Source organism: Curtobacterium sp. 18060 (genome assembly GCF_902706105.1).
GTDB lineage: Bacteria > Actinomycetota > Actinomycetes > Actinomycetales > Microbacteriaceae > Curtobacterium.
Genome location: NZ_CACSJV010000009.1, coordinates 1 through 55272 on the forward strand (window position 1 = coordinate 1; position 55272 = coordinate 55272).

Annotated in this window: 59 protein-coding genes (1 of these 59 only partly in view); 30 read left to right on the top strand and 29 right to left on the bottom strand. The window is 71.8% G+C overall.

From position 1 onward, the window contains the following. On the bottom strand, positions 1-1212 hold a 1212-nt coding region (locus tag GVL05_RS06715; protein ID WP_200849172.1), incomplete at its 3' end, for a Gfo/Idh/MocA family protein. Between the two features lie 154 nt (positions 1213-1366). Beyond that, positions 1367-2155 carry a DeoR/GlpR family DNA-binding transcription regulator gene (locus GVL05_RS06720; protein WP_165901013.1) on the bottom strand — a complete coding sequence of 263 codons (789 nt, stop codon included), beginning with the start codon at positions 2153-2155 and terminating at the stop codon, positions 1367-1369. Between the two features lie 132 nt (positions 2156-2287). Between GVL05_RS06720 and GVL05_RS06725 the strand changes: the two genes are divergently transcribed. Genes GVL05_RS06725 through GVL05_RS06745 form a run of 5 tightly spaced genes read left to right on the top strand, consistent with a single transcriptional unit; the run spans position 2288 to position 6978 of the window. Then, positions 2288-3166, top strand: a complete 879-nt coding sequence (locus tag GVL05_RS06725; RefSeq protein ID WP_123293030.1) for an SIS domain-containing protein — start codon at positions 2288-2290, stop codon at positions 3164-3166. Continuing rightward, a complete protein-coding gene (locus tag GVL05_RS06730; protein WP_159572433.1) occupies positions 3166-4071 on the top strand; it encodes an ROK family protein in 906 nt (301 codons plus the stop codon). Before GVL05_RS06725 ends, GVL05_RS06730 begins: the two co-directional genes overlap by 1 nt. Continuing rightward, positions 4068-5189, top strand: a complete 1122-nt coding sequence (nagA, locus tag GVL05_RS06735) for an N-acetylglucosamine-6-phosphate deacetylase (protein WP_159572435.1) — start codon at positions 4068-4070, stop codon at positions 5187-5189. The genes GVL05_RS06730 and nagA overlap by 4 nt, the downstream gene beginning before the upstream one ends. After that, complete coding sequence (locus tag GVL05_RS06740; protein WP_131845885.1) at positions 5186-6145, top strand: 1-phosphofructokinase family hexose kinase; 960 nt, start codon at positions 5186-5188, stop codon at positions 6143-6145. The genes nagA and GVL05_RS06740 overlap by 4 nt, the downstream gene beginning before the upstream one ends. Further along, a complete protein-coding gene (locus tag GVL05_RS06745; RefSeq protein ID WP_123937035.1) occupies positions 6142-6978 on the top strand; it encodes a class II fructose-bisphosphate aldolase in 837 nt (278 codons plus the stop codon). The genes GVL05_RS06740 and GVL05_RS06745 overlap by 4 nt, the downstream gene beginning before the upstream one ends. A gap of 28 nt (positions 6979-7006) precedes the next feature. Here the strand turns inward: GVL05_RS06745 and GVL05_RS06750 are convergent, their stop codons facing one another. The 3 genes from GVL05_RS06750 to GVL05_RS06760 form a co-directional block, all read right to left on the bottom strand. Continuing rightward, positions 7007-8428: an L-serine ammonia-lyase gene (locus GVL05_RS06750; protein WP_159572437.1), complete on the bottom strand. Its 1422-nt coding sequence runs from the start codon at positions 8426-8428 to the stop codon at positions 7007-7009. 141 nt (positions 8429-8569) lie between these two features. Beyond that, positions 8570-8764: a PspC domain-containing protein gene (locus GVL05_RS06755; RefSeq protein ID WP_111083567.1), complete on the bottom strand. Its 195-nt coding sequence runs from the start codon at positions 8762-8764 to the stop codon at positions 8570-8572. A gap of 100 nt (positions 8765-8864) precedes the next feature. Beyond that, the gene (locus tag GVL05_RS06760) at positions 8865-9803 is read right to left on the bottom strand and encodes an NADP-dependent oxidoreductase (protein ID WP_235035886.1); all 939 of its coding nucleotides are present in this window, start codon (positions 9801-9803) and stop codon (positions 8865-8867) included. A gap of 78 nt (positions 9804-9881) precedes the next feature. On the opposite strand from GVL05_RS06760, the gene GVL05_RS06765 reads away from it, so the two are divergent. Further along, on the top strand, positions 9882-10700 hold the full coding sequence (locus GVL05_RS06765; protein WP_159572439.1) for a shikimate 5-dehydrogenase: 819 nt from the start codon (positions 9882-9884) through the stop codon (positions 10698-10700). A gap of 77 nt (positions 10701-10777) precedes the next feature. Here GVL05_RS06765 and GVL05_RS06770 read toward each other — a convergent pair whose 3' ends face one another. From GVL05_RS06770 to GVL05_RS06780, 3 genes are read right to left on the bottom strand one after another with little or no spacing between them, the layout of a single operon-like run. Beyond that, entirely contained in the window at positions 10778-11221 is a 444-nt protein-coding gene (locus GVL05_RS06770; RefSeq protein ID WP_123293024.1) for an SRPBCC family protein, read from the bottom strand. 5 nt (positions 11222-11226) lie between these two features. Further along, positions 11227-12672, bottom strand: coding sequence for an NAD(P)/FAD-dependent oxidoreductase (locus tag GVL05_RS06775; protein WP_159572440.1), 1446 nt, complete (start codon positions 12670-12672; stop codon positions 11227-11229). 39 nt (positions 12673-12711) lie between these two features. After that, on the bottom strand, positions 12712-13380 hold the full coding sequence (locus GVL05_RS06780) for a hypothetical protein (protein WP_111083572.1): 669 nt from the start codon (positions 13378-13380) through the stop codon (positions 12712-12714). 102 nt (positions 13381-13482) lie between these two features. Between GVL05_RS06780 and GVL05_RS06785 the strand changes: the two genes are divergently transcribed. Next, positions 13483-13758: a hypothetical protein gene (locus GVL05_RS06785; RefSeq protein ID WP_123339397.1), complete on the top strand. Its 276-nt coding sequence runs from the start codon at positions 13483-13485 to the stop codon at positions 13756-13758. A gap of 38 nt (positions 13759-13796) precedes the next feature. Here the strand turns inward: GVL05_RS06785 and GVL05_RS06790 are convergent, their stop codons facing one another. The 3 genes from GVL05_RS06790 to GVL05_RS06800 are packed head-to-tail and all read right to left on the bottom strand — an operon-like array spanning position 13797 to position 16371. Beyond that, on the bottom strand, positions 13797-14324 hold the full coding sequence (locus GVL05_RS06790; protein WP_159572441.1) for a GNAT family N-acetyltransferase: 528 nt from the start codon (positions 14322-14324) through the stop codon (positions 13797-13799). 26 nt (positions 14325-14350) lie between these two features. Then, positions 14351-15628, bottom strand: coding sequence for an ABC transporter permease (locus GVL05_RS06795; RefSeq protein ID WP_159572443.1), 1278 nt, complete (start codon positions 15626-15628; stop codon positions 14351-14353). Beyond that, the gene (locus tag GVL05_RS06800; protein WP_159572445.1) at positions 15625-16371 is read right to left on the bottom strand and encodes an ABC transporter ATP-binding protein; all 747 of its coding nucleotides are present in this window, start codon (positions 16369-16371) and stop codon (positions 15625-15627) included. The genes GVL05_RS06795 and GVL05_RS06800 overlap by 4 nt, the downstream gene beginning before the upstream one ends. Before the next feature lie 80 nt (positions 16372-16451). On the opposite strand from GVL05_RS06800, the gene GVL05_RS06805 reads away from it, so the two are divergent. Beyond that, positions 16452-17081 carry a TetR/AcrR family transcriptional regulator gene (locus tag GVL05_RS06805; protein WP_123293018.1) on the top strand — a complete coding sequence of 210 codons (630 nt, stop codon included), beginning with the start codon at positions 16452-16454 and terminating at the stop codon, positions 17079-17081. A gap of 81 nt (positions 17082-17162) precedes the next feature. On the opposite strand, the gene GVL05_RS06810 is transcribed toward GVL05_RS06805, so the two are convergent. The 8 genes from GVL05_RS06810 to GVL05_RS06845 form a co-directional block, all read right to left on the bottom strand. After that, the gene (locus tag GVL05_RS06810) at positions 17163-18173 is read right to left on the bottom strand and encodes a glycine betaine ABC transporter substrate-binding protein (protein ID WP_131877788.1); all 1011 of its coding nucleotides are present in this window, start codon (positions 18171-18173) and stop codon (positions 17163-17165) included. Next, entirely contained in the window at positions 18170-18931 is a 762-nt protein-coding gene (locus GVL05_RS06815) for an ABC transporter permease (protein ID WP_111083579.1), read from the bottom strand. Before GVL05_RS06815 ends, GVL05_RS06810 begins: the two co-directional genes overlap by 4 nt. Further along, a complete protein-coding gene (locus GVL05_RS06820; protein ID WP_111083580.1) occupies positions 18928-20205 on the bottom strand; it encodes an ABC transporter ATP-binding protein in 1278 nt (425 codons plus the stop codon). The genes GVL05_RS06815 and GVL05_RS06820 overlap by 4 nt, the downstream gene beginning before the upstream one ends. Beyond that, positions 20192-20839 (bottom strand): ABC transporter permease, encoded by a 648-nt coding sequence (locus GVL05_RS06825; RefSeq protein WP_111083581.1) that lies wholly within the window; start codon positions 20837-20839, stop codon positions 20192-20194. Before GVL05_RS06825 ends, GVL05_RS06820 begins: the two co-directional genes overlap by 14 nt. Positions 20840-21047: 208 nt before the next feature. After that, a complete protein-coding gene (locus GVL05_RS06830) occupies positions 21048-21752 on the bottom strand; it encodes a DinB family protein (RefSeq protein ID WP_123293015.1) in 705 nt (234 codons plus the stop codon). Continuing rightward, positions 21749-22360, bottom strand: coding sequence for a hypothetical protein (locus tag GVL05_RS06835; protein ID WP_159572447.1), 612 nt, complete (start codon positions 22358-22360; stop codon positions 21749-21751). The genes GVL05_RS06830 and GVL05_RS06835 overlap by 4 nt, the downstream gene beginning before the upstream one ends. 58 nt (positions 22361-22418) lie before the next feature. Further along, positions 22419-23297 carry an aminoglycoside phosphotransferase family protein gene (locus GVL05_RS06840; RefSeq protein ID WP_159572449.1) on the bottom strand — a complete coding sequence of 293 codons (879 nt, stop codon included), beginning with the start codon at positions 23295-23297 and terminating at the stop codon, positions 22419-22421. A gap of 117 nt (positions 23298-23414) precedes the next feature. Then, a complete protein-coding gene (locus tag GVL05_RS06845) occupies positions 23415-24065 on the bottom strand; it encodes a ScbR family autoregulator-binding transcription factor (RefSeq protein ID WP_159572451.1) in 651 nt (216 codons plus the stop codon). A gap of 74 nt (positions 24066-24139) precedes the next feature. On the opposite strand from GVL05_RS06845, the gene GVL05_RS06850 reads away from it, so the two are divergent. Beyond that, positions 24140-24583, top strand: a complete 444-nt coding sequence (locus GVL05_RS06850; protein WP_159572453.1) for a hypothetical protein — start codon at positions 24140-24142, stop codon at positions 24581-24583. A 46-nt stretch (positions 24584-24629) separates the two neighbouring features. On the opposite strand, the gene GVL05_RS06855 is transcribed toward GVL05_RS06850, so the two are convergent. Together GVL05_RS06855 and GVL05_RS06860 are read right to left on the bottom strand one after the other, a co-directional pair. Continuing rightward, positions 24630-25784, bottom strand: coding sequence for a PP2C family protein-serine/threonine phosphatase (locus GVL05_RS06855; protein ID WP_159572455.1), 1155 nt, complete (start codon positions 25782-25784; stop codon positions 24630-24632). Continuing rightward, the gene (locus GVL05_RS06860; protein ID WP_235035887.1) at positions 25781-26557 is read right to left on the bottom strand and encodes a ThuA domain-containing protein; all 777 of its coding nucleotides are present in this window, start codon (positions 26555-26557) and stop codon (positions 25781-25783) included. The genes GVL05_RS06855 and GVL05_RS06860 overlap by 4 nt, the downstream gene beginning before the upstream one ends. An 89-nt stretch (positions 26558-26646) precedes the next feature. Here GVL05_RS06860 and GVL05_RS06865 point away from each other — a divergent pair, with 89 nt between their 5' ends. Then, positions 26647-27099 carry a DUF3817 domain-containing protein gene (locus tag GVL05_RS06865; protein WP_131877800.1) on the top strand — a complete coding sequence of 151 codons (453 nt, stop codon included), beginning with the start codon at positions 26647-26649 and terminating at the stop codon, positions 27097-27099. A gap of 133 nt (positions 27100-27232) precedes the next feature. Here GVL05_RS06865 and GVL05_RS06870 read toward each other — a convergent pair whose 3' ends face one another. After that, on the bottom strand, positions 27233-29443 hold the full coding sequence (locus GVL05_RS06870; protein WP_159572457.1) for an NADP-dependent isocitrate dehydrogenase: 2211 nt from the start codon (positions 29441-29443) through the stop codon (positions 27233-27235). Between the two features lie 193 nt (positions 29444-29636). On the opposite strand from GVL05_RS06870, the gene GVL05_RS06875 reads away from it, so the two are divergent. Together GVL05_RS06875 and GVL05_RS06880 are read left to right on the top strand one after the other, a co-directional pair. Beyond that, on the top strand, positions 29637-30002 hold the full coding sequence (locus GVL05_RS06875) for a hypothetical protein (RefSeq protein WP_159572459.1): 366 nt from the start codon (positions 29637-29639) through the stop codon (positions 30000-30002). A gap of 316 nt (positions 30003-30318) precedes the next feature. Then, positions 30319-32010 (top strand): sodium:proton antiporter, encoded by a 1692-nt coding sequence (locus tag GVL05_RS06880; RefSeq protein WP_159572461.1) that lies wholly within the window; start codon positions 30319-30321, stop codon positions 32008-32010. A gap of 15 nt (positions 32011-32025) precedes the next feature. On the opposite strand, the gene GVL05_RS06885 is transcribed toward GVL05_RS06880, so the two are convergent. After that, entirely contained in the window at positions 32026-32520 is a 495-nt protein-coding gene (locus tag GVL05_RS06885) for a hypothetical protein (protein ID WP_159572463.1), read from the bottom strand. A gap of 161 nt (positions 32521-32681) precedes the next feature. Here GVL05_RS06885 and GVL05_RS06890 point away from each other — a divergent pair, with 161 nt between their 5' ends. From GVL05_RS06890 to pucL, 7 genes are all read left to right on the top strand, one after another. Further along, positions 32682-33689 (top strand): M23 family metallopeptidase, encoded by a 1008-nt coding sequence (locus GVL05_RS06890; protein ID WP_159572465.1) that lies wholly within the window; start codon positions 32682-32684, stop codon positions 33687-33689. A gap of 142 nt (positions 33690-33831) precedes the next feature. Then, positions 33832-35091, top strand: coding sequence for a hemolysin family protein (locus GVL05_RS06895; RefSeq protein ID WP_123339379.1), 1260 nt, complete (start codon positions 33832-33834; stop codon positions 35089-35091). Positions 35092-35205: 114 nt separating this feature from the next. Then, positions 35206-36117 carry a helix-turn-helix transcriptional regulator gene (locus tag GVL05_RS06900; protein ID WP_123293003.1) on the top strand — a complete coding sequence of 304 codons (912 nt, stop codon included), beginning with the start codon at positions 35206-35208 and terminating at the stop codon, positions 36115-36117. Positions 36118-36157: 40 nt separating this feature from the next. Next, positions 36158-36940, top strand: a complete 783-nt coding sequence (locus GVL05_RS06905) for a class I SAM-dependent methyltransferase (RefSeq protein ID WP_159572467.1) — start codon at positions 36158-36160, stop codon at positions 36938-36940. Positions 36941-37122: 182 nt separating this feature from the next. After that, the gene (locus GVL05_RS06910; protein ID WP_123293001.1) at positions 37123-37605 is read left to right on the top strand and encodes an FBP domain-containing protein; all 483 of its coding nucleotides are present in this window, start codon (positions 37123-37125) and stop codon (positions 37603-37605) included. 171 nt (positions 37606-37776) lie between these two features. Continuing rightward, entirely contained in the window at positions 37777-38574 is a 798-nt protein-coding gene (gene uraD / locus GVL05_RS20340; RefSeq protein ID WP_159572469.1) for a 2-oxo-4-hydroxy-4-carboxy-5-ureidoimidazoline decarboxylase, read from the top strand. A gap of 5 nt (positions 38575-38579) precedes the next feature. Beyond that, positions 38580-39497: a factor-independent urate hydroxylase gene (gene pucL, locus GVL05_RS06920; RefSeq protein WP_159572471.1), complete on the top strand. Its 918-nt coding sequence runs from the start codon at positions 38580-38582 to the stop codon at positions 39495-39497. Here the strand turns inward: pucL and GVL05_RS06925 are convergent. Then, positions 39494-40900: a nucleobase:cation symporter-2 family protein gene (locus tag GVL05_RS06925; RefSeq protein WP_235035888.1), complete on the bottom strand. Its 1407-nt coding sequence runs from the start codon at positions 40898-40900 to the stop codon at positions 39494-39496. The genes pucL and GVL05_RS06925 overlap by 4 nt on opposite strands. Positions 40901-41077: 177 nt before the next feature. Further along, positions 41078-42064: an aldo/keto reductase gene (locus GVL05_RS06930; protein ID WP_159572473.1), complete on the bottom strand. Its 987-nt coding sequence runs from the start codon at positions 42062-42064 to the stop codon at positions 41078-41080. Positions 42065-42192: 128 nt separating this feature from the next. Between GVL05_RS06930 and GVL05_RS06935 the strand changes: the two genes are divergently transcribed. From GVL05_RS06935 to GVL05_RS06970, 8 genes are all read left to right on the top strand, one after another. Continuing rightward, the gene (locus GVL05_RS06935) at positions 42193-42732 is read left to right on the top strand and encodes an acyl-CoA thioesterase (RefSeq protein WP_159572475.1); all 540 of its coding nucleotides are present in this window, start codon (positions 42193-42195) and stop codon (positions 42730-42732) included. A gap of 58 nt (positions 42733-42790) precedes the next feature. Further along, positions 42791-43027, top strand: coding sequence for a hypothetical protein (locus GVL05_RS06940; protein WP_159572479.1), 237 nt, complete (start codon positions 42791-42793; stop codon positions 43025-43027). Next, on the top strand, positions 43024-44562 hold the full coding sequence (locus GVL05_RS06945) for an FAD-binding oxidoreductase (RefSeq protein WP_159572481.1): 1539 nt from the start codon (positions 43024-43026) through the stop codon (positions 44560-44562). The genes GVL05_RS06940 and GVL05_RS06945 overlap by 4 nt, the downstream gene beginning before the upstream one ends. Positions 44563-44712: 150 nt before the next feature. After that, positions 44713-45345 (top strand): YdeI family protein, encoded by a 633-nt coding sequence (locus GVL05_RS06950; RefSeq protein WP_159572483.1) that lies wholly within the window; start codon positions 44713-44715, stop codon positions 45343-45345. A 9-nt stretch (positions 45346-45354) separates the two neighbouring features. Beyond that, positions 45355-46236: an aldo/keto reductase gene (locus GVL05_RS06955; RefSeq protein WP_159572485.1), complete on the top strand. Its 882-nt coding sequence runs from the start codon at positions 45355-45357 to the stop codon at positions 46234-46236. A 149-nt stretch (positions 46237-46385) separates the two neighbouring features. After that, complete coding sequence (locus tag GVL05_RS06960) at positions 46386-46970, top strand: PadR family transcriptional regulator (RefSeq protein WP_235035889.1); 585 nt, start codon at positions 46386-46388, stop codon at positions 46968-46970. Beyond that, complete coding sequence (locus GVL05_RS06965) at positions 46967-47695, top strand: ABC transporter ATP-binding protein (protein WP_123292992.1); 729 nt, start codon at positions 46967-46969, stop codon at positions 47693-47695. Before GVL05_RS06960 ends, GVL05_RS06965 begins: the two co-directional genes overlap by 4 nt. Next, a complete protein-coding gene (locus GVL05_RS06970) occupies positions 47692-50511 on the top strand; it encodes an FtsX-like permease family protein (RefSeq protein WP_159572487.1) in 2820 nt (939 codons plus the stop codon). The genes GVL05_RS06965 and GVL05_RS06970 overlap by 4 nt, the downstream gene beginning before the upstream one ends. Before the next feature lie 60 nt (positions 50512-50571). Here the strand turns inward: GVL05_RS06970 and GVL05_RS06975 are convergent, their stop codons facing one another. Together GVL05_RS06975 and GVL05_RS06980 are read right to left on the bottom strand one after the other, a co-directional pair. Next, entirely contained in the window at positions 50572-51009 is a 438-nt protein-coding gene (locus GVL05_RS06975) for a hypothetical protein (RefSeq protein ID WP_131845145.1), read from the bottom strand. A gap of 86 nt (positions 51010-51095) precedes the next feature. Beyond that, positions 51096-51419: a DUF952 domain-containing protein gene (locus GVL05_RS06980; protein ID WP_131920889.1), complete on the bottom strand. Its 324-nt coding sequence runs from the start codon at positions 51417-51419 to the stop codon at positions 51096-51098. A 53-nt stretch (positions 51420-51472) separates the two neighbouring features. Between GVL05_RS06980 and GVL05_RS06985 the strand changes: the two genes are divergently transcribed. After that, positions 51473-52015: a TetR/AcrR family transcriptional regulator gene (locus GVL05_RS06985; RefSeq protein WP_159572489.1), complete on the top strand. Its 543-nt coding sequence runs from the start codon at positions 51473-51475 to the stop codon at positions 52013-52015. Positions 52016-52193: 178 nt separating this feature from the next. Here GVL05_RS06985 and GVL05_RS06990 read toward each other — a convergent pair whose 3' ends face one another. Both GVL05_RS06990 and GVL05_RS06995 read right to left on the bottom strand, forming a co-directional pair. After that, entirely contained in the window at positions 52194-52865 is a 672-nt protein-coding gene (locus GVL05_RS06990; RefSeq protein ID WP_159572491.1) for an SDR family oxidoreductase, read from the bottom strand. Then, positions 52862-53260, bottom strand: a complete 399-nt coding sequence (locus tag GVL05_RS06995; protein ID WP_159572493.1) for a cupin domain-containing protein — start codon at positions 53258-53260, stop codon at positions 52862-52864. The genes GVL05_RS06990 and GVL05_RS06995 overlap by 4 nt, the downstream gene beginning before the upstream one ends. Positions 53261-53369: 109 nt before the next feature. Here GVL05_RS06995 and GVL05_RS07000 point away from each other — a divergent pair, with 109 nt between their 5' ends. Together GVL05_RS07000 and GVL05_RS07005 are read left to right on the top strand one after the other, a co-directional pair. Then, positions 53370-54533: a sorbosone dehydrogenase family protein gene (locus GVL05_RS07000; RefSeq protein WP_235035890.1), complete on the top strand. Its 1164-nt coding sequence runs from the start codon at positions 53370-53372 to the stop codon at positions 54531-54533. Positions 54534-54596: 63 nt separating this feature from the next. Next, positions 54597-55272, top strand: the 5' portion of a protein-coding gene (locus GVL05_RS07005; RefSeq protein ID WP_123937069.1) for a helix-turn-helix transcriptional regulator. The gene runs 212 nt beyond the window's last position; only the first 676 of its 888 coding nucleotides appear in the window; the start codon lies at positions 54597-54599; the stop codon falls past the right edge of the window.

Sequence of the window (55272 nt, forward strand, 5' to 3'; positions counted from 1 at the left end):
GTGCGGAGCGGGTCGTGTGGAGGGAGTGGCGGGCCGGCTGAAGTGCGCGATCGTCTCGGCCGGCAGCGGCGGGACGTCGATGGGGACGGAACCGGTGCGCAGCGAACGGGTCGCCAGGGCACCGGCGGCGACCGCGGCGCGCGCCGCGATCGGGGACAGCTCCGTCGGTTCGCCGAGGGCGACGGACCGCAGGAACTCGGTCATGGTGATCAGGTCGGCATCGGCGTGACCGTCCTCGACGCCGTCGATCGGGTACTCGCGGTCCCCCGCGGTGTCCCAGCCACGACGGTGCGTCCAGACCTTCACGACGCCACCGCCGGTGTCGCCGATGTTCTCGAGGCGGCCCTCGGTGCCGATGACCGTGTAGTTCCGCCAGTAGTCCGGGGTGAAGTGGCACTGCTCGTAGCTGGCCTGCACGCCGTTGTCGAGCGTCATCATCACCATCGAGACGTCCTCGACGTCGACGACCGGGTTCAGCCCGGTCTGGGCGAGCGGCGGCCAGTTGTCGTGGGAGAACCAGTCCCCCATCAGCTCGCCGCTGCGGTCCCGTCGGTCGGTGACGTCGCCGTAGACCGACAGCGACCCCATGCCCACGACGCGGCTGGTGTCCCCGCCGCCGAGTGCGTGGATGACGTCCAGGTCGTGGCTGGCCTTCTGCAGGAGCAGGGAGTTGACGTTCGCGCGGTCGGCGTGCCAGTCCTTGAAGTAGTAGTCCCCGCCGTTGCCGACGAAGTGGCGGCACCAGACGGCCTTGACCTCGCCGATCTCGCCGCGGTCGACGATCTCGCGCATCAGGCGGACGACGGCCGCGTGGCGGAAGTTGTGGCCGACGTAGAGCGGGGTGCCCGTCGCGGCGGCGGTGTTGAGCACCGCGTCGGCATCCTCGACCGTGATGGCGAGGGGCTTCTCGAGGTAGACGGCGATGCCCGCGCGGAGCAGGTCGATCGCGATCTCGGCGTGCGTCCAGTCCGGCGTGGTCACGATCGCAGCGTCGACCTGGCCGGTGAGGTCCCGGTGGTGCTCGACCACCAGCGCATCGGGGTACTCGGCCCGCCCGCGCTCGCGGCCCGCTGCGGTGACGTCCGCCACGGCGACGACCTGCGCCCGCAGGGCCGGGTCCGCGGCGACCGCCTCGGCGACGTGCCGTGCGATGGCGGACCGCTGGCCCATCCCGATCACCGCGACGCGGAGGATCCCGTTGTCAACGCCCATGCTTATCTCGCTCCCTTGCGTGATTGTGACGCTCATGATGCCGAATCGATCATGAATGCACAATAGGCGCTCACGGATCGCTCATGGGTCCACGACGGGAGGGTTTTACACGATCGAAACGTCGCGCCCGGGATCCGGGCGCTCGTCCGTCGGCTCAGTCGGCGACGACGAGCTCCACGCCGGCGCTGGCGAGGTCGGCTGCGAAGGCCGGTGGGACGGGCTGGTCGGTGACCAGGACGTCGATGCGGTCCAACGGGCAGATCCTGGCGAACGTCGAACGCTCGATCTTGGTCGAGTCGGCGACCACGATGACCCGTCGGCCGACCGAGGCGAAGTGCCGGCTGACCTCGGCCTCGCCCTCGTGCATGGTCGTGGCGCCGTACTGCCCGGTGAGCCCGTCCACCCCGAGGACCACGAGGTCGAGCGCGAACTCGTCGAGGGTGTCGCGGACGAGCGGGCCGACGAGCTCGTACGACTGCCGCCGCGCCACCCCGCCCGTCACCACGATCTTGACGTTGGCGCGGACGGACAGCTCGTACCCGACGTTGAGCGCGTTCGTCACGATGGTGATCCCGAACTCGCCGTCGGCGCGGATGAACCGCTCGCTCTTGCCGAGTTCTCGCGCGACCTCGGTCGTGGTGGTCCCGCCGTTCAGCCCGACGGTCTCGCCCGGCTGCACCAGTCGCGCGGCGGCACGGGCGATGGCGGTCTTCGCCTCGGCCTGGCGCGCGATCTTGTACTGCAGGGGCAGTTCGTAGCCGGCCCCGAGCGCCGCTGCTCCGCCGTGCGTGCGCGTGACGAGCCGCTGGTCGGCGAGCGTCGTGAGGTCGCGTCGGGCCGTGGCGGCCGAGATCCCCAGCAGCTCGCCGATCTCGGCGATCGACACGTTGCCGCGTTCGCTCACCAGTTCGAGCAGGGCGTTCAGCCGCTGTTGGGGGGTCATGACGGCCATCCTACGGTGCCATCGCGACTGCTCGGTGATCGGAATTGACGCTTTTGTCTTCCATCGCGCACGATCGCTCGCTACGCTTCCTGATCATCGATCACCCGGATCGAACCGGACCGGAAGGCTCCCATGACCGACACCTTCGTGAGCGCCGAACTGGCCTCCCAGCCGGAGACCTGGCGCGCCGCCGCAGCACTCCTGCCGACCTTCTCGGACGCGCTCCCCCAGCCCGGTGAACGCGTCGCCGTGATCGGCTGCGGCACGAGCTGGTTCATCGCGATGAGCTACGCCGTCGCCCGTGAGCAGGCAGGCCTCGGGGTCACCGACGCCTTCGCCGGCTCCGAGTACCCCGCATCGCGCGAGTACGACCGTGTGCTCACCATCAGCCGCTCGGGCACCACGACCGAGATCGTCGACCTGCTGCAGGCCCTGCCGTCGCAGCGCACCGTCCTGATCACGGCCGTCGCGGACAGTCCCGCCGCGGCCGTCGCCGACGACGTGGTCGCACTGCCCTTCGCCGACGAGCGCTCCGTCGTGCAGACGCGGTTCGCCACCACGGCGCTCGCCCTGCTGCGCGCGTCGATCGGCGACGACGTCGAGGCCCTCGCCGCCCAGGCCGAGATCGCGCTGACCCTGCCGATCGACGACCTGCTCGACGCCGAGCAGGTCTCCTTCGTGGGCCGCGGTGCCGCCGTCGGCCTGACGTTCGAGGCCGCACTCAAGACGCGGGAGGCCGCGCAGTTCTGGGCCGAGTCCTACCCGGCGATGGACTACCGGCACGGGCCGATCGCCATCGCGCAGCCCGGCCGGCTCGTCTGGTCGCTCGGTGCCGCACCGCAGGGGCTGGCCGACGAGGTCGCCGCCACCGGTGCGCGCTTCGTGCAGCACGACCTCGACCCGATCGCCGGCCTCGTCGTCGTGCACCGGTTCGCCGTCGCCCTGGCCGAGGGTCGTGGGCTGGACCCGGACAACCCCCGCTCGCTGACGCGGTCGGTCATCCTCACCTGATGGCGGGCGCAGGCACGGTGCTCGGGGTCGACGTCGGCGGCACGGGCACCAAGGCCCGGCTGACCGACGCCGACGGACTCGTCCTGGACGAGACCCGGGTCCCGACGCCGCGCGACGATCCGTGGGGGCTCCGACTGGCGGTGGCCGTCGCCGACCTGGCAGTGCGGGCACTTGACCACGGTCGGCTCGACGCCGTCGGGCTCGTCACCCCGGGTGTCGTCGACGAAGCCCTCGGCACCGTCGTCCTCGCGGTGAACCTCGGCTGGCGGGACGTGCCGGTCCGCGACCTCGTGCGGGCCGAGCTCGTCCGACGCGGTGTCGACGTCCCGATCGCCTTCGGCCACGACGTCCGTGCCGGCGCCCTCGCCGAGACCCACACCGGTGACCCGGCGCTGTCCCGCGGATCGGTCGCGTTCGTACCCGTCGGCACCGGCCTGGCCAGCGCGCTGGTCGTCGACGGCCAGGTCGTGTCCGGGGGCGGATGGGCGGGGGAGATCGGCCAGGTGCTGATCCCGTCCGGACCGCACGCTGGGCGCCGGGTCGAGGAGATCGCATCGGCCGGGGGAGTCGCACGCCGCTCCGGGTCGGCATCGGCGCACGCAGCCATGCTCCGGGTGCGCGACGGCGACCCCGTGGCGACCGCCGTCTGGGACGACTGCGTCGCCGTGCTCGCGGACGCCCTCGCCTGGACGACCGCGGTCGCCGGCTGCCACACCGTCATCGTCGGCGGGGGACTCGCCGAGTCCGGCCCGCTGCTGTTCGGGCCGCTCCGCACGGCGGTGGCCGAGCGGCTCGTCGGGGTCCGCGCCCCGGAGATCCTGCCGGCCGCCCACGGCGACGCCGCCGGAGCCATCGGCGCAGGTCTGCTCGCACGGCGGCTGCTCGAGAGCGGGGTGCTGCTGTGACCACGCTCGTCCGCGCGCCACGCATCGTGACCGCCGCCCACGACCTGCACGACGGGTGGCTCGTCCTCGGCGACGACGCCACCGTGCTCGCGGTCGGTGCCGGCACACCGCCGCGCGCGGACTCCGCGGTCACCGTCGAGGGCACCGTCGTGCCGGGCTTCGTCGACCTGCACGCCCACGGCGCACTCGGCCACGACTTCGCGACGTGTTCCGCAGCGGACGCCCGAGCGGCGGCCGCGCACCACCGGTCACGGGGGACCACGACCCTCGTCGCCTCGATCGCGACCGGGCGTCCCGACGACACCGTCGCAGCCCTCGCGCGCCTGCGACCGCTCACCTCGGACGGCACGCTGGCGGGCCTGCACCTCGAAGGGCCGTGGTTGTCCCCGGCCCGCCGCGGAGCCCACCGGGTGGACCTGCTCCACGCGCCGGACCCGCTCGAGGTCGACGCGTACCTGGCGGCCGCCGACGGCGCGCTGCGGGTCGTGACACTCGCCCCCGAGCTCCCCGGCGCCCTCGACACCGTGGCGCGGTTCGTCGCCGCCGGGGTCGTCGTGGCGATCGGGCACACCGACGCCACCGCCGAGCAGACCCGCCGCGCGATCGACGCCGGTGCCACGCTCGTCACGCACCTGTTCAACGGCATGCCACCGCTGCACCACCGCACGCCGGGGCCGGTCGGGGTCGCCCTGACCGACGACCGCGTCCTGCTCGAGTGCATCGTCGACGGACACCACCTCGACCCGACCACGATCGGGCTCGTCCAGCGGAGTGCACCGGGCCGCCTGGTGCTCGTGTCCGATGCGATGTCGGCGACGGGCTGCCCCGACGGCGACCACACCATCGCCGGGTCCGCGGTCTCGGTCCGCGGCGGTGTCGCGATGCTCGCCGACGGGTCGTCGTTGGCGGGCAGCACGATCACCGTCGCCGACGCGGTCCGTGGGCTGCTGACGAGCGGGGTCGCGGTGCCCGAGGTCGTCGCCGCCTCTGCCACACGTGCGGCTCGGCTGCTCGGTCGGCCGGCGCCGCTCACGGTCGGCGCACCCGCCGATCTCCTCGTGCTCGACCCCGACACCGGTGCGGTGCGGAACCCCCTGCGGACGGCGGTGGTCTCGTGATCGTCGTCGTCACCCCGAACCCGGCCGTCGACGTCACGTACCGGGTCGCCGAACAGCGCATCGGCGAGACCCAGCGGGTCCTCGACGTCGCACGGCACCCGGGTGGCAAGGGCCTGAACGTCGGTCGGGTCCTGGCGGCGACGGGTGTCGCGACGCACGCCGTCCTGCCCCTCGGGGAGACGCCCGGCCGCTGGGTGTCGGACGCGCTCGACGACCTCGGCCTCGGCCACACCGACGTCGTGGTGTCCGGCACGACCCGCACGACCGTCACCGTGGTCGACGACGTCGCCCACCCGACGATGTTCGGTGAGCCCGGCCCGGTGCTCACCGGCACCGAGTGGGACGCCGTCGCCGCAGCGGTCGACGGACTGCTCGGCCGCGCCGACGCCACCGGCCTCGTGGTGTCCGGTTCGCTGCCCGGCGGTGCCGCACCCGACGTCGTCGCGCGCTGGGTCGCCACGGCCCACGAGCACGGCGTCCTGAGCGTCGTGGACTGCTCCGGTGCCGCACTGCTGGCGGCGGCGAGCGCCGGTGCCATCGTCTGCAAGCCCAACCGCGAAGAGCTGCTCGAGGCCACGGGCGCCGCGGACGAACGCACCGCCGCCCTCCGGCTGCTGGAACGCGGTGCGGGCGTCGTCGTGGTCTCCCGCGGTGCGCACGGCATCGCCGCCCACACCACGGACCACGTGCTCGAGGTCCCAGCGGTGCCCGGCGTCTCGGGCAACCCGACCGGGGCGGGCGACGCAGCGACCGCCGGTCTGGTCGGTGCCCTGGTCCGCTCGGGTCACCAGCAGGGCACCGGTGCCCCGTTCACCGACGACACCCTGCTCCGAGCGCTCCGGTCCGCCGCCGCCCACGGCGCCGCCGCCGTCCTGCGCCCGGTGGCCGGCGAGGTCGACCCCGCCGACGTCCACCGCTTCCTGACCCACCCCGACCGAACGAGGACCCCAGCATGATCACCGACCTCGCCCTGACGGGCCTGCTCGACACCGCCCGCACGGCACACCGCGGCGTGGGCGCGTTCAACGTCGTGCTGCTCGAGCACGCCGAGGCCATCGTCACCGGGGCCGAGCGGGCCGGACTGCCCGTCATCCTGCAGATCAGCGAGAACTGCGTCCGGTACCACGGCGGTCTCGCACCGATCACGACCGCGACCCAGGCGATCGCCCGGGCCGCCGACGTCGACGTCCTGGTCCACCTCGACCACATCGAGGACCCGGACCTCGTCGCCGCCGGCATCGACCTGGGCGTCGACTCCGTCATGTACGACGGCTCGCACCTGGACTTCGCGGCGAACGTCGCCGCCACCCTTGACCTCGCGGTCCGGTGTCACGCCGCCGGCGTCGCCATCGAGGCCGAGCTCGGCGAGGTGGGCGGCAAGGACGGCGTGCACGCTCCGGGTGTCCGCACCGACCCCACCGATGCCGCCGCGTTCGTGGCCGACACCGGGGTGGACGCCCTGGCCGTCGCCGTCGGGACCTCGCACGCGATGCAGACCCGCGAAGCCTCGGTCGACCGCGACCTGGTGGAACGTCTGCGGTCCGCGGTGCCGGTCCCGCTGGTCCTGCACGGTTCGTCGGGGCTGTCCGACGACGAGCTGCGCGGCGCGGTGCAGGCCGGCATGACGAAGATCAACATCTCGACGCACCTGAACGGCCTGTTCACGCGTGCCCTGCGCACCGTGCTCGACGAGCGGCCCGACCTGGTCGACCCCCGGAAGTACGTGTCGGCCGGGCGCGAAGCGATCTCCACCGAGACCGCCCGGCTGCTGACGCTCCTGCACGGCTGAGCGGTCGCCGCCCGGGCAACCGCAGTGCTCAGCAGAGCGGGACGTTCACCGCGAGCCCGCCCATCGCGGTCTCCTTGTACTTCGTCGACATGTCCGCCCCGGTCTGCCGCATCGTCTCGACGACCTGGTCGAGCGACACGTGGTGCACGCCGTCGCCACGCAGGGCCATCCGTGCGGCGTTGATCGCCTTGTTCGCCGCGATCGCGTTCCGCTCGATGCACGGGATCTGCACCAGGCCACCGATCGGGTCGCAGGTGAGCCCGAGGTTGTGCTCCATCGCGATCTCCGCGGCGTTCTCGACCTGTTCCGGGGTGCCCCCGAGGACCTCGGCGAGTCCAGCGGCCGCCATCGACGCGGCCGAGCCGACCTCGCCCTGGCACCCGACCTCGGCACCGGAGATCGATGCGCGCTCCTTGTAGATCGACCCGACGGCGCCTGCTGTGAGCAGGAACCGCACGACGGCGTCGTCGCGGTCGGCAGCGGTGATCGCGGGGACGTAGGTGAGCGCGTAGTACAGCACCGCGGGGATGATGCCGGCGGCGCCGTTGGTGGGTGCGGTGACGACCCGGCCGCCGGTGGCGTTCTCCTCGTTCACCGCCATGGCGACGAGGTTCACCCACTCCATGGCGAACAGCGGGTCGTGGTCGGGGTCCTCGCGGGTGAGCTGCTCGTGCCACGTGGCTGCACGACGCCGGACGTCGAGCCCGCCGGGCAGGCATCCGTCACGGCGGACGGAGCGGTCGACGCACGAGTCCATGACGGCATGGATGTCGAGCAGCCCGGAGCGGACGTCGGCGTCGGTCCGGGTGACCGACTCGTTGGCGAGCGCCACTCCGCTGATCGGCAGACCGGAGGCAGCGCAGGCGGCCAGCAGCTCGGCGCCGCTCGAGAACGGGTACGGCACGCGGTCGTCGACCGGGATCGCCGCCCCCGCGACCACGGCACCGTCGTCCACGGCACCGCCGTCCTCGCCGTCGCCGTCGCCGTCGCCGTCGCCGTCGCGAGCGATGAAGCCGCCGCCGATCGAGTAGTACGTCTCGTCGGCCAGGTCGGCACCGGCTCCGTCACGGGCTCGCAGCCGCATGGCGTTCGGGTGCCGGGGCAGCATGGTCAGGGGGTGCAGCACGATGTCGGCGAGCCGGAACGGCACGGTCGCCCCACCGTCGAGCCGGAGCAGGCCGTCGCGTTCGAGGGTGTCGAGCGCCGCGGACATCGCGTCCGGGTCGACGGTCTCGGGGTGGGACCCCATCAGGCCGGCGACCACGGCGCCGAGGGTGCCGTGGCCCTGTCCCGTCGACGCCAGTGAGCCGTACAGGTCGACGGCGACGGAGGCGACGGGCAGCCCGGCGACCAGGGACGCGAACTCGGCGCCGGCCCGCATCGGCCCGACGGTGTGCGAGCTCGAGGGACCGACACCCACGCTGAACAGATCGAAGACGGAGACCGGCACGCCGCCACACTAACCCGTCCGGACGGACCGGGCTCAGCTGGCCGTGCCGAGTCTCGGGCTGAGCGACAGATCACGGACTCACGAGCGCGAGAACTGTCGCTCACCGCGAGACTCGGCCCCCGGGCACGGACGGACCGGGGATCAGCGGCGGGTGTTGCCCTCGGCCGGCACCACGAACCAGAGGACGACGTAGGCGATCCACAGCGGCCCGGGGAACAGGCTCAGGATCACCCAGCCGATGCGGACGAGGGTGCGGGACAGGCCGAAGCGATCGGCGAGGCCGGCGCAGACACCGGCGAGGATGCGGCCGTTGCGGGGACGGGAGAGTGTGCTCATGGGGTCGACGCTACGCACCGGCGACGAGCAAGGGCATCCGGGCAGTACCCCGGAGAACGGTGGGGACAACCCCCGAACGACCCCGAAGGCCCGACACCCGTCAGGGGATCAGCACGATCTTCCCGCGGGTGTGCCGCTGCTCCAGCTGCTCGTAGGCGTCCTGCACCCGGTCGAGCGGGAAGGTCGCCGCGATCGGCACCTCGACCTCGCCGTTCGCCACCTGCATCGCGAGGGCGCCGAGGATCTCCGGGTCGGCGGTGTCCGCACTGCCGGAGGCCTTCGCACCGACCTCGGCGGCAGCCTCGAACGCGATGATCGTCTCGATGCGGTCGACCGGCACGCCCAGGGCGATCCCCAGGTGCACGTACTCAGGACCGTACGTGTCGATGACGGCGTCGATGCCGTTGGTGGCGAGCTCGGTGATGCGCTCCTGCAGGCCCTCGCCGTACGCGACGGGCCGTGCACGCTTCGACCGGAGCCACTCGTGGTTCGCCTCGGACGCGATCGCGATCACGTCGATGCCCTCGTTCGTCAGCAGCTGCGTGACGAACCCGCCGACACCACCGGCGGCACCGGACACGACGACGGTCTCGCCGGGTCGGGGGTCGACGGCACGGACGGCTGCGGCAGCGGTCGTGGCGACGATGTCGAGCCCGCCAGCGACGGTCCAGTCGAGCAGCCGGGGCTTCTGCACGACCTGTTCGGCCGGCACCGAGACGTACTCGGCCTGGCTCGCGCGGTCCCACGACCACCCGAGGACCTCTTCGCCCTCGTCGACGCCGTCGACGCCCTCGCCGACGGCCACGACGATGCCGGCGAAGTCGGTGCCCTGACCGGACGGCAGCGCGTCGGAGGACCCGCCGTCGAGCAGCCCCTGGCGGATCGCCGACTCGCCCGGGTTGATGCCGGCGGCGCGGACGCGCACGAGCACCCGACCGGCAGTGGCCTCGGGGACGGGGACCTCGGCGACGTGCAGCACGGAGCGGTCACCCCACTCGTCGAAGCGGACGGCGCGCATGGTCTCCGGGATCTCAGTCATCGCGTCCGACGGTACCCCGAGCACGACGAACGGTCCGCGTGGACCGCTCCATCGGCACGACGGTGGGAGACTGGCCCCATGCCCATCCTCAACAAGGACATGCAGGTCTGCATGTCGCTCGCGGCCCGGCCGAGCAACATCGGCACCCGGTTCCACAACTTCCTGTACGACGAACTCGGGCTCAACTTCCTGTACAAGGCGTTCACCACGACCGACCTGCCCGGCGCCGTGGCCGGCATCCGCGCCCTCGGCATCCGCGGCTGCTCGGTGTCGATGCCCTTCAAGGAGGCGATCATCCCGCTCGTCGACCACGTCGAGGAGTCCGCCGCCGCCATCCAGTCGGTGAACACGGTCGTGAACGACGACGGCGTGCTCACCGCGTCGAACACCGACTACGAGGCGATCGCCGCGCTGCTCGGGTCGCACGACGTCGACACCGCGTCCCGAGTGCTGCTCCGCGGCTCCGGCGGCATGGCGAAGGCCGTGACCGCGGCGTTCCGCGGCGCCGGCTTCGACCGCCTGACGGTCGTCGCCCGCAACGAGCAGACCGGTACGGCGCTCGCGTCGCAGTACGGCTACGAGTGGGTCGCCGAGGAGCGCGAGGCGGGGGAGTCCGACCTGGTGGTCAACGTCACGCCGCTCGGCATGCGAGGCGACCAGCAGGACGCGCTCGCCTTCGCACAGGACCGGATCGAGGCGGCCCACACGGTCTTCGACGTGGTCGCGTTCCCGTCGGAGACCCCGCTGGTCCGTGCGGGTCGGGATGCCGGCAAGCACGTCATCACCGGCGCCGAGGTCATCGCGCTGCAGGCGGCGCGCCAGTTCGAGCGGTACACGGGTGTCGCCCTGACGGACGACCAGGTGGCGCGCGCCAGCGAGTTCTCGCGCGCCGAGTAGTCGACGCGCCCACAGGGCGGACGGGAGGCACGGGGCCAGCTGGCACCGCGCCTCCCGTCCGCCTTTGTGGGAACGTCTCAGGCGTTCGTCGCGCGTCCGACGGCCACCCACCCGAGGCGGCGCAGCGTCTCGTGGTTCCGGACCCAGATGAGCGGCTGCATGAGGAAGTCGGGGACCCAGGCGCCCGGACCGGCGACGGCGTTCTCGACGATCGTCACCTTGCAGCCCTTGCGGTGCGGCTCCACGGTCAGCTCCACGCGGGCCTCGCCGATCGGCCACCCCTTCGGCTGGATCACCATGCGGTGCGGAGGATCCCACACCAACGAGGTCGTGACGTCGTCGATGACGAGCGGCCAGGCACCGAAGGAGTGGTGCAGGTGCGTGCCGACCTGCGGCCAACCGGCCTCCTGCTTCCGCATGCGCGAGGCGCCGACCACCCAGGTCGTGTAGAGCCAGCCGTCGCCGAGCACGTCGAAGACGTCCTCGGGAGCGCAGTGGAGGATGCGGACGTTCTTCGCCATGGTGATCAGCCTTCCGGGGTGAGGTCGACGTCGTCGGGCAGCCCGAAGGTGTGCCGGAGCGCGCTCTTCGCGGCACGCCAACCGGCCATGCCGTGCACGCCGGGGCCGGGCGCGGACGACTCGGAGCACAGGTACATGCCGCCGCCCATCCGCCACGGGTCGCTGGACAGCACCGGGCGCTTCACGAGCTGCCAGAAGCTCGCGGCACCGGCGGCGATGTCGCCGCCGACGTAGTTCGGGTTGTGGTCCGACATGTGCGCGGCCGTCCGGCTCGACGTGTGCAGGATCGTGTCGCGGAACCCCGGTGCGAACCGTTCGACCTGGCGCGTGATCGCCTCGGTCTGGTCGACGTCGGACCCCGCCGGCACGTGCGCGTAGGCCCAGAAGACGTGCTTGCCCTTCGGCGCCCGGGTCGGGTCGACGACGGTCGGCTCGGAACCGAGCACGTACGGCCGTTCGGCGTGCTGGCCGTGCGCGACCGAGCCCTCCGCCGCCGCGATCTCGGCTCGTGTCCCGCCGATGTGCACCGTGCCGGCCCGGCGCAGCGCCTCGTTCGTCCACGGCACCGGATCGGACAGCGCGAAGTCGACCTTCGCGGCCGCGTTGCCGAACCGGAACCGGCGGAGCGCACCGCGCTTCGGCGTGGGGATCTGCGAGCCGGCGATCCGCAGCATGCCGGGGACACTCGTGTCGAAGAGCACCGTCTTCGCCGGGGTGAGGTCACCGAGCGACCGGACCTCGTGCCCGGTGACGATCCGTCCGCCGTGCGCGACGAGGTCGTCGGCGAGCGCGTCGACGATCGCCTGGCTGCCGCCGATCGGCACGGGCCAGCCGCGCGCGTGCGCGTAGGCGCCGAGCGACAGCGCCGCGGCGGCCGTCGACAGCGAGGGCATGTGCTGGATGGAGTGCGCGGCGACGCCGGACACCATCGCCGGGGCGGCGTCCTGCCGGAAGCGGGCGTTCCAGGCGCTGCTGCCCTGCTCGAGTGCGCGCAGGCCGAACCGCAGCACCGTGAGCGGGTGCCGCGGCACGTGCAGGAGGGCGTCGGTGGCGAAGTCGGCGACCTGGTCGGCAGCGCGGGCGAGCGGGCCCATCAGGTTCCGGAAGGCCGGGCCGTCCACACCGAGCTCGGCGGCCGTCCGCTCGAGGTCCTGGTACGCGATGCCCGCGCGACCCCCGTCGAGCGGGTGCCCGTACTGCACCTCGGGCAGACGGAGCTCGATGCGCTCCTCCATCCGGAACAGCCGGAAGAACTCGGACTGCAGGGCCATCGGGTGCACGGCCGAGCAGACGTCGTGCAGGAACCCCGGCAGGGTGAGCTCGGCTGTGCGGGCACCACCGCCGATCGTGTCGTTCCGTTCGACCACCTCGACGGACAGGCCCGCACGGGCGAGCGTCACCGCCGCCGCGAGTCCGTTCGGTCCGGCCCCGACGACCACCGCATCAACCATGGTCCGAGCCTAGGGACTCGTGTCTGCGCGTGGTCCCGGTCAGGGGCGTGCGACGTCGGGGTCTGCCGGGTCGGAGCCGTCCTCGTCGCCGTCGGCGTCGTCGGGTTCGTCGGCGTCGACCGGGGTCGAGCCCACGGGGTGCTCGGCCAGCAACGTCGCGAAGTCCTCGTCGAGCATCTGCTGCAGACGGTCGTCGCGCCCGATCTCGTAGTCGTCGGCCGGACGCTGGGCCCAGCCGAGGCGCCCGACCACCGTGGTGCCGATGTCGTCCCAGGCTCGGGCGCGGGCAGCGAGCACGATGCCGTCGACGAAGTGCTGGTCGTCGCGGCGCTTGTCGAGCATCGTCGCGAGTTGCTCGTACGTCGCCTCGCGCGTGCGCAGCTTGAGGTCGTCACCCCGGCGGTAGTCGTGCTGGTGCCGTGAACGGCCCTTCGACTTGCTCGACGTCGACCGGATCTCCCGCATGCGCGCGGCGTCGCCCCGCTGCTCCTCGGCCATGCGGTGGAGCTCCTCGCGCGCGGCCTCGGCGATCAGTGCGTGGTCGAAGTACCCCTGGTCGCGCAGCGCGTTGGTGATGATCCGGTTGCCGACCGCGATCGTGACCGCGGCCTTCGCGATGAGGAACCCCTCGTCGACGGCCCGCTTCAGTTCGACCTGGCTGATGGGTCGATCGCGCACGTCGTGGTTGCGTCGTCCGAACAAGGCCATGCTCCGACGATACCGGCGTCCGGTGACCATCCGTCGGCAGGTGGACCCGGATCACGCCCTGGAGGGACGACACGCCACGAGTGGTTCCGTAGCGTCGGGTGCATGGTCACGTACACGGAGTCCCCCCGCACCGGTCTCGGCACCGCGAGCCTCGTCCTCGGGATCTGCTCGCTGCTCGCCGGTTGGACGTTCGTCGCGCCGATAGTCGGGCTGTGCCTGGGCGTCGCGTCGCGCAGCCGGGAACCGCTCGCCCGTGGTCGCGCGGGCTGGGGGATCTTCCTGAACCTCATCGCGCTCGCCGTCTGGATCCTGCTGCTCGTACTGGCGGTCGTCGGCGGTGTGTTCGCGGTCTGGCAGGGCGCGACGCAGGGCTCCTGATGCACGCGCATGCGTACGGGGGCGGCGGGGAGTCTCGCCTAGAGCAGCAGGCCGTAGACGGCGACGTCGGCGCGGACGGGCCCGAGCGGCAGCGCGCCCCGCAGAGTGCCCTCGAGGGCGAACCCGAGCCGTTCGGCGAGCGCGCGGCTGCGGACGTTGTCGACGCCGGTCCGGATCTCGAGACGCGCGGTGCCGCGTGCCCGCGCGACCTCGACCAGGACCCCGGCGGCCCGCCCCGCGACACCGCGGCCCTCGTGTCCGGCGTCCACCCAGTAGCCGAGTGACGCCTGGCCCAGGTACGGGTCGAAGGTCAGCGACGCCACGCCGACGATGCGGTCGTCGGCGCGGATGACGCAGGGGAGCGCGCGGTCCATCGCGAACTGGCCGAGCAGCCGTTCGGTGTGCAGTCCGATGGTCTCGCGGTCCTGCGGATCCCACGCCCAGGGTTCGGCCGCCCGGAGCCGGTCGAGGTTCGCGCGCACGAGTGCCAGCACCGGGTCGACCGTCGTCAGGTCGCGCAGCGTCAGCGTGTACCCGTCGCCGAGGTCCCGCCCGAATGCCGCCACCCGTCAGAGACTATGCACGCCGGGCGCTACTCGTACCGGAGCGCCTCGATCGGGTTCTGCCGTGCGGCGCGGCGCGCGGGGAGGGTGCCGGCGAGGAACGCGATGAACATCACGACGAGGATGATCGTCGCCACCGAACTCGGCGCGAACTGCATGATCTGCAGGCCCGGCAGGTCCTTGAGCAGCGTGCCCGCGAGCACGTTCGAGATGCCCGTCCCGAGCAGGATCGCGACACCGGCTCCGATCGCGCTGCCGAGGAACCCGATGAAGACCGCCTCGAGCGAGAACAGCGTGTAGACCTTGCCGCCGCCCATGCCCATCGCCTTCATCAGGCCGATCTCGCGGGTGCGTTCCTGCACGCTCATCAGCAGCGTGTTGATGATGCCGAAGCCCGCTGCCACCAGGGCGATGACGGCGAAGGCGTTCAGGACCCCGACGATGCCGCTGATGACGGTCTGGAACTGGCCGAGCTGGTCCTGGATGGTCTGCCCGAGGAACCCGTCGTCCGACAGCGCCTTCTTGACCGTGGTCGCGGAGGCCCCGGAGTCGAGCGTCGCGGTGGCGCTGGCGTACGAGGTCGCGATCGAGTCCGGCTTGCCGATCTCCTGTGCGGCCTGCATCGCGTCGGTGAGCGCGGCGTTCGCCCCGGCACCGCCGCCGAACAGCGACTCGTTCTGCACACCGACCACCGTCGCGGTGAGGGTGTGCTCCTTGCCCTGGTAGTCGTCCACCGCGAAGGTGAGCTCCTTGCCGACGGCGGCCTTCGCGCTGCCGAGTCCGAGGTTCTCCAGGTAGTTCGTCGGCAGGATCACCTGGTTCGCGTCGGTGTCGTCGTCGAGCTGCTTCCCGCTCGCCAGGTCGGCGTCGAGCTCCCCCGCGTTGGCGGTCAGGGAGACGACGTACTTGCCGTCGTCGCCGTGCTCGGCGTACTTCGGCGCCAGGGCGACCGCTGGACGGATGCTCTTGATGCCGTCGATCGCGCGGATGTCGTCGACGTCGGACTGCGACAGGTACGAGAACGACGCCGGACCGCGGTCGACGCTCTGGCCGGACTCGTCGGGGTCGTACTCCGCCGGCCCGCTGTCGGTCGACGTGGTGTCGACGGCCTTCGTGATGGTCAGGGAACCGGTGTCGCCGATCGACGAGACCTGGGTGTCGATGTAGTTGCTGACACCCGTACCGATCGCCGAGGTCAGCGTGATCGTGAAGGCGCCGATGAAGATCGCGATGACGGTCAGGGTCGTGCGCAGCTTCGACCGGAAGGTGTTCGAGACCGCGGTGCGGAGCAGGTCGAGGAAGTTCACGCGGAGTGCCTTCCGTGCGTGGCCTGCTGGTCGATGGCGGCACCGGCGGTGGGTGTGCCGTCCGATCCACCGACGATGAGTCCGTCGCGGACGTTGACGCTGCGGTCGCAGCGGGCGGCGAGTTCTTCGTCGTGGGTGACCACGACGAGCGTGATCCCGCGTTCGCGCTGCAGGCCGAAGAGCATGTCCTCGACCACCTGCCCGGTGTTCGTGTCGAGGTTGCCGGTCGGCTCGTCGGCGAAGATGACACTCGGCTCACCGACCAGCGCGCGTGCGATGACCACGCGCTGCTTCTGCCCGCCGGACAGGTCGTTGGCGTCGTTCTTCGCCTTGTCGGCCAGGCCGAGGGAGTCGAGCGCCGCCATGCCGCGGCACTTCCGCTCGGCCCCGGAGACGCCCGCGATCTTGAGCGGCAGCACGACGTTGTCGAGGACCGAGGTCTTGGGGGTCAGGAAGAACTGCTGGAACACGAACCCGAAGGTGCTGTTGCGCGTGCGGTTCACCTGTCGGGCTCCGAGCGTCGCCGCATCGGTCCCGTCGAGCAGGACCTGCCCGGTCGACGGCTTGTCGAGCAGTGCGAGCAGGTGCATGAGCGTCGACTTGCCCGATCCGGACTTGCCGACGATCGCCAGGCTCTCGCCCTGGTGCACCTGGAGTGACACCCCCTTGAGCGCGTCGAACCGCGTCGGGCCTCGGCCGTAGGTCCTGGCGAGGTCACGGGCCTCGAGCACGGGAGTGGTCATGGCCCCACCGTAGTGTCCACTGCACGACTGCAAGTTTGCGTTTGCTGTAGATCATGTGACGTTCCGGTTACAGTCGGGCCATGCCCGACACCGCGCCCGCCACCGAGATGGGTCTGCGCGACCGCAAGCGCATCGAGACACGCCACCGCATCGCGGAGGCGGCTCGGTCCCTCGCGCTCGAGCAGGACATCGACCACACCACGATCGAACAGATCGCCGCACGCGCCGAGGTGTCACCGCGCACGTTCTTCAACTACTTCGAGAGCAAGGAGGACGCGGTCCTCGGGCACACCGAGCTCGACCTGGACGCCGAGACCCTGGCAGCGCACCTCGAGACCGTCGCGGGGGAGCCGGCTGCGCAGGCCGTGGTCGACCTGGCGTTCCTGGTGTTCGGCTCGTCGTTCGGCGACGAGCACGAGCGGCTCGCCCGGAAGGAGGTCATCGTGCGCTTCCCGCAGCTCATGCGCCGCCAGGTCAGCCGGATGACGACCGTGGCCGAGGCGATGACGGGTGCGGTGCGCACGATCCTCGAGCGCGACCCGGCGTGGGGGCCGGACGCCGCGACCCCGCAGGCCGCCGAGATGCTGCTCGGCATGTGCATGACCGGCCTGCGGAGTTCGGCGCGGCACGAGGGTTCCGACCCGGAAGAGGTCCGCGCCCGCGTCGTCGCGTCGATCCGCGACACGGCTGCGCGCATCGCTGCGGCTTGAGACGCAACCACAGACGGACGGGAGGCCCGGTGCCAGCTGGCACCGGGCCTCCCGTCCGTGACGTGGATGCGTCGAGAGCCGTCACGGCTTCGTGATGAAGCCCTCCTTCACCATCCAGTCGAACGCGACGTCGGCCGGCTCGCGCCCCTCGACGTCGACCTGACGGTTCAGCTCCTGCAGCACCGCATCGGTGAGCTTCGGCGAGATCTGGTCGTAGACGTCGGCGAGCTGCGGGTACTCCTTGAGCGTGGCCGAGTCGAGCACCGGCGCGACGTTGTACGCCGGGAAGAAGCCCTTGTCGTCCTCGAGCACGGTCAGGCCGAGTGACTTGATGCGGCCGTCGGTGGTGAAGACCTCGCCGAAGTTGCACTTGCCGCGGTCGGTGGCGGTGTAGACCGTGCCGGTGTCGAGGATGCTGACGTTGTCGCTGGGGATCCCGTTCTCCCCCGAACCGCCGAGCTCCAAGCCGTACTTCTTGAGCATCGGCTTGAAGCCGTCGGCGCGCGAGTTGAACTCCGACTCCACACAGAAGGTGCGCTCGTCGACGGGCAGCTTCGCGATGTCGGAGAGCGTCTTGATGTCTCCGAGCTCCTTGACCGCTTCATCCCGGACCGCGAACGCGTAGGTGTTGTTCATCGGCGCCGGGTTCAGCCACGTGAGCCCGTTGCCGGCGTCCTCCTTCTTGACCGCTTCCCACTGCTCGGTCTTGTCCGGGATCCCCTCGGCGTGGCCCATGAAGGTCAGCCAGGCGGTGCCGGTGTACTCGTACGTGAAGTCCGCACCGTGCGAGGTCATCAACTCGCGGACGGCGACGCTGCCCGGCACGTTGGTCTCGTCGGTGACGTCGAACCCGGCGGCCTTGGCGGCGAGCACGGCGATCTTGCCGAGCACGAGCTGCTCGGTGAAGTTCTTCGACGTCACGGTGATGTGGGCACCGTCCGGCAGGTCGTCGATGCGCTCGATGGTGCCGGGACCGGCCTCGGGGACGAAGGACGTCGCGGGCTGCAGGCCGCAGCCGGCCAGGACGAGCGCGGTGGCACCGGCGAGTGCGACGGCAGCCCCGCGGCGGAGGCGGCGGGTACGGCGGTTCATCGGAGTCCCTTCGGACGTGCGACGGTCTCGACCACACGGCCGAGCCAGTCGATGGAGAGGGCGAGGAGCGCCACGAGCAGCGCACCGGCGACGAGCACCTTCGGCAGGAACAGCGTCACGCCCGTGGTGATGAGGAGACCGAGGCCGCCTGCACCGACGAAGGTGGCCAGGCTCGCGGTGCCGACGAGCAGCACGAGGGCCGTCCGGATGCCGGACAGCATGACCGGCACCGCGAGGGGCAGCTCGACGCGCATCAGGACGCTGAACGCGCTCATGCCCATGCCACGGCCGGCCTCGACGAGTCGCGAGTCGACGCTCTGCACGCCGATCATGGTGTTCCGGAGGACCGGCAGGATCGCGTAGAGCACGAGCGCGACCACGGCAGACCAGCTGTTCAGGCCGAGCCAGGCGGCGAGCAGCACGATCAGGCCGACGGCGGGAGCCGCCTGCCCGAAGTTCGCGACGGCGAGCACGTACGGACTCGCCCGACGCAGCGGTCCGCGGGTGAGCACGATGCCGAGCGGGATGCCGATCACGAGCACCAGTACCGTCGACTGCAGCGTGAGCACCAGGTGCTGCCCGGTGAGCGCCAGGATGTCCGACGGGTTGAGCGTCGTGCGCTCGGTCGGGGTCAGGTCCGCCGTGGCGAGCCAGATCGCGAACCCGGCGAGCACGACCAGGATCGCGATCGGCTGGAACAGCAGGCCCTTCCAGGACGTGCTGGCGCCGGTGGCGGGTCCGGCGGCGACAGCACTCACAGGTCTTCCCCGGAGGGCGCGATCACGGGCGCGGCCGGCGAGGACGGCAGCGTCTCGATCTGGTTGGTGTTCGTGCCGACCGGCGTGTACGCGCGGTCGTCGGCGGCCGCCGCACGCGACCGGGTGATGGCCTCCATGACGACCTCGACCGTGATGACACCGCGGAACGCCTCGCCACGACCGGTGACCAGTGCGGCCCCGGCGCTCGAGACGAGCATGGTGTCGAGGGCGTCGTTGAGCGTCGAGGCCTCGCCCACGATGGGCAGTTCCGGGTCGACGCCGTCCGGGATCCGGTCCAGGCGCTCGAGCTGCCGGCGCGACGGCCAGCCGATCGGCCGCTGTCGACGGTCGACCACGACGGCGTGCCCGTGACCTCCGGCCTCCTGCATGCGCTGCAGGACGGCCTTCGCCTCTTCGCCGGGGGAGCAGGTCACCGCGGAGACGACCTCGACGTCGCGGACGCGGTTCAGGGTGAGCTGCTTCAGACCGGCACCCGAGCCGATGAAGTTCTCGACGAACTCGTTCGCCGGCTCCGCCAGGATCCGCTCCGGGGTGTCGTACTGCACGATGTGGGCGCCCTCGGTGAAGATGACGATCCAGTCACCGAGCTTCACGGCCTCGTCGAAGTCGTGGCTCACGATGACGATCGTCTTGTGCAGCTCTTCCTGGATGCGAAGGAGCTCGTCCTGCAGCCGCTGCCGGGTGATCGGGTCGACCGCACCGAACGGCTCGTCCATCAGCAGGACGGGCGGGTCCGCGGCGAGCGCCCGGGCCACGCCGACGCGCTGCTGCTGGCCACCGGAGAGTTCGCGGGGGTAGCGGTCGCGGTAGGTGTCGGGGTCGAGCGAGACCAGGTCGAGCAGCTCGTCGACGCGCGCCGCGATCTTCTCCTTCGACCAGCCGAGCATCTTCGGCACGATCGCGATGTTCGCGGCGACGGTCATGTGCGGGAAGAGCCCGCCGGCCTGGATCACGTAGCCCATCCGGCGGCGGAGCTCGTCGGCGTCGATGCCGGTCACGTCGTCGTCACCGACGACGATGCGGCCCTCGGTGGGCTCGATCAGCCGGTTGATCATCTTGAGCGTGGTCGTCTTGCCGCAGCCGGACGGGCCGACGAGCATGACGATCTTGCCGGCGGGGATCTCGAGCGTGATGCCGTCGACGGCCGGCTTCGACTGCCCGGGGTACCGCTTGGTGACCTCGTCGAGCAGGATGCTGCGGCCGGTGACGTCCCCGTCGGGCGCGGTGGTGGTGGCGGAGTCAGTGCTGGACACGGATACCTCTCGAGATGGTCAGGCGGCCGAGGCCGAGGAGGAGCAGGTCGAGGACGAGGGCGAGCAGGACGACGCCGACCACCCCGACGACCACGGAGTACAGGGCGTTCGCGCCGCCGAGGCGCGAGAGTCCGGAGAAGATGAAGCCGCCGAGCCCGGGGCCGAGGGCGTACGCGGCGATGGCTGCGATGCCCATCACCATCTGGGCGGACACGCGGACGCCGCTCAGGATGATCGGCCAGGCCATCGGCAGTTCGACCTGCACGAGGGTCCGGAACCGGCTCATGCCGATGCCGCGCGCGGACTCGACCACGCTCGGCGGGATCTCGGCGAGGCCGACGACCGCGTTGCGCAGGATGGGCAGGGCGGCGAAGAAGACGACCGTCACGACGGACGGCAGCACGCCGAAGCCGAGCGGGACGATGAGCAGGCCGATGACCGCGAAGGACGGCAGGGTGAGGCCGATTGCGGACACCCCGTTCGCGACGGAGGTCAGGCGGGGACTGCGGTAGACGAGTGTGGCGAGCACCACGGCGATGACCGTGGCGAGCACCGTGCACTGGACCACCAGTGAGAAGTGTTGCCACGACGAGAACCAGATCTGGCTCCATCGCTCCACGACGTACTGGAACACAGGTGGGCGCTCCCCTTCCGGTCGGCCGAACTGCCCACGGGTCGGGGCACAAGCTGCGCCAAAGCTACGCAGGGCACGGACCGGTCGCACGTCGACGTGCAGCGGAAGCGATCGTTTCCTGTGCAGACGGCACGATGAGAACCCCTGGTCAGCGGCCAGTTCGACCGTCGAGCCTGAGAGAACGGTAACGATCGTGAGGGGCCGTCGGCTACATGGCCAGACCCCGCAGGCCGGACCGCTCGGCGATGTCGACGAGCTGCTCGCGCCAGAGGACCCACTCTTCCGGGCTCTTGTCGGCCAGGTTGCCGTCCCCGTCACCCGCCAGTCCGTCGAGCATCTCGCGCACGATGTCGGCGTGCCCTGCGTGCCGGGCTGTCTCGTACGCCATGTGCACCAGGATGCGGTGGAGCGTGACCTCGCGGAGCTCCTCCGGCCACCAGGGGACGGTGCCGCGGGCGTCGAGGTCGAGCGCTTCGATGGTGGCGTCGGCGTGCGCTGCACTGCGGTGGTGGAAGGCCACGACGTCGTCCAGGGTCTCGTCGAGCGTCGCGTACATGTCCTCGCCGTCCTCGGACTCGAGCCAGGCGGGCGGGTCCGGAAGCGGCCGACCGAACACCTCGCCGAAGTACCCGGCCTGCACACCGGCGACGTGCTTCACCAGCCCGAGCACGTTCGTGCCGGTCGGGGTCACCGGCCAGCGGGCCTGCCGTTCGGCCAGGCCGTCGAGCTTGCCGAGGAGCGCGGCGCGGTGCTTCTGCAGGTACCGGTGCAGCGTCCGCTTCACCGCAGCGGCCGAGGCCAGGGGATCGGTGTCCGACGACGCGCCCTCGTCCGACAGGGCCGAGTTCCCACTGGACGCGAGGCCGGTGGTCGTCGCGGGGTGGACCTCGGGGACGGCGTCGGTGCTGCTCATGCCCTCGATCGTGCCACCACGACGTCCTGCAGGCGTGCCGATTCCTGCACGGCCACCCGCTCCGCGGTGAGCAGCAGCCCGGCCACCTCGGCCGAGGTGCGCGCAGGGGCGTCGTTCCAGCTCGTGAGGTCACGCACGCGGCCCATCCGGACGTCGGGCGCCGGACACCAGAGCACCGGCGCGCCCTCGTCCACGGCGAGCGCGTGCCAGACCAGGTCGAGGGAGTGCTGGACCCGCGGCGAGTGCACGGCGTGCGGTCCGCCAGCGGCCGAGACGACCGCGCCGACCAGGCAGGCAGCGACGAGCGGTCGCCCCTGCACGTCCATCGCGGCGGCACTCGTGGCCTTCCGCATCCGGCCGTGCTCGTCGAGGTACGCGAACCAGGCGTGCTGGATCCAGCCGCGTTCGACGACGCCACGCGCGTCGGACAGCAGGTGCTCGAGCTCGCCGAGTTCCTGCAGCCGGGCTTCGACCCGTCGGACGCGTGCGGCGGCGCGGCGCTCGGCGAGGCGGTCGAGGAACCCGCGCAGGCCGGTTCGGGCGGATCGGGTGGGGGCGGGAGAGGCGTCGGTGGCGACGTCGTGCTGGACGCGGAACTCGAGGGTCATGAGGGCCCCTCCGATCGGCTGTGCACGGATGGTGCGGTCACGATAGCCCCGCGGGGTCTCAGCCGTCCAGCACCGCGTCGATGCTGCGCCGCGCGACGCTCCGGAAGGCGCGTTCGTCGGACGTCGCGAGCGCGGAGGCGAGCGCGATCGCCCACCCGCGCGCGCGTCCCCAGGTGACGTCCGGAGCGGCGACCAGCGTCCGGAACGCGTGGCGGGCCTCCCGGTCGAGCGTCAGCCAGGCGGTGGCGAGGTCGACGGCGGGGTCCCCCGAGGTCACGTCGCCGAAGTCGACGACCGCCGACAGGCGTTCGTCGCCGTCCGGCGTGCGGTCCACGAGCAGGTTGAACGGGTGCAGGTCGCCGTGCACCCAGACGGGAGGCCCGGTGTGCGTCGGCAGCGCCGCCGCGGTCCGCCAGACCGCTGCCAGCTCCACGGCCCGGGGCACGTCCTGCGTGGCGAGTCGCGTCAGGACGGCGTCGCTGCGCGTCGCCAGCGGCACCGCACGGAACGGGTTCGCCGGAGCATCCGCCGGAGCCGGCACGTGCAGCAGTCGCACGAACTCCGCGAGGGCCTCGGCGACCCGGACACCGGCAGCACGCTCACCGACGGGTGCTCCCGGGAGCCACGGGACGATGCTCCACGACCAGGGGTACCCGACCGCCGGACGGCCCACGCGCACCGGAGCCGGCACCGGGACGACGGGTGCGACGCGGGCGGCGATCTCCGGCAGCCACCGCTGCTCGTGCTCGACCAGGCGTGCCGCGAGCTCCCGACGCGGCAAGCGCACGGCGTACTCGTCGCCGAGCCGCACGATGACGTTGTCCCAGCCGTTCGCGACGACCACGAGCGTCAGGTCCGCCAGGTCGGGGTGCTGGGTACGCAGCAGGGCCCGGACGAGCGGGACGTCGACGTCGACCTCTGCCGGTGGTGTGGGCACCGGCTCAGGCTAGTGGGCCGGTGGACACATGCCCGCGAACGGGGGCGGGTGCGGAAACCGACCGCTGGGTATCCTCGTGAGGACGGTGACGTGGGTGTTTCCCTGGGGGGACCCGCGTCATTCCGGCGCGATGATGGCGACGAGTCGCGGGACCTCTGGCCTGAGGCGTTCGGTGACGAGCGCGGCGAGCAGCACCGTCCAGAGTTCCCGCAGGCGTTCGTACAGGTCGGTGCGGTCGGCGAGCACGTCCGACACCGTCTGCACGCCCGTGTACGCGGGGATGACGACGCGTCCGACCATGTCCGGGTCCCACCGCGGGTCCACCTCGCCGGCGTCGATCGCCTGGCGCACGGTCTGTGCGATGAGCGCCATCCAGTCGGTGTACGGGTCCTGACGGGGGACGTCGTGCGTCGCGACCTCGGTCGACAGACGGATGCCGGCGCTCACGACCACCTCGGTGACCATCTGGGTCGCCAGTCCCTGTGACATCCACATGAGGGCTTCGAGCGGCGTCCGGCTCCGGGCGACCGCGGCCTCGCCGTAGCGCCGCGAGACCTCGTGCTGCTGCGCGATCACGGCACCGGCGAGGTCGGCCTTCGACGCGAAGTGGAAGTACAGCGCGCCCTTGGTCAGCCCGATCCGCTCGGCGACGCCGTCCATCGACGCGCCGAGGTACCCGCGCTCGTCGAACTCGGCGGCCGCGGCCCCGATGATCGCCGCGCGGGTCTCGAGCGCCCGCTGCTGCCGGGAGCGTCCGTCCTGCGCCATCACCTCCCGATCGTAGTCCCGCTCCGGGCCTGCGCACGGCCCGCGTTCGGGCGGGTGCCCTACGGTTGGCCGCCATGGACGGATGGCGGAACCCCGCGCGGTGGGCACGGACCGGACGGTGGCTGCTGCTGCCGATCGCGGTGCTCGACTGGGTGGCCCTCGCGCCGCAGACCATCGTCGTGCTCGCGTTCCTGATCGCCGTCATCGGCCTCGCCGGGATGGCAGCCGCGCTCGTCGTGCACATGCTCGGGCGCTCCCGCGGGGTGATGGCGCTGCTCGGTGTCGTCCTGCTGCTCGGCGGGCTCGTGGTGTTCGGCCTCGACCCGTTCCCCGCATCGTTCCCGCTGATCGACGCGTGGTGGCCCGAGTCGATCACGCAGCCACAAGTCGTCGGCAGTGCCTACTGGCAGCTCGCCGGCCTCGGCATCGAGCTCGCGGGCTTCGGACTGCTGGCCACGCTGCTCGTCGTCGCGCTCACCGGCGCACCGCGATCACGGCAGGACCGCTTCCGCTCCTGACCGCGGCGCACGACTGCGCGGCAGCGGCGTCGTCAGCGGACGGTGTTCAGCGCCGCCCGAGCACGACCAGCGTCACGTCGTGGGCTGCGCCGGCCGGCACCAGGGCGCGGACCCGTTCGACGACCGCGGCACCGGTCGGCTCGGCAGCGACCAGGGCGGCCAGGCCGTCGAGGTGGCCGATCCCCTCGAGCGCCAGGACGCCCTCGGTGCACACCACGAGCCGGTCGCCCGCCGCCAGGTCGAGCGTGGCGGGGGACCGCGGCACGGACTCCGGCTGCAGGCCGAGCGGCAGGTCGAGCGAGTGCAGCGCCCGGCTGGTGCCGTCGGCGCGGACGAGCACCGCGAGGCCGTGGCCGGCGTCCCCGAAGACGACGTGCCCTGACGTCGGGTCGAGCCGCAGGTGGAAGAGCGAGCCGACGGCGTCCGCAGCGGACAGGTCGGCGGTGATCTGGGCCTCTAGGCCGCCGATCGCGTCCTGCATGGCGGTCTCGGTGCGTGCGACGACGGCTCCGCGGACCGCGGAGGCCAACAGGCCGGACGCGCGTCCGGCCGCCGCGACGCTGCCCATGGTGACGTGCAGCGCACCGTCGGTGGCGAGTCGCCAGTCGGCGACGTCCCCGCCGCCGTCCTCGGTGCGGAGCACCAGGGTGTCGAGGTCGTGTCCGGGGACCTCGACGGGTCCGGGGACCAGGCCCTCGAGCACGCGGGTCACCCGATCGCGGTCGATCGCGTGGCCGAGTTCGCGCTCCGCCCACCGTGCGAGGTCACGCAGCAGGTCGAGGTCGGCCGCCGACAGCTCGCGCGGGGTCGCGTCCATGATGCAGAGCGTGCCGACACGGGTGCCGTCGAGCATCGACAACGGGGCTCCGGCGTAGAACCGGATGCCCTGCTCGGTGACCGCTGCCAGGTCGCGGAACCGGGGGTCCAGCAGCGCGTCCGGCACCACCATCGGCTCGTTCGTGAGCACCGTTGTCGAGCAGAAGACCTGCTCCGCCGGGGCGCTCCCGCCCTGCCGCCAGCCCTGCGTCGACTGCGCCGTCACGACGTTGCCGTGCACCAGGTTCAGGAACGTCAGCGGGACCCCGAACGCCTCTTGGGTCATGCGGGTGATGCGGTCGAACCGCTCCTCCGGACCACTGCCGAGGACACCGAGTGCCTCGACGACGGCGGTCCGGTGCGCGGCGGGGTCCAGCTGGGTCATGCGCCCTGTCTACCCGCACCCTCCGTCAGGAACCAGTCCCGCGGGTGCTGGTCGGCCGTCAACTCGCGTCGCTCGGACACCGGAGCGGCCCACGCCGCCGCGTTCGACAGCACGCGCTGGATGTCCGGGTGGTGGTAGACGGGGTACTCCTGGTCGCCGGGGGAGAAGTAGAAGACCTTCCCCAGACCGCGGCGGTAGGCGACCCCGGACCGGAAGACCTCGCCGCCGGCGAAGGTCGACAGGAAGACCTCTTCGTCGGGGCGCGGGATGTCGAAGAACTCGCCGTACATCTCCTGCCGGTCGATCACGATCGGGTGCGGCACCCCGGCGGCGATCGGGTGCTCCGGCGCGATCGTCCAGACGAGTTCGCGCTCGCCGTCGTTGCGCCACTTCAGCGAGCAGGTGGTGCCCATCAGGCGCTTGAACGGCTTCGAGTAGTGCCCGGAGTGCAGCACCACCAGCCCCATGCCGGCGTGCACGGCGTCGACGACCAGGTCGACCACGGCGTCGCTGACCTCGTCGTGGGCGGCGTGGCCCCACCAGAACAGGACGTCGGTCGTGGCCAGGCGCTCGGCGGTGATGCCGTGGTCAGGCTCCTGCAGCGTGGCGGTGCTCACGGTGGCGTCGGGGTGGTGCTCGCGGAGCGCTGCCGCGATCACGGTGTGCATGCCGTCGGGGTAGTGCCCGATGACCGTCGCGTCACCGCGGGTCTCGTGCACGTTCTCGTTCCAGACGACGATGTTCAGGGGACGGTTCTCGGTCGGCACTGACATGGCTCCAACGCTAGCCGCCCCGGGCGTCGAATCGATACGACCACCGGAGTGTCGGGGGTTTCCCGGGACACGTCCGCGACGATGTGGGCATGACTCCCCGCTCCCTGTTCCGTGCCGCCGCGGTCGCCGAACTCGTGACCTGGACCATGCTCATCGCCGGGATGGTGCTCAAGTACGGCCTGGACGCCGGCGACTGGGGCGTCCGGATCGGCGGCGGAGTGCACGGCTTCGTGTTCCTGGCCTACCTCGTCGTGACGACCGTCGTCGCGGTCAACCAGCGCTGGACCCTCGGGGCACTCGTGCTCGGCTGGGCGAGTGCCGTCGTGCCGTACGCCACGGTGCCGTTCGAGGTCGCGGTCGCCCGCCGAGGCATGCTCGAGGGCCCGTGGCGCCGCTCACCCGACGCTCGCTCGGGCTTCTGGGACCGTCTGCTGTTCTTCGTGGTGCGTCGCCCCGCAGTCGCGGTCGTCATCGGGGTCGTGGCGGTCGCTCTGGTCTTCGTGGTGCTGCTGGCGGCGGGCCCGCCCCGCGTGACTTCGTGAGCAGAAATGGTCGGGTTCGTGATGCGGACCCGACCATTTCTGCTCACGATGCGCGGCCCTGGTCGCGACCACGGACGGACGGGAGGCCCGGTGCCAGCTGGCACCGGGCCTCCCGTCCGTCAGGTGCGTGCGTCTAGAGCGCGGCGAGCGTCGCGTTCAACGTGGCGGACGGGCGCATGACCGCGCTCGTCTTGGCGTCGTCCGGGCGGTAGTAGCCGCCGATGTCGGCCGGGTGGCCCTGCACGCCGTTCAGCTCCTCGACGATCTGCTGCTCCTGCGCGTCGAGCTTGCCCGCGATCTCGGCGAACGACGCGGCGAGCTCGGTGTCCGTCGTCTGCGCTGCGAGCTCTTCCGCCCAGTACTTGGCCAGGTAGAAGTGGCTGCCGCGGTTGTCGATCGAGCCGAGCTTGCGGCCCGGGGACTTGTCCTGCTCGAGGAAGGTCCCGGTGGCACGGTCGAGCGTCTCACCGAGGATCTTCGCCCGCTCGTTGCCCGTCACGCCGGCGAGGTGCTCGAGGCTGACCGCCAGGGCCAGGAACTCGCCGAGGCTGTCCCAGCGCAGGTAGTTCTGCTGCACGAGCTGCTGGACGTGCTTCGGGGCGGAGCCGCCGGCACCGGTCTCGAACAGTCCACCGCCACCGAGCAGCGGGACGACGGAGAGCATCTTCGCCGAGGTGCCGAGCTCCATGATCGGGAACAGGTCCGTCAGGTAGTCGCGCAGGACGTTGCCCGTGACGGAGATGGTGTCCTCGCCGCGGCGGATGCGCTCGAGCGAGAAACGCATGGCGTCCTCCGGCGAGAGGATCTCGATCTGCAGGCCCTCGGTGTCGAGCTCGCCCAGGTACTGGCGGACCAGACCGATCAGGTTCGCGTCGTGCGCACGGGTCTCGTCGAGCCAGAACACGGCCGGGGTCTCCGAGGCGCGGGCACGGGTGACGGCGAGCTTGACCCAGTCGCGGATGGCGATGTCCTTGGTCTGGCAGGCGCGCCAGATGTCACCGGGCTCGACGTCGTGCTCGATGACGACGTCACCGGCGGCGTTCGTCACGCGGACGGCGCCGGCGCCGGGGACCTCGAAGGTCTTGTCGTGCGAGCCGTACTCCTCGGCCTTCAGCGCCATGAGCCCGACGTTGGGCACGGAGCCCATCGTCGCCGGGTCGAAGGCACCGTTGACGCGGCAGTCGTCGATCACGGTCTGGTAGATGCCGGCGTAGCTCGAGTCCGGGATCACGGCCAGGGTGTCGTGCTCGTCGCCGTCCGGGCCCCACATGTGGCCGGAGGTGCGGATCATCGCGGGCATCGAGGCGTCCACGATGACGTCGCTCGGGACGTGCAGGTTCGTGATGCCCTTGTCCGAGTCGACCATCGCGAGCTCGGGGCCCGCGGCGATGCCGTCGGTGAAGGCCTGCTTGATCTCCGCGCCGTTCGGCAGGGCGTCGAGCCCCGCGAGGATCGAGCCGAGACCGTCGTTCGGGGTGAGCCCGGCGGCGGCCAGGTCGGCGCCGAACCGCTCGAACACCGTCGGGAAGAACGCCTTGATGACGTGGCCGAAGATGATCGGGTCGGAGACCTTCATCATCGTCGCCTTGAGGTGCACGGAGAACAGGATGTCCTCGGCCGCGGCGCGCTGGATCTGGTCCTGCAGGAAGGCCTCGAGCGCTGCGACGTGCAGCACGGTGCCGTCGACGACCTCGCCCTGCACGACGGGGATCGACTGCTTGAGGACCTGGGTCTCGCCGCCCTCGGCGACGAACGTGATCGTCAGGACGTCGTCGGCGGGGGCGATCCAGGACTTCTCGTTCGAGCGGAAGTCGTCGACGCCCATCGTGACGACGTTCGTCTTCGAGTCGCTGCTCCACGCACCCATGCGGTGCGGGTGCTTCCGGGCGTAGTTCTTGACGGACAAGGGAGCGCGGCGGTCGGAGTTGCCCTCGCGCAGCACGGGGTTGACGGCGCTGCCCTGGACACGGCCGTAGCGGGCGCGGGCGTCGCGCTGCTCGTCCGTCGTGGGCTCGTCCGGGTAGTCGGGCAGGTCGTAGCCCTGCGACTGCAGTTCCTTGATCGCGACCTTGAGCTGCGGGATCGACGCCGAGATGTTCGGCAGCTTGATGATGTTCGCCTCGGGGGTCTTCGCGAGCTCGCCGAGCTCGGCCAGGGCATCGTCCACGCGCTGCTCGTCGGTGAGCCGCTCCGGGAACTGGGCGATGATCCGGCCGGAGAGCGAGATGTCGCGGGTCTCGACGTCGACACCAGCGGTGCCGGCGAAGGCCTGGATGACCGGGAGGAAGGAGTGGGTGGCGAGGAACGGCGCCTCGTCCGTGAGGGTGTAGATGATCTTGGCCATGCTGGCGGGTACTCCCTTGTTCGACCGTCGGTACGTCCACGCTACTCGTGGTGCGGAATGTCTCGACATCAAGATACATGGTCCGGCCTGCGTCCGGCAGGTACTCGGCAGACGTCCTGGAGTCGCACTGTCGGCTCATAGGAACGCTCGGTGGACTGGTCTTCCGCAGTTCCAGAGCCGCAGGAGGGCGATCATGGCGACGACACGTGTGACACCAGAGGACTTCGGGTGGACCGCGGAGGACCTCCGCTCGGCCTACGCGTCGGACGGCAGCGGCCCGTACCGGTACGCGCCGGATGGCTCGGGGCCGTTCTCGTACGACGTCGACGGTTCCGGTCCGTGGCTCGTCGGGCCGGAACCCCGCCGCGGGCTGGCCCGGTTCGCCCCACGCGACCGCGGTGGACGCTCCCGACTCCGCCGCATCGGCACAACGGTGAGCGCCGGGGTCATGGCGCTCGTGCTCGCCGTCGGCAGCGTCGCGGTCGTCGCCCACGTCGCTCCTCCACACCCTTCGGTCCAGGCGGGGTCTCTCCACAGCCCGGACACCGACGGGACCTGATCGCGCGGACGGTCGCGCCCACCGCACCGTGCCGGTTCCGCCGTTCGGTGCGAGGATGACCGCCGCGTGCGCGCCTGCTGCGCCGCACCGCGCGGCCAACCGCGCACGGGATGACGACGCACGCACCGTGCGGACAGGAGGCACGCGGCCACGCCGCCACGGGCCTCCCGTCCGTCCGGCGGTCGCGCCCACCGCACCGTGCCGGTTCCGTCGTTCGGTGCGAGGATGACCGCCGCGTGCGCGCCTACTGCGCCGCACGGAACCGCCAACCGCGCACCGGATGACGACGCACGCACGGTGGTGCCACGCTGGACCGGTGACCGAACTCCTCGTCGTGGGCGTCATCGCCCTGATCGCCATCGCCGGTGCCGCCGTGCTCGGGCCCCGCATCGGGGTCGCGGCACCGCTCGTGCTCGTCGTCGTCGGGATCATCGCGAGCCTGCTGCCCTTCATCCCGAACGCGGAGATCGAGCCCGAGTGGATCCTCGCCGGAGTCCTGCCGCCGCTGTTGTACTCGTCGGCGGTGTCGATGCCGTCGATGAACTTCCGGCGCGAGTTCGGTGCCATCAGTGGGCTGTCGGTGCTGCTCGTCGTCGCGAGCAGCCTCGTGCTCGGGCTCTTCTTCGCCTGGGTGGTCCCGGGCCTCGGCTTCTGGTGGGGGATCGCCCTCGGTGCGATCGTGAGTCCCACCGACGCCGTCGCGACGTCGATCGTCAAGCAGACCTCGGTGTCGCGCCGGGCGATCTCGATCCTCGACGGTGAATCGCTCCTCAACGACGCCACCGCACTGGTGCTCCTGCGGACGGCCATCGTGGCCGCTGCCGCGTCGTTCTCGTTCTGGGGAGCGCTCGGCGACTTCGCGGGCGCCGTGGCCATCGCGGTGGTCATCGGCTGGTTCGTCGGCTGGCTGAACGTGTTCGTGCGCTCCCGGGTGCCGAGCGCAGCGGTGAACACGGCGCTGTCCTTCGCGGTGCCGTTCGTCGCCGCGGTACCGACCGAGCACTTCGGCGGGTCAGGACTCGTCGCCGCTGTCGTCGCGGGGCTGTTCACCGGCATCGTCGGACCGCGCAGGCTCCCGCCGGGGCACCGACTGTCCGACGCGCAGAACTGGCAGACCATCGAGCTCGTGCTGGAGGGCGCGGTGTTCCTGACGATGGGGCTCGAACTCGCGACGATCCTCCGCGACGTGCAGGAGGACCACTCCGGCATCGGCCCGGCGCTGCTCATCGCCGTCGGCGCCCTCGTGCTCACCGTGCTCGTCCGGACCGCGTACGTCGTCCCGCTCCTGTTCGCGCTGTCGGCGGCCGCCAAGCGCGGTGAGCGGATGCAGGACCGCTTCGCCGAGATGCACGCCGGCGACCGCGACGCGATGAGCGAGGTGATCCGCGAGCACCGACCGGGCAACCGGGCGCCGTCGGAACGCGAACTCGACCGGTTCACGACACGCGTCCGGCGAACCCTGGCGGACATCGCGTACTACACGACGGCACCGCTGGGCTGGCGCGAGGGCACGGCGGTGGTCTGGGCGGGCATGCGCGGCGCGGTGACCGTCGCGGCGGCGCAGACCCTGCCGACGGACACTCCGGAACGGTCGCTCCTGGTGTTCGTCGCGTTCGCGGTGGCCCTGCTCTCGCTCGTCGTGCAGGGCAGCACGATCGGCCCGCTGCTCCGTCGGATCGCCGCACCGGCACCGGACACCGCCGCGAAGGACACCGAGGAGCGCAAGCGGCTGCTCGAGCTCATGCGGACGGCGGCCGAGGACGTCCCCGGCACTCGCGAGGCCGGCCCTCGTGCGCGCGAAGAGCTCGAGGCAGCCGACCCGGCCGAGCTCCGGGCGTGGATGGGACGCGAGAAGGCCCGACGGCTCGCGGTGCTCGAGGCGCAGCGCGCGGCGATCCTCGACGCCCGCGACGACGGTTCCTTCGACGCCGAGGTGCTCGAGTCGATGCTGCAGAACCTCGACGCCGAGCAGATCGCCCTCGAGCTCCGTGGGGCACCTGCCCGCTGACGGCAGTCCCGCCGGTCAGGTGCCGATCGACACGCGGAACACCCGGACGCCGGCGGCCCGGAGTGCTGCGAGCCCGAGCCGCATCCGCATGCTGCGGAACGGCCGCTCGAACCCCGACGGCGCCGATGCGGCGTCGATCTGGTGGAGCACCTCGGACGTCAGGGTGCGCTCGACCTTGGGCGCGAGCCGTGTCAGTCCCGAGACCGTCACCACGATCCGGACGGCGTGCTGCACGAGCAGCGGATCGATGAGCTCAGCGGCCGCCTGCGCACGGTGGAACGCGGGGTCGTCACCGGGGCGCCGGATCGCGATGACCGCGAGTTCGGCGTCCCAGGTCTCCTCCGGGTCCGGCAGGTCGTCGACCCCGATGACCCGCATGCGTGCGGCATCGATGCCCGCGCGCACCGCGGCGGCGCGGAGCACGGGCAGGAGTTCCTGGGTGCCGGCGAGCACGACGTCGGCGGTGCCGAGGTCGACCTGCGCGGGCCGCTCTCGCGGCGATCGGGCCATGGTGCGGGTCCTTCCGTCGCTTTCCCACGACGCTACCGATGTCGGACGGTCGGGGGACGTCGGGGCCCGCGGTGATCAGGTGCCTCCCAGCCCCGCGGTAACGAAAAGATCACGGTGGGGCCTGTACAAAGCGACAGAGTCGTGCAGAATGGTGGGCGGCCATGACGACTGCACCCGAACTCGACCAGCACCCGGAGACCCCGGTGGTGCACCTGTCCCGTCGCGCTGCCCTCGAGGCCGAGCGCGCTGCAGCCCGGAAGCCCCAGCGCCGAGCGGAGAAGCCCGCCAAGGCAGTGAAGGTCGCGAAGCCGGCCAAGGTCGCGAAGCCCGTCGGCCGCCGCGCCACCGCAGCCCGCGCGACGACCGAGCACGTCGACACCCGCATCACGCGCGTGGTCCGCCGTCCCGCTCCCACCGTGACGAGCGTCACGAAGGCCCCACGGGCCTCCCGGTCCGGTCGTGCCGGACGGATCACCCTGACCAGCGCGGCTGCGGCGATCGCGATGTTCGCCGCCTCGGCGATGCCCGCCCACGCCAGCGCCGGCACCTCGATGGCGACCTCGACCATCGCGCCGATCGTGCGCACCCAGGACTACGCGGTCACCCAGGCGGTCACCGCGACCGGGCTCGACCGCGACGGGTTCACCGTCGGCGGCGGCACGACGCGCCGGATCGTCACCACCGGCGGCACGGCCGACACGAGTGGCATCGCGGGCGAAGCCGTCTCGTACGGCGGCGCGGTCCGCTCCCCGTTCCCCGGCCCGGTGCAGATGAGCTCGGGCTTCGGCTACCGCTCGGCACCGTGCGGCGCGTGCTCCTCCCTGCACCAGGGCCTCGACTTCACGCCCGGCATGGGCACGGCCATCGGTGCCGTCGCCGCGGGCACCGTCCGGATCTCGGGCACGTACTTCTCGTACGGCAACGCCGTGATCATCGACCACGAGATCGACGGCCGCCAGGTGTCGACGCTCTACGGGCACATGATCCCGGGGTCGTCGCCGCTCAAGGTCGGCGACCAGGTCGAGGCTGGCGAGTTCATCGGACTCGTCGGGTCCTCCGGCGTCTCGACCGGTGCGCACCTGCACCTCGAGGTCCTGATGGACGGCGTGACCCCGATCGACCCCGAAGCGTGGCTCGAAGCCCGCATCGGCCGCTCGCTGACGACGTAGCCCTCGACACCACCCACCCCGGACGCACAGCAGACGTCGAGCGCTGGTGGGGTGACGTCCCAGCTGCCCTGTGCAGACTCACAGGCATGGACGATCACCACAGACCGCCCGCCCGTCGTCGATCCGAGGAAGCTGCCCGCTGATGGGCGCCGACACCTGGATCGCCTTCGGGCTCGTCATCCTCTTCGTGCTCGTCGGCGGAGTGTTCGCCGCCGCCGAGATCGCACTCGTCTCGCTCCGTGAGTCGCAGCTGCAGCAACTCGAACGCCGGGGCTCCCGTGGCTTGCGGGTCGCCGAACTCGGGCGTGACCCGAACCGGTTCCTCGCGGCCGTACAGATCGGTGTGACCGTCGCCGGGTTCTTCTCCGCCGCGTACGGCGCCTCGTCGATCGCGCCCGACGTCGCACCCGTGTTCACCGGGCTCGGACTCGGCCAGGGAGCCGCCGAGACGGTCGCCCTCGTGTTGATGACCCTCGTCATCGCCTACCTGTCGCTCGTGTTCGGCGAGCTCGTGCCGAAGCGACTCGCCCTGCAGCGGGCCGAGGGCTTCTCGATGCTCGTCGCACCGACCCTCGACCGCTTCGCGACCCTGATGCGCCCGGTGATCTGGGTGCTGTCGGCCTCGACGAACCTGGTCGTCCGCGCACTCGGTGGCGACCCGAACGCCCGCAGCGAGTCGATGAGCACCGAGGAGCTCCGCGGCCTCGTCGACGAGCACACCGGCGTCGACGAGCAGGGCCGCCGGATCGCCCGGAGTGCGCTGGACGCCGGTGACCGGATCCTGCGCGAGTCGATGCGCCCCTGGTACGACGTGTCCACGATCGACGCCGCGCTGACCATCGCCGAGGCCACGGACCACGCGATCGAGGTCGGGCACACCCGGTACCTCGTGACCTCCGGCGGACGCGACGAGGTCGACGGCTTCGTGCACCTCCGCGACCTGCTCCGTCCGAGCGACCCGTCCGCACCGGTGTCGACCCTGGTACGCCCGGTGCTTGCACTGCCGGAGACGAAGTCGCTGTCGAGCGCGATCGCGGACATGCGGACCGACGGGCACCAGATCGCCCTGGTGGTGGACGAGTACGGCGGCAGTGCGGGCATGGTCACGCTCGAGGCGCTGCTCGAGGACCTCGTCGGCCGTATTCGCGACGAGTACGACGAACCCACGGCCGAGCACGACGGCGTGGACGGGTCCACGGTGCTCGAGGACCTCGTCGCCGACGGCGGTCCGGCGCTGCCCGACGGTGACTACGAGACCGTCGGCGGCCTCGTCCAGGTCCACCTGGACCGCGTGCCGGAAGTCGGCGACGTCGTCGCCGCCGGTGGACACCGCCTCGAGGTGACCGCCATGGACGGTCACCGCGTGGCGCGCGTCCGGATCACGGCCGACGTCACGCTCTGAACTCCGCGCAGCTGACCTGGAGGCCCGTGGCGGCGCCGCCACGGGCCTCCCGTCCGCCCGGCGGGTACCGCCAGTGCCTGCCGGACGGACAGCGCCGCCACGTACGCTCTCCCCATGGGTATCGACGTGCGCAACGAGATCCGCGACTTCCTGTCCTCCCGGCGAGCGCGGCTCACCCCCGAGCAGGTCGGCATGCCGTCGTTCGGCGGCGGGGTCCGACGCGTCCCCGGGCTGCGACGGCACGAGGTCGCGATGCTCGCCGGCGTGAGCGTCGACTACTACACACGGCTCGAGCGTGGATCGCTCAAGGGGGTCTCGGACAGCGTGCTCGAGGGCCTCGCGAGCGCCCTGCAGCTCGACGAGGACGAGCGCGTCCACCTGTGGGACCTCACCCGACTGGCGAACTCCGGCGTCAAGACGATGCACCGCACCGTCCCCACGCGGGTCCGCCCCGGCGTCCAGCGCCTGCTCGACGCCATCACCGGCGCGCCTGCCTGGGTGCGGAACGAACGCGGTGACGTCGTCGCGACGAACGAGCTCGGTCGCGCGCTGTACTCGCCGATGTTCGCCGGCCCGGGGCGTCCCGTGAACACCGCACGCTTCACGTTCCTCGACCCCGCTGCCCGAGACTTCTTCCCGGACTGGGCGCAGACCGCGAAGGACGCCGTCGCCGTGCTCCGGGCGGCTGCGGTGTCGAACCCGTGCGAGCCCGGACTCATCACCCTGGTCGGGGAGCTCTCCACCCGCAGCGAGGAGTTCCGCGGTTGGTGGGCAGCACACGACGTCCGGCTGCAGCGCGCCGGTGGGAAGCGCATCGACCACCCGATCGTCGGCGAGCTCCGGTTGTCGTACGAGGCGCTCGACCTGGTCGCCGACCCCGGCCTGACCCTGTTCACGTACTCGGCCGAGCCGGGCAGCGAGTCCGAGCGGTCGCTGGCCCTGCTCGGCACCTGGGCCGCGACGGAACGGGCCGAGCAGTACGCGGCCCTGCGCGCGGCGGAGTCCGAGTCCGAGTCGGTCGACTGAACCGCTGGTCGGCCCGGCGCACGGTTCGTAGGCTGGGGACGTGACCAGGACGACGGACGGATCAGCGGGGGACGCCGACTACGCCCGCATCGGGCAGGACTACCGGCAGTACCGGCGCCCCGAACCGACGTTCGCCCGGGCGATCGCGAAGGCCCTCGGCGACGCCCGCACCGTCCTCAACGTGGGTGCCGGTGCCGGATCCTACGAGCCGACCGATCGCGACGTCACGGCCGTCGAACCCTCGACGTCGATGCGCGCCCAACGACCGGCCACCCTGTCGACGGCGATCGACGCCACCGCCGAGGACCTGCCCTTCGACGACGACACGTTCGACGCCGCGATGACGACGTTCTCGGTGCACCAGTGGGGCGACCTCGAGCGCGGGCTGGCCGAGCTGCGCCGGGTGACCCGGGGTCCGATCGTGATCCTGACGTGCGACCCGGCCCGCGTCGAGGACTTCTGGCTCGCCGAGTACGCACCCGAGGTGATGGCGACCGAGGCCCGGCGCTACCCCGCGCTCGACCGCATCGCCGCCGCACTGGGCGACGACACCGTCACGAACACCCCGCTGCCGATCCCGTTCACGTGCGTCGACGGCTTCTCCGAGGCGTACTACGCCCGGCCGGAGCGCCTGCTCGACCCCGGCGCCCGGAAGGCGAACTCGGCGTGGAGCTTCGTCGACGAGCTCACCGCACGGCGATCGGTGGCCGCCCTCCGTACCGCGCTCGACTCCGGCGAGTGGGACCGGCGGCACGGGGCGCTGCGGATCCGGCCGACCTACGAGGGTGCCCTCGTCCTGGTGACGGCTGTCCCCGCCGCTTGACACGTCGACGTAGGCTGGGCGCGTGAGCTTCCAGGAGGTGGTCGGCGCCCGTAACGCCGGCATCAGGGCGTGAGGCCCCCGGTCGTGCCCGCAGGCACGGCCGCCCTCGTCGAACCCTGACCTCCTTCCGCCCGGTGCGGTGTGCGTCCGCACGCCCCGGGCCCGCTCGAAAGCGATGCACCATGCTCCCCATCACGGAGAAGACCCTCCGCACGTCCTTCGTCAACGCCTCCCGCAAGGAGACGACCGACATCACGCTGCCCGCCGACTTCGAGACGATCGACTGGGACGCGCTCGACTTCCTGGGCTGGCGCGACCCGAAGATCGGTCGGCGTGCGTACGCCGTCGTGCCGACGCTCGAGGGAACGCTCGTCGGCATCGTGTTCCGGCAGGCCGAGGCCTCGTCGCGCTCGCGCGCCCAGTGCTCGTGGTGCCAGGACGTCAAGCTGCCGAACGACGTCGTGTTCTACAGCGCGAAGCGGTCCGGCAAGGCGGGGCGGAACGGCGACACCGTCGGCACGCTCGTCTGCCAGGACTTCCAGTGCTCGCGGAACGTCCGGAAGCTGCCGCCGCCCGCCTACGAGGGCTACGACGTCGAGGCCGCGCGCCTGCGGCGCATCGAGGACCTGCAGCTGCGGGCCGCATCCTTCGCCACGGAGGTCTGAGCCGCCGGTGTCTCGCGTCCGCAAACGCGACGGACGGCGGACGGGAGGCACGGGGCGGGGCCGCCACGGGCCTCCCGTCCGGCAGACGCGAGCGTTTCAGGGCCGCGGGTCGCGTTGCGGGGGAAACCACCCGGTAACGCGGGTGAAACGGTCGTTCCGTAGCCTCGGCACATGGACCTCGGCGACCTCGACGACGCGACCGCCCCCGACGCTGCCGCGGTGATCCGGGGATGGGCCGACGTGCCCGCGTGGGTCGACGCCCTGGTGGCCGCGCGCCCGTTCGGCACGGTGCCGGCGCTGCTCGATCGAGCGCGAGTCGAGTCGGCGTCGTGGGGTGCGCCGGAACTCGACCACGCCCTCGCGCAGCACCCGCGGATCGGGGAGCGGACGACCGATGCCTCGTCCGCCCGCGAACAGTCGTCGATGCGCACCGCCGGCGACGAGGTGGCCGGCCGGATCGCCGACGGCAACGTCGCGTACGAGCAACGGTTCGGGCGGGTGTTCCTGGTGCGGGCCGCCGGTCGGACCCCCGAGGAGCTGCTGGCCGAGCTCGACCGGCGCCTCGCGGGCGACCCGGCGGTCGAGACGCGCGAGGCCGCCGCTGCCCTGGCCGACATCGCCCTGCACCGCATCCGTGCGACCTTCGCCGTGCCGCACCTGACCACGCACGTGCTCGACGCCACCACCGGCACCCCGGCGGTCGGCGTCGGCCTGACGCTCAGCACCGTGGACGGTGACGTCGTCGCGACCGGCTCGACCGATACCGACGGCCGTGCGGCACTCGGCCCCGACGTGCTCGCGCGCACCGACCACGTGCTGCGCTTCGACACCGGCCCGTACTTCGCCGCCGCCGGGGTGCCGACCTTCCACCCGTTCGTGACCGTGGCGTTCCGCGTCACGGGAACCGAGCACCTGCACGTCCCGCTGCTGCTGAGCCCCTTCGCCTACAGCACCTACCGAGGGAGTTGACCGCCATGTCGGAGACCACCGTCCACCTGGGACCGAACAAGTACGGCAAGGCCGAGAACCGCCTGGTGCGGGTGACCCGGCACGGGGACCGGCACGAGATCGCCGACCTGACCGTGACGTCGCAGCTCATCGGCGAGGCGTTCGCCGGGTCGTTCACCAGCGGCGACAACTCCCGGATCGTCGCGACGGACACCCAGAAGAACACCGTGTTCGCCCTGGCGAAGGAGCACGGCGTCGGAGCTCCGGAGGACTTCCTCGCCCTGCTCGCCGACCAGTTCACGAGCGAGTTCGACTGGGTCGAGGGCGGGCTCTGGCAGGCGGAGGTGCACCCGTGGGAACGCATCACGGTCGACGGGCAGCCGCACGACCACTCGTTCCGCCGCACCGGCACGGGCACCCGCCTGGCGACGGTGCACGTCGAGGGCGGCGAGCGCCACGTCACCGGCGGGGTCAAGGACCTGGTCGTCCTGAAGTCGACCGGCTCCGAGTTCCACGGGTTCCCGCGGTCGCGGTTCACGACCCTGCCGGAGACGACGGACCGGATCATGGCGACCGAGGTCACGGCGCGGTGGCGGTACCTGCCGTCCGCCGTCGAGGCCGGGATCGACTACGACGCCCTGCACGAGGAGGTCGTCGCCGTGATGCTCGAGCAGTTCGCCACGGTGCACTCGCTCGCCCTGCAGCAGACGCTGTGGGAGATGGGGCGGGCGGCGATCGAACTGCGGCCCGAACTCGCCGAGGTGCGGTTCGCGATGCCGAACAAGCACCACTTCGTCGTGGACCTGTCGCCGTTCGACCTGACGAACGAGAACGAGGTGTTCATCGCGGCCGACCGTCCCTACGGGCTGATCGAGGGGACGGTCGTCCGCGACGGCGTGGCCGAGGCGCCCCGCGCGTGGGAGCACCTGCCCGCCTTCGTCTAGGCCGAGGGCTCCTCGCGCGGCAGCGCGATCGGCGCCGTCGACCGCACCCCGTCGTACGAGCCCACCGCCGGGTCCTCGCCGTACCGCTCGGCCACGGAACGCGACCCGAGCAGCAGGTTGAGCAGGATCGCCGCGACGGCGCCGGCCGAGATCCCCGAGTCGAACACCAGCGTGAACCAGGTCGGGAACTGCCCGTAGATCTCCGGGGCGACGGTCGGCAGCAGCGCGATGCCGAGCGGCAGCGCCACGACGAGGACGTTCCGGTTGTCGAACCGCACCTTCGACAGCGTCCTGATGCCCGACGCCGCGACCATGCCGAACAGCGCGACACCGGCACCGCCGAGCACCGCGTGCGGGATCGCCTCGACCACCGCGGCCACCTTCGGCACCAGGCCGAGCACGACGAGGATGCCGCCGGCCGCCGTCGCCACGTACCGGGAGCGCACGCCGGTCAGTGCGACGAGCCCGACGTTCTGCGCGAACGCCGTGTACGGGAACGTGTTGAACACCCCACCGACGACCGTGCCGAGTCCGTCCGCGCGCAGACCGTCGGCGAGCGTGCGCTTCGACACCGGGCGGCCGGTGACCTCGGCGACCGCGATCATGTCGCCGGTGGTCTCGGTCATGATCACCAGCCCGACGACGAGCATCGACACGATCGAGGCGAGGTCGAACGTCGGCAGCCCGAAGTGGAACGGCGTGACGAAGGCGAACCAGCCCGCGTCGCCGATGCCCGACCCGTCGACCATGCCGGGGACGAACAGCGCCACGACCGTGCCGAGCAGCAGTCCGAACAGCACCGAGACCCGGGCGAGACCGCGCGGCGCGAACCGTTCGACCAGGACGATCGCGAGCAGGACCCCGACTGCGAACGCGACGTCGAGCGGGTCGGCAGCACCGTCCTTGCCGCCGTCGGTGACCCAGCCGGCGGCGACGCTCATGAGCGACAGACCGATGATCAGGATGACCGTGCCGGTGACGATCGGTGGGAACAAGCGGACGAGCTGCGCGAACCACGGCGCGACGACCACCATGAACACGCCGCACGCGATCGTCGCCCCGTAGACGGCGGTGATGCCGTGCTCGGTGCCGATCGCGATCATCGGGCCGACCGCGGCGAAGGTGACGCCCTGCACGAGCGGCAGCCGGACGCCGAACCGCCAGAAGCCGACGGACTGCACGATCGTGGCGAGGCCGGCGACGAACAGGTCGGCACTGATGAGGAAGGCCAGGTCGGCGCTGTCGAAGCCGAGGGCCCCACCGACGATGAGCGGGACGGCGATCGCGCCCGCGTACATCGCGAGCACGTGCTGCAGGCCGAGCGGCAGGAGCCTGGCGAGCGGTGGGACGGAGTCGACGCCGTCCTCGGTCGGTGTCGCGCGCGGTGTCTTCGTGGTCGTCATGGCGTCCCCTTCGAGCGGTGGTTTCCCTGTGCTCCGGACGCTATGCACCCCGTGTTTCCCCGGGATGACGGGCGTGGGTCGCGTCGGTCACCGGACCAGCGCCCGAAACGCACGCAGAGACGGCCGGGAGGCCCGTGGCGGATCCGCCACGGGCCTCCCGGCCGTCATCCGGTTGCGTCAGCGACCGATGGTCGACATGTCGGGGTAGCGGTCGCCGCTCGGGACCGGGAGCGCCGACAGGCGCGTGACCTGGTCCGCGGTGAGGGTCAGGTCGGCGGCACCGACGTTCTCCTCGAGGCGCGACACGCGCTTCGTGCCCGGGATCGGCACGACGTCGTCGCCCTGGGCGAGCAGCCAGGCGAGGGAGACCTGGGCCGGGGTGGCTTCGGCCTCGGTCGCGATCGCCTTGACGGCGTCGACGATGCGCATGTTCTGCGCGAACGCCTCTTCCTGGAAGCGCGGGTTCGCCAGGCGGAAGTCGTCGGAGTCCAGGTCGGACGGCTTCGTGATCGCACCGGTCAGGAACCCGCGGCCGAGCGGCGAGTACGGCACCAGTCCGATGCCGAGCTCGCGCAGAGTGTCGAGCACCGCACCCTCGGGGTCGCGCGTCCACAGCGAGTACTCGCTCTGCAGGGCAGTGATCGGGTGCACGGCGTGGGCCTTGCGGATGGTCTCCGGACCCGCCTCGGACAGGCCGATGTGCCGGATCTTGCCCTCCTGCACGAAGCCGGCGAGCTGCCCGATGACGTCCTCGATCGGGACGGCCGGGTCGACGCGGTGCTGGTAGTACAGGTCGATGTGGTCGGTGCCGAGGCGCCGCAGGGACCCCTCGAGGGCCTCGCGCACGGACTCCGGTGCGGAGCTGATGCCGCGGCCGGTGGCGGGCGTCTCCTCACCGGCGGTGTGGGTGATGAGGCCGAACTTCGTCGCGATCACGACGTCGTCGCGGCGGTCGGCGAGGGCCCGGCGGAGCAGGTCCTCGTTCGTGTAGGGGCCGTACGCCTCGGCCGTGTCGAACAGGGTGACGCCGAGGTCGATCGCGCGGTGGATCGTGCGGATCGACTCCGCGTCGTCGGTGCCGGCGCCCGTGTAGAAGGCGCTCATGCCCATGGTGCCGAGGCCGACGGGTCCGACCTCGAGGTCTGCGAGCTTGCGTGTCTGCATGGTGCAGGTCTACTCCGGGAGCACCGCTCGGAGGAAGGCACTGCCTGTGCCGGTCAGACACGGGCACCGTTCGTGTGGATCCTCCAAGGTCCACGCGGGGCAGCGCGGCCTTCTGGTGTGATCGGGGCGTGAACCTGTACTTCCGGCTGTTCCTGTTGCGCCTGCGTGTCCGGCTCCGCCCGACGACGGGTGGACGGCGGCCGTCGCTCTGGGACGAGGCACGCACACCGTTCCGCGTGACCCTGACCGACCTGGACCCGCTGCGGCACGTCAACAACGGGAAGTACCTGTCGATGCTCGACCTCGGGCGGCTCGACCTGATGCTGCGGTCGGGGTTCTGGAGCGCGATCGCGGAGCGCGGCTGGTACCCGGTCGTCTCGGCGCAGACCATCACGTACAAGCGGTCCCTGACGCTCGGGCAGCGGTTCGAGCTCGTGACCCGGGTGCTCGGCGTCGACGACCGGGCCGTGTACCTGGAGCAGACCTTCGTCCGTCGCGGAGCCGTCGTCGCCCGTGCCGTCGTGCAGGCGCGGTTCCTGCGCCGCGCCGGCGGAACGGTCCCGATGGCGGACCTGCTCGACGCCGTCGGCGGAGCACCGGCCGACCGTGAACTGCCCGCGTGGGTGCACGGGTGGGCGGGCGCCGTGCGGATCAGCAGCGCGGCGTAGTCACGGCGGCGGTACGCTCGGAGGACGGGGTGGATGCCCCGGACGGAAGGGGAACGTCATGGTCGTCATGTGGATCGTCATCGGAGTGGTCGTGGCCATCGCCGCGCTGCTCACCGTGCTCGAGGTGCAGAACCGCCGTCGTGCGAAGCGCCTCGCCCACCTCGAACCCGTCGACCCGACCCTCGGAGCCCGATCCCTCGCCGACGCCGAAGCGGCGCACTCGATGACCGAGGGCCTCGCGAAGTCTGCACACCCCGGCATCACCGGTGCCAGCGGGGGACTCGCCGGCTCGTGAGCCGCACGTCGACCCGGCGCGCCCTGCTCGCCGGGGGCGTCGGACTCGGGCTCGCCGGGGTCCTGGCGGCGTGCAGCCGGCCGGGTCCCGCTCCGTCGGGTTCGCCGCGACCGACTTCCAGCGGCTCCGCCGAGCCGACGAGCACACCGACACCCGGTGGCCCCGACTCGTGGGACGCCCTCGCCGCCGCGGTCTCCGGCACGGTGCTCCGGTCCGGGTCGAACGGGTGGGACAGCGCCCGCGTGCTCGAGAACCCGCGGTACGACGACGCCGACCCGCAGGGCATCCTGCGCGTCGCCGGGGCTCCGGACGTGCAGGCCGGTCTCGCGTTCGCGCGGAACACCCGCACCCCCGTCGCACTGCGCGCGGGCGGGCACTCGTACACGGGCTGGTCGGCCGGCGGCGCACCCGGGACCGACGTCCCGCGGTCGCTCGTGATCAGCACGCAGGACCTCGACGGCATCGAACTGCACGACGACGACACCGTCACGATCGGCCCGGGTGCGCAGCTCGGGGACGTCTACGCCGCGGTGGCGAAGGCCGGACGGGCGATCGGCGCCGGCTCCTGTCCGACCGTCGGCATCGGCGGGCTCACCCTCGGCGGTGGGGTCGGCGTGCTCGTCCGCTCGTTCGGGCTGACCTGCGACCAGCTCACCGGCGTGACGCTCGTCACTCCGGACGGCGCCGTGCACGAGGTCTCGACGTCCAGCGAACCGGACCTGTTCTGGGCCTGCCGCGGTGGGGGCGGTGGAACCGTCGGCGTCGTGACCGCACTGACGTACCGGACGCAGGCCGCGCCTCCCGTCCTGCTCTTCACAATCACGTTCGCGTGGTCGGCCGCCGCTGCCGTGGTGCGCGCCTGGCAGGACTGGGCGCCCACCGCCGACCCGAAGCTGTGGTCGACGCTCAAGCTGCTGAACGGCAGTCGGCACACCGCGCCGACGGTCACCGTGACCGGCGTGTGGACCGGATCGAAGACCGGCGCCGACACCTCCGTCGACGGTTTCATCGCCGCCACCGGTGCGAAGCCGCTCGCCCACACCGGGCAGGTGCTCACCTACGGCGCCGCGATGTCCGCGCTGGCGGGGAAGCCGCAGCGGGTGTCCGAGGCAGCGACGTCGTCGATCGGATCGGCGAAGCTCACCGACGCGCAGATCGACGTGCTCGTCGCCCGGGCGGCCGCGGCGGGCGACGTCGACGGCAACCTCGAGGGCGGGGTCGCGCTCGACGCCCTCGGCGGCGTCGTGGCGGACATCGGCCGGACCGACTCGGCGTTCCCGTGGCGATCCGCGCTCATGACCGTGCAGTACACCGCGGTCTTCGCCGACGGCGCTGACCCTGCACCGTTCGACGCGTACGTGCGGGGGTTCCGTCGGGCCATGCGGCCGGCGTGGGGCGACGCGGCGTACGCGAACTACTGCGACGCGGCGATCACGGACCCGTCGGCGTACTTCGGGGACAACACCTCGCGCCTGCACCGCATCGCCGAACAGGCGGACCCGACGGGCGTGCTCGACCAGCCGAACTGGGTCTGACGCCGCACGAGTCTCGGCCCGACGCACGCGAGTCTCGGTGTGGGCGACAGTTCTCGTGGCGCGCACTGCGAGAACTGTCGCCCACGCCGAGACTCGGGCAGGAGCCGGGCCGGCCGGCCGGGCCGGGCCGGGCCGTCCTACGATGACCGCATGGACATCGTCGACCTGGTGCTGCCGGACGTCGCTGCCTGGCGCGCCTGGCTCGACGCGCACGAGGGCGACGCCGACGGGGTGTGGCTCGTGCTCGCGAAGAAGGGCGTCACCGAGCCGACGACCCTGACCTACGACACCGCCCTCGACGAGGCACTGTGCTCCGGGTGGATCGACGGGCAGCGGCGTGGGCGGGACGACACGACCTACCGCCAGCGGTTCACCCCGCGGCGGAAGGCCTCACTCTGGTCGCAGCGCAACCTCGGACTCGTCGCGACGCTCATCGCCGACGGCCGGATGCGCGAGCGAGGGCAAGCCGAGATCGACCGGGCGAGGGGCGACGGCCGGTGGGACCGCGCGTACGCCGGGCCGGCGACCGCCACCGTCCCCGAGGACCTGCAGGCGGCACTCGACGCGTCACCCGCGGCAGCCGCCCTGTTCGCCGAGCTCGACGGCACGAACCGGTACGCCGTGCTGCACCGGATCACGACCGCGCCGAGTGCGACCTCGCGGACGAACCGGCTGACCAAGCTCGTCGCAGGGCTGGAACGGGGTGAGACGCCGCACCCGCGTCCGGACCGGTCGGAGCGGCGGGGGACACCGACTCAGGGACCGGCAACGCCTCCGGCGTAGACCGGGGACATGACCACTGGCACCGACACCACGAACCGTCCGGCCGCCGCCTCCGGCACCTTCCGCATCGGCGGCGACCTCGAGGTCCACCGCCTCGGCTACGGCACCATGCAGCTCACCGGCCCCGGCGTCTGGGGACCCCCGAAGGACCACGACGAGGCCGTCCGCGTGCTGCAGCGCGCCGTCGAGCTCGGCGTGGACTTCTTCGACACCGCCGACTCGTACGGCCCCTACGTCGCAGAGGAGCTCCTGCACGAGGCGCTCCACCCCTACGGCGACGACGTCGTCATCGCGACGAAGGCCGGACTCACCCGGACCGGCCCGAACGAGTGGCCGCCGGTCGGCCGTCCGGAGTACCTGCGTCAGGAGGCCGAGATGAGCCTCCGCCGTCTGGGCCTCGAGCGCATCGACCTGTTCCAGCTGCACCGCATCGACCCGAAGGTCCCGCTCGAGGACCAGGTCGGCGAGCTGAAGAAGCTGCAGGACGAGGGCAAGATCCGGCACATCGGCCTGTCCGAGGTGTCGGTCGACGACGTCAAGGCTGCCCAGGAGATCGCGACGATCGTCTCCGTGCAGAACCTGTACAACCTGCAGAAGCGCGACGCCGAGGAGCTCCTCGACTGGTCGACCGAGCAGGGCATCGCCTTCATCCCGTGGTTCCCGCTCGCGACCGGTGGGCTGACCGGCGAGGACTCCCCGCTCACCGAGATCGCGTCGCGGAAGAGTGCGTCCCCGGCGCAGCTCGCCCTCGCGTGGCTGCTCAAGCGCTCGCCCGTGGTGCTCCCGATCCCGGGTACCTCAAGCGTCTCGCACCTGGAGGACAACCTGCAGGGCGCGACCATCGAGCTGACCGACGACGAGTTCGAGGAGTTGTCGAAGCTGGGTTCCTGACCCCGGGGTCGCGGACGCGACCGAAACGGCGGACTGGAGGCCCGTGGCGACACCGCCACGGGCCTCCAGTCCGTCTTCTGGTTGCGCATGCATACGCGGTATGGGCATACTCGGTATGTCCATGGTGGACGAGAGACGGGGGAAGTGTCATGAGCGTACGGATGGGCGTACTCGCGCTGCTGGTGGGGGGACCCGGGTACGGGTACCAGCTCCGGGGGGAGTTCGAGCACCGCACCGGCGGGAGCTGGCCGCTGAACATCGGCCAGGTCTACACGACACTCGACCGCCTGGAACGCGACGGCCTCGTGGCCCGCGGCGACACCGACGACGACGGCCACGTCGTCTACACGGTGACCGACGCGGGTCGCGGGGAAGTGGCGCGTTGGTTCAGCGAGCCGGTACCCGCCAAGCGTGGTCGTGACGAACTCGCGATCAAGTTCGCGCTCGCCGTGACGGTGCCCGGCGTCGACGTCGCGCGTCTGGTGCAGGTGCAGCGCGGTGCCGCGATCCGGAACCTGCAGGACCTGACCCGGCTCAAGCGCACGACCGATCCCGCGACGGACCTGGCGTGGTCGCTCGTGCTCGAGTCGATGGTGTTCCAGGCCGAGGCCGAGGTGCGGTGGCTCGACCACGTGGAGTCGACCGTGGCGCGGTACCGGCCGGACGACCACCCGGCGGCCGACGCTGGCTCCTCGTCCCCGACCGCTGCCGACACCGCGCGGAGTGCACGGTGAGCGCCGCACCGCTCCTGCAGCTCGACGCCGTCAGCGTGCACTACGGCTCCGGCGCGAAGGCCGTCACGGCGCTGGCCGGCATCGACCTGGCCGTCCAGCGCGGCGAGATGGTCGCCGTCATGGGGACCTCGGGTTCCGGCAAGTCGACGCTGCTCGCCTGCGCCGGCACCCTGCTGCCGCCGACGAGCGGCGAAGTGCTGATCGACGGCGAGTTCGTGTCCGACCGGCCCGCCAAGGAACTCGCGGCCCTCCGCCGTCGCCTCATCGGGTTCGTGTTCCAGGACTTCAACCTGATCCCATCGCTCACCGCGGTCGAGAACGTGGCGCTGCCGCTCGAGCTCGACGGATGGAAGGCCTCGCAGGCCCGCCGCGCCGCGGAGCTGGCACTCGACAACGTCGAACTCGCACACCGCGGCGACGCCTACCCGGACGACCTGTCCGGCGGGCAGCAGCAGCGCGTCGCGATCGCCCGGGGCGTGGTCGGCGAACGTCGGCTCGTGCTGGCGGACGAACCGACCGGCGCCCTCGACTCGCAGACCGGCGAGGTCGTGCTCCGCATGCTCCGACGGCACGTCGACGCCGGAGCCGGCGCGCTGCTCGTCACCCACGACGCCCGGCACGCTGCCTGGGCAGACCGGATCGTCTTCCTGCGCGACGGTCGCGTGGTCGACGAGACCGTGTACTCGGGCGTGGAGCTCGCCCTGTCGGACCGGACCGCGTCGTGAGCCGGCGTCGGCGTCCGGGCACCGGCCGGACACCGTTCGCCCTCCGACCGGCGCTCCGTCTGGGGCGTCGACTGGCCTTCGCGAAGGCCGGTCGGGCGGCGCTGATCATCGCGCTCATCGGCATCCCCACCGCCGGGTTCGCCGCGGTGGCGGTCGTCGTGCAGTCGACGCAGCCCACCACCGCGGAGTCGCTGGACTACGACCTCGGCAAGGCAGCCGCGCAGATGCGGGTCTCCGGCCCGGACCTGCCCGGCATGCGGCAGGACCCGGTGCAGTGGCAGTTCACCGATGCGAAGCAGAACAGCCCGGTCACGGAGGCCGACGAGGACCCGCCGTTCGCGAACGTGCTCGCCCACGTGCCGGACGGTGCGCTGTCGATCCCGGTCGGCGGCACGCCCGTCGTGGTGCAGGGACCCAAGGGACCTGTCGGCCTGGCCGCGGTGGAGGGCAGCGTCTGGGACCCGTCGCTCGAGGGCCACTGGCGTGTCCTCGACGGGTCGGCGCCGACCGCGCGCAACCAACTCATGGTCACGCCGGCGACCCTCGACCGCCTCGGGGCACACATCGGTGACACCATCGACATCACCGATCCCGTCACGAAGCGGTTCACGATCACCGGGACGATGCGCGACCTCGGTTCGGCGCCCACCGAGCAGGGCGTGTTCCTGCCGTGGGGGACGACCCTGTCGACGACCGACACCACCGACGACGCGGGTCTCACCGACGTCACCGTCTACCTGCCGTCGGACGCCCCCACCTGGTCGGAGATCCGCCAGCTCAACGCGCACGGCATCGTCGTGCAGTCCCGCCCGGTCGTGCTCGACCCGCCGGACACCCGCCTGCCCGCCGGCCAGATGAGCTCGTCGCTCGGCTGGTACCTCGGTGCGATGGCGCTGCTTGGGGTCTTCGCGATGTTCGAGGTCGCGCTGCTCGCCGGGGCCGCGTTCCTGGTCGGCACCCGGGCGGACACCCGTTCGTACGCGATTGTCACGAGTGTCGGCGGGGACAAGCGGTTCGTCCGGACGATCGTCGCCGGGTCCGGCCTCGTGCTCGGGTCCATCGGCGCCGTCCTCGGCGTCGCGGTGGGCACCGGGATCGGCGTCGCGGTGTTCCGCCTGATCGACAACGGCGACGTCGTGTCGTTCCCCGGCCTACACGTGCCCCCGCTCCTGCTGCTGGTGGTCGCGGCCGCCGGCGTCCTGGCCGGGCTGGTCTCCGCACTCGCCGCCGCTCGGGCCGCCACCCGCATCAACGTGCTCGCGGCGCTGCGGGGTTCACTCCGACCCGCGCCCGTCGACCGTCCTGCTCGTCGTCGGCGACGCATCTGGGGGCCGGTGCTCATCATCGCCGGTGCCGTGATGACGCTGGCCTGCGGCGCCGGGGTGCTCATGCTCAACGACCGCCGGGTGCAGGACGACCACTGGGCCTGGGTGGCCGGTGCCGGGGTCGCGCTCGGGCCGTGCCTGATGCAGCTCGGCATCGCGATCTGCTCGCCGTGGCTCCTGGCCCTGGTGTCCCGGATGTCCGCACGCCTGGGCCTGTCGGCTCGGTTGGCCGCCCGCGATGCCCGGCGCAACCCGGTCCGGACGGTGCCGGTGCTCGCCAGTGTGATGAGCGTCGTGTTCGTCGCGTCGGTCGTGATCACGTGGAGTGCGTCGAGCCACGCGCAGTACGTCCGCGGGTACGAGTACACGACGGCGGTCGGGGTCGCGACGTCCGAGGTGCAGCTGTCCAGCGAGGACGGTGCCGCCAGCGGGCACGACGCGGCGTTGACGGCGCACGCGGCGAAGGTCGTGGCGCGGGTGCTCGACCACGACCGGATCCGGGTGCTCGGCGTGGCCGAGGGCTGGGCGGGCGACACCCCGTCGTCCGTGACGATGCCGCACCGGTGGACGGACTTCGACTGCGACGGCTACGACTCCACGTCGTGCTCGTACTACCTCGACACCGCTGACGCGACCGTCCCGCACATCTGGACGGGCACCGTCGACGACTACGCGGTGCTCACCGGACACCGACCGTCCGCCGCCGTGCGGGATGCGCTCGAGGGCGGCAAGGCGGTGTCACTGTGGCCGGAGTACGCCCACGACGGCGCGGTCCGCATCGACACGTTCCACGACCGCACGTGGGAGAGCCCGACGATCACGACGACGACGAAACCGGACGCCAGCGTGTCGATCCCGGCCGTGCTCGACGTGCAGTCGCCGCGGATCCAGGTCGGCGTCTTCATGACGAAGGCGACCGCGGCGCACTACGGGGTGCGCGCCGTCGACGGCATGCTCGTCACGACACTGCCCGGGGACATCGCGCCCGAGCAGTGGGACGAGCTGAGTTCCGCCTGGCAGAGCTTCGGCGGCGCGGACCGCGCTCGATGGGACGGCCCGCAGTTCGCCTACGAGGCCGGGCCGGTCGACAACGGCGCGCTGATCCGGGCGATCGTGCTCGCGCTGGCCGCGGCGGTGACGATCGGTGCGACGGCGGTGGCCATCGGGCTCGCGCGGTCCGACGGGCGCCGAGACGACGAGGTGCTCGACGCGATCGGTGCCGCACCACGACTGCGCCGGCGGGTGTCGACCTGGCAGGCAGCGATCCTGGCCTCGGTGGGCGCGGTGATCGGCACCCTGCTGGGGCTGCTGCCGATGCGGGCACTCACCCTGCGGTTCACGGAGCCAGCGGTCGGGTCGAACCACATGCCGTTCGTGCCGGACTGGTCGATGCTGGCCGTGCTCGGGATCGGGTTGCCGCTCCTGGTGACGGCCGGGGCATGGCTCACCGCGCACGGCCGACGCCGGGTGGCGGTGCGGCGGGCGCACTGAGGTGTGGGGCACTGAGGTGTGGGGCGGCGCTGCACGTGGCGCCGTCCCGGTGCAGCCTGGTCAGGCGCCGGGCTGCACCACCATGAGCACGGCGACGACGACCCACACCAGGTTGAACAGGCCGACCAGGGCAGCGAGCTTCCGCGGCGAGCGCTCGGTCCCGTTCCCGCGCAGGACCTCGCGCTGTTCCGGTAGGACCCCGAGCGCGAGGATCCCCGCAGCCACCGCGGTCAGACCGATCGAGACGAGCAGCCACGCCTCGTCGAGTGCCCCGACCTCGAACGCCAGGGCCGTGCCGAAGGTCGGAACCGCGAGCGAGATGATCGAGTACACGTGGCAGATCCGGTGCAGGACCCTGGCGACCGCTCGGGCCCCCTGGTCGCCCGGATCGACGACGAGCGCGCGGGCCGGCTTCGGGAACATGCTCCCGGCGACCGCGACGGGCCCGAGGGTGAGCAGCGCCGCCACGACGTGCACGGTGAGGAGGACGCTGGACATCGCTTCCAGCCTAGGGCGCGGTACTTCGTGAGCAGAAATGGTCGGGTGGCCGTTGGCGGACTCGACCATTTCTGCTCACGAAGTGGTCACACGTTCGGGATGGGCACCTCGGCCAGTACGACCTCGTCGTCCATCGGGATCGGACCGCGCACCCGGGGGAGACCGTCGACCCACTCGACCGGCACCCCCGCAGCTGCGAGCCCCTCGACGCTCAGGTCGATCCGGAGCAGGGGCAGCGCGAGGTCGCCGTACCGCTCGGTGACGACCTCGGACACCCGGTCGGGCGTGGTGGCACGGACGTACCCGCCGGGCTCGAGCGGCACACCACGGGTGGACACCTCGTACTCGCCGAACCCGCGGCTCATCTCCCAGTCGTCGGCGATCGCCACGTGACAGACCACATCGGTCATGAACCCTCCTCGGTAATGAAACGGGAGCGTATCATTACCGCTAGGATGGGTCTGTGAACAAGCGTGGACGTCCGACCGCCGACGAGCGGACCGCCCGTGACGAGCGGATCCTCGACGTCGCGACCGCACTGTTCCTCGAGCACGGGTTCGCGGGGGTCGCGCTCGACCGCATCGCCGCCGAGGCCGGGGTCACCAAGCGCACGCTCTACACGGCGTTCGGCGACAAGCCCGCGATCCTCCGAGCGGTCGTCCGGCGGCAGCACCCGTACGCCGACCAGCCCACGGCGGACCTCGTGTCCACGGCTACAGCGATCGGCAGCGCGTTGTTCTCGGACCGTGCTGTCGCCCTGCACCGGCTCGTCATCGCGGAGTCGACGCGGTCACCCGAGCTCGCGCGCGAGTTCCACGAGGCCGGGCCGCTCGCCGCGCAGCAGGCCCTGGTCCGCGCCGGAGCCACGCCGGAGACCGCCGCCGAGCTCTTCACCCTGCTGCTGGGGGAGCTCCACCGCGAGCGCCTGCTCGGCCTGGCTCCGGCCCCGACGGCCGCGGTGGTCGCCGCACGCGCCGCGCGTGCCGTCGCGGTGCTCTCGACGTGACCCCAGGGCGGACGGGAGGCCCGTGGCGGCGTCGCCACGGGCCTCCCGTCCGCCACTCCGGACATCCGCCACATGGTGAGCAGAAATGGTCGGGTGGCCGTCGCGGACCCGACCATTCCTGCTCACGAAGCGGCGAGCGACGCGGCGCGAGCGGCGAGCGACGCGGCGCGAACCGCGCTCAAGCGGGGTCGGGCAGCGCCTCCGCGTACGTGCGGAACTCGCCGCGCTCCGAGTGGATGGCCCACAGACGATCCGCGATGGACTCGCCGGAGTGCTCCGGCTGCCCGTCGTCGATGCCGAACGGGATGATGAGCTGACCGACGTGGACCTGCTCGTCGCGCACGGCGTCGTGCAGGAGCTGGGCGTAGGCGCTCTCGGCAGCGAAGGCGACCGAGGTGCCGGTGACCCGGGCGCCGGGACGCACCGCACTGCCGCCGTTCACGTACAGGATCGTGCCGTGGCCGATCGCGCGCATGCCGGGCAGCACCTGGCGGACCGCGTTGACCGAGCCGTAGACCGAGAACTCGATCGGGCCGACCAGGTCGTCGGCGGTGGTCTCGAGCACCGGACGCATGTACTCCTTGGCGGGGAGCGGGCTGTACTGCAGCACCTCGATGGGGCCGAGCTGCTCGGTCGCACGCTCGAGGGCGCTGCGGAGCGAATCGCCGTCACGGACGTTCGCGGCGAACCCGGCGGCCGTGATGCCCTGCTCGCGCAGCGACGCGGCGAGGCCGTCCAGGCGGTCCTGGTTGCGGGAGACGAGGGCGATCGAGAAGCCCTCGCGGCCGAAGCGCTCGGCGACGGCGAGACCGAGGCCCTTGCCGGCCCCGATGATGGCGATGGTGGTCATGCGGAGTACTCCTCGTCGGTGACGTGCTCGAGCCAGGTGGTGGTGGTCGCCGGGTCGTCGGCGAGGTCGAGCATCGCGAGGTGCTCCATGTAGTCCGTCGGGGTCGCACCGTGCCAGTGCTCCTCACCCGCAGGCGTGTAGACGATCTGGCCCGGCTGGACCTCGATCACGCCGCCGTCGCGGGTGCCCATGCGCGCGACGCCCTCGGTGACGTGCAGGGTCTGGCCGTTGGCGTGCGAGTGCCAGGCGGTGCGGGCGCCGGGCAGGAACCGGACCTTCGCGACGGTCATCGACTGGCCGGCTTCCTTCGGGCTGGCGATGGCGTCGAGGTACACGTCGCCGGTGAACTGCGCGGCCGGGTTCTTGACGGTCGGCTGCTTCGGTTGGATCTCCATGGCCCCGACGGTAGGCCGATGTGCGCACCGGAGGGAGGTGCCGGCCGTACCCCTCAGCCGTTTCCCGAACACGACGTGTGTGATCGACGCACGATCCGGGAGGACCACCGTGGACAGCAGCGAACACCCGACCCAGCAGCCGAGCCCGACCCGCACCCGACGCGGCTGGTCCGCTGCGGGCATCGCCGCCGTGGCCGCCCTCGCCCTGAGCGGCTGCGCCGATGCCGCACCGGACGACGACCGCGGCTCGTCGGCGAGCGCCCGCGCCACCGCCCCCGCCGACCTGCCCACCGGGCAGGTCGCGCTCGACGGCGACACCAGCGACGTGGTCACCGGACTCGAAGCACCGTGGTCGGTCGTCCGCACCGGCGACGACGGCGACGCCCTGGTCAGCGAACGCGACTCCGCGAAGGTCCTCGAGCTGCAGGACGACGGCACGACGCGCGAGGTCGGCACCGTCGACGGCGTCAGCCACGGCGGCGAGGGCGGCCTGCTCGGGCTGGCCCTGCACGACGACGACCTGTTCGTGTACTCGACGGCCGACGACGGCAACCGGATCCAGCGGTTCGAACTGACGGGCAGCGCCGGGTCGTGGGCGCTCGGTGACGCCACGACGATCATCGACGGGCTGCCGTCGAACACGTTCCACGACGGCGGCCGCATCGCGTTCGGCCCCGACGACATGCTCTACGCCAGCGTCGGGGACGCCGGCACGAGCAGTGACGCGCAGGACGAGGACTCGCTCGCGGGCAAGATCCTGCGGCTCACCCCGGACGGCGACGTACCGGACGACAACCCGTTCGACGGGTCACCCGTCTGGAGCCTCGGGCACCGCAACGTGCAGGGGTTGGGATGGTCATCGGACGGCACGATGTTCGCGTCGGAGTTCGGCGAGAACACCCTCGACGAGCTGAACGTGATCGAGGCGGGCGAGAACTACGGCTGGCCCGAGGTCGAGGGTGAGGGCGGCGAGGACCAGGGCTTCGTCGACCCGGTGCAGCAGTGGTCGACGGACGAGGCGTCCCCGAGCGGCCTGACGGTCGTCGACGACACCGTGTTCGTGGCCAACCTGCGCGGCGAGGTGCTCCGGGCGATCCCGGCGGACGACCCGGGGACGTCGACCGAGTACTTCCCGGGCGACTTCGGCCGGATCCGAACCGTGCTCGAGGGGCCGGCGGACACCCTCTGGTTCGTCACGAACAACACCGACGGCCGTGGTGACCCCGCAGCGGGGGACGATCGCATCGTCTCGGTCCCGCTCACGCGGTCGTGACGACCCCACAGGGGTTCCGGCAGCCCCTCGCTCGCACGCTGTCCAGCCGGTTACCGTGACGGCATGAACCACCGCGACGAAGCCCGCGACTTCCTGTCCAGCCGTCGCGCCCGCATCACCCCCGAGCAAGCCGGGGTGGAGACGTTCGGCACCCGCCGTCGGGTCACCGGGCTCCGGCGCGAAGAGGTCGCACGGCTGGCCGGCGTCAGCATCGACTACTACACGCGGCTGGAGCGGGGGAACCTGCAGGGCGTCTCGGACAGCGTGCTCGAGGCCGTCGCCGGTGCACTGCAGCTCGACGCCGCCGAGCTCGAGCACCTGCGCGACCTGTCCCGGCACCAGAACGCGACACCGCGGCGCGCGGGCAAGGTGGTGCCGGTGGCCGCAGTCCGCCCGGAGCTGCAGTACCTGCTCGACGTCATCACCGATGCGCCGGCGATGATCATCAACAACCGGCAGGACATCGTCGCCGCGAACGCGCTCGGCTACGCGATGCACTCCGACCTGGTGGCGGCACCGGCCCGGCCGATGAACTTCTCGCGCTTCATCTTCCTCGACCCGCAGGCCCGGAACTTCTACCAGGACTGGCAGCGGGCGGCGCACACGAACGTCGCGATCCTGCGGCGCGAGGCCGGCCGTACACCGAACGACCGCGACCTCGCAGCACTCATCGGCGAGCTGTCGATGCGGAGCGACGACTTCCGCGCCCTGTGGGCGGCGCACGACGTCCGCCGCCACT

Bases quoted from the DNA above. Each gene is read 5' to 3' on its own strand.
- GVL05_RS06865 (WP_131877800.1), top strand. From the start codon at position 26,647: ATGACTCCCCGCTCCCTGTTCCGTGCCGCCGCGGTCGCCGAACTCGTG.
- GVL05_RS06995 (WP_159572493.1), bottom strand. From the start codon at position 53,260: ATGGAGATCCAACCGAAGCAGCCGACCGTCAAGAACCCGGCCGCGCAG.
- GVL05_RS06875 (WP_159572459.1), top strand. From the start codon at position 29,637: ATGGCGACGACACGTGTGACACCAGAGGACTTCGGGTGGACCGCGGAG.
- GVL05_RS06990 (WP_159572491.1), bottom strand. From the start codon at position 52,865: ATGACCACCATCGCCATCATCGGGGCCGGCAAGGGCCTCGGTCTCGCC.
- GVL05_RS06830 (WP_123293015.1), bottom strand. From the start codon at position 21,752: ATGAGCAGCACCGACGCCGTCCCCGAGGTCCACCCCGCGACGACCACC.
- GVL05_RS06940 (WP_159572479.1), top strand. From the start codon at position 42,791: ATGGTCGTCATGTGGATCGTCATCGGAGTGGTCGTGGCCATCGCCGCG.
- GVL05_RS06805 (WP_123293018.1), top strand. From the start codon at position 16,452: ATGCCCGACACCGCGCCCGCCACCGAGATGGGTCTGCGCGACCGCAAG.
- uraD (WP_159572469.1), top strand. From the start codon at position 37,777: ATGGACCTCGGCGACCTCGACGACGCGACCGCCCCCGACGCTGCCGCG.
- GVL05_RS06895 (WP_123339379.1), top strand. From the start codon at position 33,832: ATGGGCGCCGACACCTGGATCGCCTTCGGGCTCGTCATCCTCTTCGTG.
- GVL05_RS06910 (WP_123293001.1), top strand. From the start codon at position 37,123: ATGCTCCCCATCACGGAGAAGACCCTCCGCACGTCCTTCGTCAACGCC.
- GVL05_RS06775 (WP_159572440.1), bottom strand. From the start codon at position 12,672: ATGGTTGATGCGGTGGTCGTCGGGGCCGGACCGAACGGACTCGCGGCG.
- GVL05_RS06855 (WP_159572455.1), bottom strand. From the start codon at position 25,784: ATGACCCAGCTGGACCCCGCCGCGCACCGGACCGCCGTCGTCGAGGCA.
- GVL05_RS06810 (WP_131877788.1), bottom strand. From the start codon at position 18,173: ATGAACCGCCGTACCCGCCGCCTCCGCCGCGGGGCTGCCGTCGCACTC.
- GVL05_RS06890 (WP_159572465.1), top strand. From the start codon at position 32,682: ATGACGACTGCACCCGAACTCGACCAGCACCCGGAGACCCCGGTGGTG.
- GVL05_RS06850 (WP_159572453.1), top strand. From the start codon at position 24,140: ATGGACGGATGGCGGAACCCCGCGCGGTGGGCACGGACCGGACGGTGG.
- GVL05_RS06765 (WP_159572439.1), top strand. From the start codon at position 9,882: ATGCCCATCCTCAACAAGGACATGCAGGTCTGCATGTCGCTCGCGGCC.
- GVL05_RS06980 (WP_131920889.1), bottom strand. From the start codon at position 51,419: ATGACCGATGTGGTCTGTCACGTGGCGATCGCCGACGACTGGGAGATG.
- GVL05_RS06845 (WP_159572451.1), bottom strand. From the start codon at position 24,065: ATGGCGCAGGACGGACGCTCCCGGCAGCAGCGGGCGCTCGAGACCCGC.
- GVL05_RS06730 (WP_159572433.1), top strand. From the start codon at position 3,166: ATGGCGGGCGCAGGCACGGTGCTCGGGGTCGACGTCGGCGGCACGGGC.
- GVL05_RS06925 (WP_235035888.1), bottom strand. From the start codon at position 40,900: ATGACGACCACGAAGACACCGCGCGCGACACCGACCGAGGACGGCGTC.
- GVL05_RS06885 (WP_159572463.1), bottom strand. From the start codon at position 32,520: ATGGCCCGATCGCCGCGAGAGCGGCCCGCGCAGGTCGACCTCGGCACC.
- GVL05_RS06720 (WP_165901013.1), bottom strand. From the start codon at position 2,155: ATGACCCCCCAACAGCGGCTGAACGCCCTGCTCGAACTGGTGAGCGAA.
- GVL05_RS06745 (WP_123937035.1), top strand. From the start codon at position 6,142: ATGATCACCGACCTCGCCCTGACGGGCCTGCTCGACACCGCCCGCACG.
- GVL05_RS06955 (WP_159572485.1), top strand. From the start codon at position 45,355: ATGACCACTGGCACCGACACCACGAACCGTCCGGCCGCCGCCTCCGGC.
- GVL05_RS06785 (WP_123339397.1), top strand. From the start codon at position 13,483: ATGGTCACGTACACGGAGTCCCCCCGCACCGGTCTCGGCACCGCGAGC.
- GVL05_RS06960 (WP_235035889.1), top strand. From the start codon at position 46,386: ATGAGCGTACGGATGGGCGTACTCGCGCTGCTGGTGGGGGGACCCGGG.
- GVL05_RS06900 (WP_123293003.1), top strand. From the start codon at position 35,206: ATGGGTATCGACGTGCGCAACGAGATCCGCGACTTCCTGTCCTCCCGG.
- GVL05_RS06780 (WP_111083572.1), bottom strand. From the start codon at position 13,380: ATGGCCTTGTTCGGACGACGCAACCACGACGTGCGCGATCGACCCATC.
- pucL (WP_159572471.1), top strand. From the start codon at position 38,580: ATGTCGGAGACCACCGTCCACCTGGGACCGAACAAGTACGGCAAGGCC.
- GVL05_RS06760 (WP_235035886.1), bottom strand. From the start codon at position 9,803: ATGACTGAGATCCCGGAGACCATGCGCGCCGTCCGCTTCGACGAGTGG.
- GVL05_RS06755 (WP_111083567.1), bottom strand. From the start codon at position 8,764: ATGAGCACACTCTCCCGTCCCCGCAACGGCCGCATCCTCGCCGGTGTC.
- GVL05_RS06930 (WP_159572473.1), bottom strand. From the start codon at position 42,064: ATGCAGACACGCAAGCTCGCAGACCTCGAGGTCGGACCCGTCGGCCTC.
- GVL05_RS06860 (WP_235035887.1), bottom strand. From the start codon at position 26,557: ATGTCAGTGCCGACCGAGAACCGTCCCCTGAACATCGTCGTCTGGAAC.
- GVL05_RS06870 (WP_159572457.1), bottom strand. From the start codon at position 29,443: ATGGCCAAGATCATCTACACCCTCACGGACGAGGCGCCGTTCCTCGCC.
- GVL05_RS06975 (WP_131845145.1), bottom strand. From the start codon at position 51,009: ATGTCCAGCGTCCTCCTCACCGTGCACGTCGTGGCGGCGCTGCTCACC.
- GVL05_RS06950 (WP_159572483.1), top strand. From the start codon at position 44,713: ATGGACATCGTCGACCTGGTGCTGCCGGACGTCGCTGCCTGGCGCGCC.
- GVL05_RS06835 (WP_159572447.1), bottom strand. From the start codon at position 22,360: ATGACCCTCGAGTTCCGCGTCCAGCACGACGTCGCCACCGACGCCTCT.
- GVL05_RS06725 (WP_123293030.1), top strand. From the start codon at position 2,288: ATGACCGACACCTTCGTGAGCGCCGAACTGGCCTCCCAGCCGGAGACC.
- GVL05_RS06770 (WP_123293024.1), bottom strand. From the start codon at position 11,221: ATGGCGAAGAACGTCCGCATCCTCCACTGCGCTCCCGAGGACGTCTTC.
- GVL05_RS06800 (WP_159572445.1), bottom strand. From the start codon at position 16,371: ATGACCACTCCCGTGCTCGAGGCCCGTGACCTCGCCAGGACCTACGGC.